We start from the raw sequence: 56,131 nt of genomic DNA, 5'->3' as shown, positions 1-56,131 counted from the left end.
GCGCAACGCGCGACCTCGGTTTTGCATTTTCCAGCAGGCACGCAGGAGGCTATTTTGACTAAAAATAAAAAACGCGTGACGATCGCGGGGATGCTGATCACGCTGGGCATTGTGTACGGCGACATCGGGACCTCACCGCTTTATGTCATGAACGCGATCGTGGCGGATGCCGGCAAAGTAGGAAACTTAACGCCGGATTATATCATCGGCTCCGTTTCTTTGATCTTTTGGACGCTCATGCTTTTAACGACGATCAAATATGTGATCTTGGCAATGCGCGCCGATAACAAAGGGGAAGGCGGCATCTTTGCCCTGTACGCTTTGGTGCGGCATCGCGGCGCCTGGCTGGCCGTGCCGGCTTTGCTGGGCGGCGCCGCACTGCTGGCTGACGGGACGTTGACGCCGGCGGTCACGGTGACTTCGGCCGTCGAAGGGCTGAAGGGCCAGACGTTTGGCCGGTTCGTCTTCAGCAACTCCCAGCTTGTGATCTTGGGCATCACCACCGTCGTGCTTGTGGCGCTGTTTTTGATTCAGCGCTATGGGACCTCTTTGATCGGCAAGGCGTTTGGCCCGCTGATGCTGCTGTGGTTTGCGTTTATCGGGATCTTGGGGCTCACCCGACTCGGCGGGCATTTGGGGATTCTCAAAGCGCTGTCGCCCGTCTACGCGATCAAAGTGCTGGTCAGTCCGGATAACAAGGTCGGGATCTTCCTGCTGGGCAGTATTTTCCTTGCGACGACCGGGGCCGAGGCCTTGTACTCGGACATGGGGCACGTTGGCAAACATAATATCTACGTCACCTGGCCGTTTGTGTATGCGATGCTGATGCTGAATTATTTTGGCCAAGGCGCGTGGCTGATCTCGCATTATCAAGATGCCGCATACCGCGATCTGACCAATTTCAATCCTTTTTATGAAATGATGGGCAATGGCATTCGGCCGTTTGCGATCGCGCTGGCCACGATTGCCGCGATCATCGCGTCGCAAGCGCTGATCACCGGGTCGTACACGCTGGTCCATGAGGCGATCTCGCTGAAGTTCTTGCCGCGGATGAATATCAAGCATCCCAATTTGCATCAGCGCCAGATCTATATTCCGCTGGTCAATTGGTTCCTGTGTGTCGTCACCCTCAGCGTTGTCTGGTATTTCCGCACGTCAAAGGCGATGGAGGCTGCATACGGGCTTGCGATCACCGTGACGATGCTGATGACGACGCTGTTGCTGTTTGAATTCATCAGTTTGCATCGCTCGCGGCTAGAGGCGGCCTTGATCGCCGGATTCTTCGGCGTCATCGAAAGTATTTTCTTACTCGCCAGCCTGGTCAAATTCCTGCATGGCGGCTACATTACCTTGGTGATCATGCTGCTCATTCTCGCCTTGATGGTCGTGTGGTATTTCGGCAATAAGATGCGTGAAAAATACCAAGATGAAAGCGAAACGGTCAAGCTCACTGATTATCTTGACCAGTTGACCGCGCTCAGTGCCGATCAAAGCGAGCCGCTTTTTGCCACCAACCTGGTCTACATGACCAAGGTCAAGGACGACTATCGGCTCAAGCGCACGGCGCTGTATTCGATCTTGGATAAGCAGCCCAAGCGCGCCAAGGTGTACTGGTTTGTCACCGTCAACGAAACGAGCTCGCCGTATGAGATGCGCTACACCGTCGACATGATGCACACCCGCAATGTCGTGTCCGTCCAGCTTTACCTCGGGTTCCGCTGCTCGCAGCACGTCAATCTGTACATTCGGCGCATTATCAATGATTTGATGGACGCCGGCGCGATCGACGTACAAACGCCGGAGTACACCACGATCCAGGGGCGCCGCGCCGGCGATTTCAAGTTCGTCATCATTATGGAAAAATCGATGGGCCTTCAAGCCGCCGAGAACATTCCCGGTTGGCAAAAACGCTTGATCGGTGGCCGGCTGTTGCTGCAAAACTTCACAACCAGTCCCGCCAACTGGTATGGCCTGGAGTTCAGCAATGTGGTTGAAGAAACGGTGCCGCTCTTTATTGACACCGCGCACCGCCCGCAGTTCCAGACTCATGAGATCTGGCATGTGAAAAAATAAATTCCGCTTCAGTTGCGACATCACGCTGAGAATTTTCGGCGTGATGTCTTTGTTTGTTGAGTGCCGCACCGATCGCCCAAATTGCTGTCAGAACAGGGTGTGACACCATCCCAAAAGTTTCGGAGCCGAGCCTAGATATGAAATGATGACGTAGCACTCGAAATCGTCGTTGAGTTTAGAACGATTAAATTTGCATCGTTTATTCGAACTTGCGCGCGCCCAAGAACGCCTATTTTTGTGTACGGGGTAAACAATTCATGACTTTTTTGCGATTGCTAGAACCCGCGCTGCGTTAACGTTTTAAAATTCTCGATCACATTTCCCGGCGCCCACTCGCTTAACTATATGTAAGGGGAAGGAAGGTGGCTCCTTACCGACGTCCGAATGAGCATGCCCCAAGTGGAGACTGTTGCATGCATATTCATTCGACTCCATGGGCGGTCGGGGGAAACAACACACCAACAGAACACCTGAATGTACAGCAGGCGTTCAGCACACGCACCATGGGAGTCCGGACTCCCACTAGTCTTTCATCAAACTGTCGTGCAGCCCACCTTCGTTTGCAGGACCAGAGTGCGGCCCAACGTGACATGGACGCCCAACTCTTCGGAGGAGGGAAGGTCATCGACCCTACAAAGCCTATATATCTATCCCCCTGCACCAGCGTCCGATATGGCGGCGACTCAAAGATCCAACAATGATGAAAGGCGCTCGGTTCGCCTCGGCGAGCCAGAAATGTTGCTCTGTCCCCGGCGGCAACGCCATGTCACGCTCTTTGACAGCTGAATAATTTCTACCGGCATCCACACAAATGTCGTGCAGCCCACCTTTGTTTGCAGCACCGGGTATGCGGCCCATCTTGAGAACGACGCCTACTTCTTCGGGAGTGGGAAGGTCACCGAAATTCTAAGCCTACATGACCTAAGCTTACTGCACCAGCAATCGATATGGCGGCGGCATGGATACCAACCAAGTTTCAAAGAGCAATATTTCACACAAGTTGCGACTGGCGAGGGCCTGTCGTTCGCAACTTGTGTGGCCCCTGGTCCGGTCATAGGCCCGAACGGATCTGGGGTACATAGTGAAAGGCGGCTGGCCGGCTACGACGGTGAAGTCGGCACAAAAAAGCCCGGCGCTTTTTCACACCGAGCTGAACAATCGTCACTTTTACGGGATTGGGATCATACGGGGCACTGGTCAGTTGCCTGTCACGAGTCAGTGAAGGCTCGGCAGTGTCACTGGTACTTCCACTGGCAATTTTTCACCTAATTCAAACGTGATCTGGCCGCCTGCCAGCTCGATCAGAGCGGCTTGGACGGTGGCAATCTCGACTTCATCGACTGCGATGGTCACTTGGACTTGGTCGGTGTAGGCGGTGTCGAGTTGAGTGATCGCCTGTTCTTCAAGATAGTGTTGCACGGTGCCGAGCAGGGGGTAGGCTAGTGTGAGCGTCACCGTTTGCTGAATCAGCCGTTTGACTAGGCCAATCGTTGTGACGGCGTTTGAAACACTGCCAGCGTAGGCGCGAATCAGGCCGCCTGCCCCGAGCTTGATGCCGCCAAAATAGCGAGTGGTGATGGCGCTGACGTCATGCACCCCCATTTGCTGGAGGACCCGCAACATGGGCGCGCCTGCTGTGCCGCTGGGTTCGCCGTCATCGCTGGCGTGCTGAATTTCATCCTGATCGCCGAGAAGGTAAACCGGCACATGGTGAGTCGCTTTGGGATGGGCCTTGATCACGGCCGCCAGCGCGTCGGCAGCGTCTTCTCGGCTGGTGATGCGCGTCAACGTGCAGATGAAGCGCGACTTTTTGATGACCTGCTGCGCCTCGCCATTTTTTGCGATGGTCAGGTAGTCATTGGCAGCCATTGCGTAATCTCCTTTCGAGGTGATGACAATGATTTGGGCAGGGATGCAGTTAACGGAAAAAGAGTGTCGTGCAGCCGCCGTTTCTTCTGTCAGTTTAGCACAAGCGACGCAGGTGGCGGGCCTGCAGCAAAATGGGCGGCGCTGGGTCTGTCAGCGATGCGGCGAGCGGCAGTTGCGCGCCTTACCAGCAGGTGGCCAGTATTGTCCCAGTTGTGTCGGCCTCGATCGGATCACGAGTGAGACCACGTTGGTTCGATTCGCCGCACCGCCGATCGCGTGGCGCGGGCAGATGAGCTGGCAGGGGGAACTAACGCCTGCACAACAGGCGGCTCAGCGCGGCGTCCTGGCGTCGGTCGCGGCGGGGCGAGATCATTTGTTGCACGCGGTGACCGGAGCAGGGAAAACTGAGATGCTGTTTGCTGTGGTCGCGGCGGTTTTGCGGCAGGGGCGGCGCGTTGCCTGGGCCACGCCGCGAGTGGATGTGGTGCGGGAGCTTGCCCCGCGGCTGGCCAGCGCGTTTCAAGGCACGCCACTGGTCGCGCGTTATGGCGGGGCGCCTTGGCCCAGTGTGGATGCGCAGTTGGTGGTGCTGACGACGCATCAACTGCTCCGGTATCATCAGGCGTTTGGGCTGATCATCGTGGATGAAGTTGATGCGTTTCCTTACCCGCAGACCCCAATGCTGGCATATGGCGTGCGTCAGGCGGCTAGCGGCCCAGTCGTGTTTCTGACGGCCACGCCTGGAGAGGCCTTGCAGCGCGCCGCCCGCCGCGGTCAGATCGGGGTCAGCCGGCTATTGACGCGGTTTCATGGGGCGCCGCTGCCAGTGCCCCGCCCGCTCATCCGTCGCGGTCGCCGGTGGCCGCATCGCCTAGACAAGGTGATTGTTCGGCGGCTGACTCTGTTGAAAAATGCGGACAGTAAGTTGCTATTGTTCGTCCCGCAGATCGATTGGCTGAAGCCCCTCGTGCGCCAGCTTGTGGCGCTCGGCTGGCAGGCGGCCGGGGTGCACGCAAGCGACCCCGAGCGGGAAGCAAAAGTGTTGGCGTTTCGGCAGGGGCAACTGGATTGTTTGGTGACGACAACGATTCTTGAGCGTGGCGTGACGATTCCGCATTGTGCCGTGCTCGTTCTGGGCGCGGATAGCCCACTATTTTCTGCGGCCGGCTTGATTCAAATGGCCGGGCGGGCTGGTCGAAGCGCGGATTTTCCGGCAGATCCTGTTTATTTTGTTGCGCGCCACTGGACCGCTGATCAGTTGCGGGCCATCGCGACCATTCGCAGAACAAATCGGGGGCGAGCCTGATGCGGTGTTTATTGTGTGCGCAACCTTTGATGGATGATCTTTCACTTGCCGAACTGCTTGGGGGCCATCAGGCACGCTTGCCGCAACTGTGCCGCCGGTGTCAGGCGACTTTTTCGCGGATCGACCAGACGACTTGTTGTCCCGGCTGTGGTCGTGCGCTGCCGGCGCCTGTGCTTTGCACCGATTGTGTGCGCTGGGAGGCGAGGGAAGCCCCGCTGCTGCATCACCGCGCGCTTTTCATTTATGATGAGGTGATGAAGGCCTTTATTCAGTCATATAAGGGCAATGGGGACTACCGCCTGCACAGCGCGTTTGCTGATCTACTGGCGGGACAATTTTCAAAAAACGCGGTGCTGGTGCCATTGACAAGTGAGCCGAGCCATTTGCGCGCGCGCGGGTTTGACCCAGTGCTGGGGTTGTTTGGACGTCTGCGGCTGGCACGGTGGTTGACCAAGGGCGATACGGACCTACCGCAAGCGCAAAAAGACCGCCGCGGCCGCCTTCAAACGGCGCAGAGTTTTTCGGCGACCTTGCCACGTGGGCATGCCCGCATTCGCCACGTGATTCTGCTGGATGATCTCTACACGACCGGGCGGACACTGTATCACGCCCGCAATGCGCTGCGGGACGCCGGGTATCAAGGCCAGATCACGAGCTTTTCGTTGATTCGCTAAAGCAAGTTAAGAAAAACCTCCTTTTTGCAGGATATTATTTGTCTCAGCTCCGGAGGTTCGTTATAATAATGATAGAAGGTTGGAAGGGGTTCCAAGCCCTTCCGACCCGCGCGCCGCATTGTGACGTGCAGGAAAGGGGAGAAGTTTTATGCTGACATACAATGTTCGTGGTGAGAACATCGAGGTCACCGATGCGATTCGTTCTTATGTTGAGAAACGGATCAGTAAGCTCAACAAGTTTTTCGAGAGCTCCGTCGAAGCGACCGCTCATGTGAACCTCAAGGTCTATCCTGATAAAACAGGGAAGGTCGAAGTAACGATTCCGCTGAACTATCTCACGCTTCGCGCTGAGGAAACAAGTCCAGATCTGTATGCAAGCATTGACTTGGTCACCGATAAACTGGAGCGGCAGGTCCGCAAGTTCAAGACCAAGATCAACCGCAAGTCCCGTGAAAAGGGTTTTGCACCGATCGAGGTGACAACGACAACGGACGAGACAGCTGATGCGGCCGACGAAGACAACAGTCTGCAGGTCGTTCGCACCAAGCGGGTCTCACTCAAGCCGATGGATCCACAAGAAGCAATTCTTCAGATGGACATGTTAGGGCATAACTTCTTTATCTTCGAAGATGCTGAGACCAATGGCACCAGCATTGTCTACAAGCGTCGCGATGGCCGTTACGGGCTGATCGAGACCGACGAATAAGCGTCAGCTGCCATCTATCGCCGCAGGTCCAAGTGATCTGCGGCGGTTTTTTGATTCAGGGTGCGAAGCGCGGCGTTTAGGTCTGAGCAGCTAACAGGGGCTGGTGCTTGGGGCGCTTTTAGCCCCGAGTGCCGGACCCAGTTAGATGCCTCAGACCTGCCGCGCGAAGCCCAACTACAGGGCGCTTGGGGCCGGTCTTAGCCCCGAGTGGCTGGGTCAACTAGATGTTTCCACCATGCGCACCGAGGCCCAACTACAAAAGGGTGCGAAGGCCCGCGGGATGGTAGGCAGGCAGTTCAACTTGGGCAATCGATGGCGCACTTGGCTCATTCCCGATCCGCCAGTCAGCTCTGGTCCAATCAGTTGCCGCAAATTCTTGGCAAAGCTGGTCAAGCCCCTGTCATGATGCTAAAATGAATAAGATATTATCGGCCGCAATGGCCATTTCCTGTGACAAGAGAGGAACACACATGCCGAATAACATTTTAAAAACCTGGGTCGAAAGCGACAAGCGTGAGGTCAACCGCCTCGGTAAGATCGCCGATAAGGTCCAGCATTACGAAGACGAATACGCCCAATTGCCAGACGAGACCTTGCAGGCAAAGACGCCTGAGTTCAAGGAGCGCCTCGCAAAAGGGGAGACCCTCGATGATATTTTGCCTGAAGCCTTTGCGGTTGCGCGCGAAGGGGCCAAGCGCGTGCTGGGCTTGTTCCCGTTCCGCGTGCAGATCATCGGCGGCATCACGCTGCATGAAGGCAACATCGCCGAGATGAAGACCGGTGAAGGGAAGACCCTGACCGCGACCATGCCGGTGTATTTGAATGCCTTGGCTGGCAAAGGTGTTCATGTCGTGACTGTCAACGAATACCTGAGCGCTCGTGATGCGACCGAAATGGGCGAGCTGTACAACTGGCTCGGCCTGACCGTTGGGTTGAACACGCACGACAAGACCTCCGATGAAAAACGTGAGGCCTACAATTCGGATATCACCTACTCGACCAACTCTGAGCTTGGGTTCGACTATCTGCGTGACAACATGGTGGTCTACAAACAACAGATGGTGCAGCGTGATCTGAATTTTGCCATCGTCGATGAAGTTGATTCCATCTTGATCGATGAGGCGCGGACGCCATTGATCATTTCCGGCGGGGCCGAAAAATCCACGGGGCTTTACATTCGCGCGGATCGCTTCGTCAAGACGCTCAAAGAAGAAGACGACTACAAGATCGATTGGCCGACCAAGACGATCTCTTTGACCGAGCAGGGAATCACCAAGGCGAATAAGACGTTTGGCCTGAAGAACCTGTACGACACAGAAAATACGGCGCTGACCCATCATTTGGATCAGGCGTTGCGCGCCAACTACATCATGCTCAAGGATATCGACTACATGGTGCAGGAAGGCGAAGTCCTGATCGTCGACCAGTTCACTGGCCGTGCGATGGAGGGGCGGCGCTTCTCCGATGGCTTGCATCAGGCGATCGAGGCCAAGGAAGGCGTTGAGATCCAAGACGAAAACGCCACAATGGCCACCATCACTTATCAGAATTTCTTCCGGATGTACAACAAGCTGGCCGGGATGACCGGGACGGCGAAGACCGAAGAGGAAGAGTTCCGCGAAATTTACAACATGCAGGTCATTTCGATTCCGACGAACAAGCCGGTCATTCGTGTCGATCAGCCGGATATTTTGTACCCGACGCTTGACGCGAAGTTCCGCGCCGTGACGGAAGACATTAAGGAGCGCCACAAAAAAGGCCAGCCGATCTTGGTCGGTACTGTGGCCATCGAGTCTTCCGAGCGGTTGTCCAAGATGCTGGATGATGAAAACATTCCGCACAGTGTTTTGAACGCGAAAAATCATGCCAAGGAAGCCGAGATCATCATGAACGCCGGGCAACGCGGCGCCGTGACCATCGCGACTAACATGGCTGGACGTGGGACCGATATCAAGCTCGGCCCTGGCATCACCGAAGTCGGCGGGCTCGCCGTGATCGGGACCGAACGTCATGAAAGCCGGCGTATCGATAACCAGCTGCGTGGCCGCTCCGGCCGTCAGGGAGATCCGGGTGCGACTCAATTTTACCTGTCGCTGGAAGACGACCTGATGAAGCGGTTCGGTTCTGAACGGATCAAGCAGGTGCTCGACCGTTTTGTCGATAACGACGAAGACCAAGTCATTCGCAGCCGCATGATCTCACGTTCCGTTGAATCGGCGCAAAAGCGTGTTGAAGGGAATAACTACGATACACGTAAGCAGACCTTGCAATATGATGATGTGATGCGTGAACAGCGCGAGGTCATCTACAAGCAGCGCCAGCAAGTGATCAACGCCGAAGAGTCGCTCAAGCCTGTTTTGATGGCAATGATCGACCGCTCGATCACCCGGCTTGTCCAAGCTCACACGAACGGCGACAAGAAGACCTGGGAGCTTGACGCGATCTATGATTACGTCACCACCAACATGGTCGATCCTGAAACCTTCAAGAAGGACCAGTTGCTGGGCCGCTCGCAAGACGAGCTCATCTCGACTTTGATGGACCTGGCGGAGACCAATTACAATGAAAAACTTGGCCAGCTCGGCGATCCCGACCAGATGCTGGAATTTGAAAAAGTCGTGATCTTGCGCGTGGTCGATTCGCTTTGGACCGATCACATCGATGTGCTGGATCAATTGCGGCAAAGTGTTGGCCTGCGTGGTTATGGCCAGATGAACCCGCTGGTCGAATACCAGGAAGAAGCTTACCGGATGTTCGAGGAAATGATCGCGAACATGGACGATGGCGTGACGCGCCTGTTCATGAAGGCGCAGATTCGTCAAAACATTCGTCGTTGATGTCAAAAAAAGCCGGGGCATTTTTGCACACCGGCTTTTTTGACGGGAATCACGCAACTAAGACGACATTCACCAAAATTAAAGGAGCATACCATGGAAACAGCAGAAATTCGCAACACCCTGTCCGCCATGCGGACCAAAATAAATCAATTCAGGGGGTCTCTTTGACCTCGATGCCTTGAACGAACGCATCGCCGAAAATGAAGGGCGAATGGCGGAACCGGGCTTTTGGGATAACTCCGAGACGGCCCAGCAGTTGATCAATGAGAACAACGAGGCCAAGGAAAAACATGACAATTTTATTGCCATGGAAGACGCGCTGGACAACCTGGACGTGACCTTCGAGCTGCTTCAGGAAGAGCCGGATGCGGAGCTTCAAGCGGAGCTCGAGCACGATGCCGTCGCGCTGCAGGAACGGCTGAACAAGTACGACATGACGCTGTTGTTGTCCGGCCCCTATGACCACAACAATGCGATTCTTGAAATTCATCCAGGCGCTGGTGGGACCGAAGCCCAGGATTGGGGCTCGATGCTGCTGCGGATGTATCAACGCTGGGCCGACCAAAACGGCTACAGTGTTGAAGTCGCTGATTACCTCGCAGGGGATGAAGCGGGTATCAAGTCTGTGTCCCTGTTGATCAATGGGGAAAATGCGTACGGCATGTTGCGCAGCGAAAAAGGCGTGCATCGCCTGGTCCGCATCTCGCCATTTGATTCGGCTGGGCGGCGGCATACCAGTTTTGCCTCTGTCGATGTGATGCCGGAGCTCGACAACTCCATTGAAGTTGACCTGCGCCCCGAAGACATCAAGATGGAAGTCTTCCGCTCCAGTGGCGCCGGCGGTCAGCATATCAACAAGACCTCCAGCGCGGTTCGCCTGATTCATATTCCGACTGGCCTTGTTGCGTCGAGTCAGGCACAGCGCAGCCAGTTCCAGAACAAGGCGACTGCGATGGCCATGTTGAAGGCTAAGCTGTACCAATTGGAAGAGGAAAAAAAGCAGGCGGAAACGGCGGCGATCAAGGGTAACCAAATGGACGTGGCGTTTGGCTCCCAGATTCGCTCGTATGTGTTCCACCCGTATACCATGGTCAAAGATCACCGGACCAATTACGAGACCGGCAACGGCCAGGCCGTGATGGACGGTGACCTGAATCCTTTCATTTATGCGTATCTGCAATGGGAGCTCAGCCTCAAGAATCCAAGCTGATGCAACTGTAATCTGGCTGCAACAGCTTTGAAAAAATGGCATGCTATACTGAGCGATAGTCATAAAGAAGGAGCGAAACGATGATTCAAATAGATAAAGTGATGAAACGCTACGACAATGGCGTCATCGCGATCAAGGATCTCAGCCTCAAAGTCGCCCCTGGCGAATTTGTCTATGTGATCGGACCCAGCGGTGCCGGTAAGTCGACGTTCATCAAGATGCTTTACCATGAACTGACCCCAACAAGCGGCACCATGAAGGTCAATGAGTTTGATTTTGCGAAGATGGCCAACAAGGATGTGCCACTGCTGCGGCGCCAGCTCGGCGTGGTTTTCCAGGACTTTAAGTTACTGCCCCGGCTGACTGTTTTTGAAAATGTTGCCTACGCGATGGAGGTCATTGAGACCCCGACCGCCGACATCAAGCCGCGTGTCCTTGAAGTGTTGAAGATGGTGGGGTTGGAGCAGAAAATGCGCCGCTTCCCAAGCGAATTGTCCGGTGGGGAGCAACAGCGTGTTGCGATCGCCCGGGCCATCGTCAACAAGCCAGGCGTCGTGATCGCCGATGAGCCAACAGGGAATCTGGATCCAGATACCTCAAATGGCATTATGGATATTTTGGAAAAAGTCAATCAGCAAGGCACCACGGTGATCATGGCCACACATAACCGTGAACTTGTCGATGAACGTCCGCACCGCCTGCTTGAGATCGCAGGAGGCCGGCTGGTCCGCGATGAGGAAGGAGGCATGTACGGCAATGAAAGCTAGAGTGCTTGGACGTCACGTCAAAGATTCTTTCAAAAGTTTGAAGCGTAATGGCTGGATGACCGTCGCCGCCGTTTCGGCTGTGACCGTGACCTTGCTGTTGGTCGGTATTTTCATGGCGCTGTTGGTCAACGTCAATCGTGTCTCGACTCAGGTCGAAAACGATGTGCGGGTGCGTGTCTACATCGACCGCAACACCAGCAAGACGCAACAGGCAAAGCTGAAAGATGAGCTGACCGACCTGAAGGATGTTAAGAAAGTCACGTTCCGCGCCAAAAAGCAGGAGCTCGACAGCATCGTCTCCAGTTATGGCAGTCAATGGAAAATGTTCTCTGGCGATCAAAATCCGCTGAACGATGTTTTTCTTGTCGACACAGCCAGCCCGCAAGCGACGATCAAGGTGGCCAAGGCGGCTGGCAAGCTCGATAACGTCTCCGAGGCGTCTTACGGCGGCAACACCGCCAAGAAGCTGTTCCGGACAGTGGACTTGATTCAAAAATGGGGTCTCGGCTTCACGATCTTGCTCCTGTTTGTCGCAGTCTTCTTGATCAACAATACCATTCGCATCACCATCCTGTCGCGTGCCGATGAGATCGGCGTCATGCGCTTGGTGGGGGCGACCAACAGCTACATCCGTTGGCCATTCTTGCTGGAAGGGGCCTGGACGGGGTTACTCGGCTCGGTCATTCCGATGCTCGTCGTCGATTTTGGCTACACGTTCTTGTACCCAAGAATGGACCTATCCGCCAGCGGTTACTCGCTGTATCCAGCCATGCCATTCTTACTCTGGCTTGACCTGGCCATGGCAGGGACTGGCATCGTGATCGGTGCGTTGGGCTCAGTCGTGTCCATGCGGCGTTTCCTCAAGATCTGATCAGTCACAGCACGCGTTACTCCGATTGGGGTGGCGCGTGCTTTTTCTTTTGGCGGCGTGGAGGCGCGGAAAAGCAAGAAAGCGAGAAACGACACGCTCCGCACCGTAGTTGGGCTCCGCGCGGCAGGTCTGAGGCATCTGGTTGAGCCAGTCACTCGGGGCTAAGACCAGCCCCAAGCGCCTGGCTCAAACTAACTGCTCAGACCTGGACGCCGCGCTCCGCACCCTTTCGTAGTTGGGCTTCGGTGCGCAGGAGCGGGACATCTAACTGGGCGCGGCACTCGTGGCGAGTACGCCCCAAGCGCCAGGCCCAGGTTAGCTGCTCGCCCCTAAGCGCTCGGTTCCGCATCGTAGTTGGGCTCCGGCCCGCATGGTGGAAACATCTAGGCGACTCAGGCACTCGGTGGCAAGAAGCGCCACCAAGCACCTGAGCCGACCTAGCTGTTCCACCATCCCGCGGGCCTGCGCACCCTGTTACTTTTCATATTCTCTTGCATCCATGCTATACTGAAGATAACGAATGGAAGGGGCGATGGGGATGCGATTGTTCGCCACGTTGCTGGGGCCGATCACGTTGTTGGCGCTGGCAGGGGTGTGGTTTTGGCGCTGGCGCCGGATCCATCATGAAAGACGACTGTTCAAAATGGCGATCGATCAGCATTGGACCCTGTTTTGGGCCGGGTTGATCGGCGGGGTGCTGGCCAGTCTGGTGATCTCGCTTGGTTTATGGCTCTTGCATGTGCACCTGCCGATCGCCGTTTTGGCTTGGTTCACCGCTCTGGATGGCGCGGCGTTTCTGCTGGCGGGCCTCGGGTTTGGCCCTTGGCTCCTCGCGTTTGCCGGCATTGCCGCTTGGGCTGCGGCGCGCTGGTTGCCATGGTCCTGGCTCGCGGTGCCTGCCGTTGGTCACTGGGCGGCTGGTAGTCTAGCGCTGGTCGCGTTGGTGTTTGCGGCTGAGGCGCTGTTGCTTTGGCTCATGGCACCGGCAATCGATGTCCCGAAGATCAAGGACGGCCGGCGCGGCGCCCGCATTGCGTCGTATACGCGGCGCCAGTTTTATTGGTTGCCGCTGCTCGTGACGCTGCCGACGGGGCACTTTGTCTTTTTACCATTGATTTCGGGGGCGGCGTTGACCACACGCAAGCAGTTGCCGACGCAGGCGCTGCGGTTTTGGACCAAGGCCTACGCGATCGGCGGGGCGGTCGTCGCGGGGCTGGCGGGCTGGGCGTATGCGCAACCGGCGCTCAGTCTTTGGCCGCTGGGCATTTCGGCGGCGGTGGGACTGATTGTGGCGCTGGCTTGCCGCTGGGCGGATCAACGCGGCATCAGTTACATCTCACAGACAACGGATGGGGTGCGGCTGGTCGCCATTTTGCCTGACACCCCGGCCAGCAAAATGGGCCTGCAGGCGGGGGATATCGTCTTGAAGGCCAACAACATTCCGGTGGGGAGCAGCGACGCACTGTACGAGGCGCTTCAGGCGCACCCAACTTATTGCCGGTTGCGGGTGCAGCGGCTCGACGGCGCAGTTCGGCTGACCGAAACGGCGATCTTCACCGGCGCCCCTCATGAACTTGGAATGATCACATTTGCGGAGGACAATTGATGAAAAAAATTCTTGTCGTCGACGACGAACCTGCGATCGTGACACTGCTGCAATATAATTTGGAAAAAGAACACTATGCGGTGAGCACTGCAGAAGATGGGGACACGGCGCTGAGTCTGGCGCTGCAAGAGCACTTCGACTTTATTATTTTGGATCTGATGCTGCCCGGGCTCGACGGCTTTGAGGTGACGAAAAAACTGCGCGGGGCGCATGACGCGACGCCAATCATGATCTTGACGGCCAAGGACAGCGAAACGGATAAGATCGTGGGACTCGAATTGGGTGCTGATGATTATGTGACCAAGCCTTTTTCGCCGCGGGAGATCGTGGCGCGCATCAAGGCGATCGAGCGGCGCGTTCAGAATCAGCCAGAGGCGCCGGCCAGCAATGTGCTGACAGTGGGCGCCTTGGTGATCGATCCAGATAACTATAAGGCGACGAAAAATGGGGAGCGGCTGCAGCTCACGCCTAAAGAATTTGAGCTACTGGTGTATTTTGCCAAACGCGTGGGCAAGATTCTGTCCCGCGATGCGCTGTTGAATGGCGTGTGGGGCTTTGAGTACCCCGCCGAAACGCGAATGGTCGACATTCAGGTCAGCCATTTGCGCGATAAGATCGAAGATGATCCCAAGCACTCGAAGTACATCAAGACGGTGCGAGGATTTGGCTATCAAATGGAGGCCCCAAATGACTAAACCGTTTGTGCGCCGCATGATATGGGTCTGCCTGCTTGCGCTCGCAGGCTTTTTCATTATCGTGCGCGGCATTGATACCATTTTGTATGATCAACAGACCGCTCATTTGCAAAGCGTCTATGACACCTGGCACGATCTGGGCGGCGACACGACCCAGACGAAGGTGTTTGCCGAGGATTCGAAAACCACGATCACGGTGCTGGACGGGACGGCGAAAACAACGCGCAACCGCATCGTGCAAAAAGTCGTTGATAATGATCGCACGCGCGCGGGCCACGGCAATCGCGTGGTCGTCAACGGCACCAAAGAACAGGTCTACATCGGGCGCATCGGCGAGGTCTTTATCGGCGTGTGGCAGCCGCAAGCGAGTTTGTGGCGCACCGCGCCGGCTTGGGGCTGGGCCTTCACGGTTGTGTATTGGCTGATCGCAGGCGGCTTTTTGCTGTGGCTGTGGCGCCGGCATCATTACTGGGTCAAGCATCTGGCGCATATGACGGCCAACATTCAACGTATTCGCCACGGGGAACCGGTCACACCGCTGATCTTGACCCCGCACTCGCCATTTTTACCGATGGGCGAGGCCTTGAATTCAGCAAATTCTGCGGTCACGCATCTGCGGCACAAGGTCGCGTTGCGGCAGGCCAGTTTTGACCGGCTGATCGACCACCTGCCTCAAGGGGTGATGCTGATCGATGCGGATCGTCAGGTGATCTTGAGTAATCAGGCGCTGGGGACGTTGATCGGCCATCCCGTTGCCCCGGGGCACCATAATTATCTGGACGATATCAAGACATATGCGCTGGCGCGAATGATCGAGCACACCTTCCGCAAGCAAAAAAATCATCACCGCGAGATCACGCTGATCGCCACGCAAAAAGCGGTGGATGCCAACGTCATCAGCTTGGCGCCCGATGACCAGCATCAGCAGGTCCTTGTGATCTTGTACGATGTCACGTTCCTTCGCCAAGTCGAGCGGATGCAGCTGGATTTTGTCGGCAATGTGTCGCATGAATTGAAGACGCCGGTCACGGCCATCACTGGGTTTGCCGAGACACTGCTCAATGGCGCGATGGACGACGAGGAAGCGCGGGTCAAATTCCTGCAGATCATTTACAACGAAAGCACCCGCCTGACCCAGCTGATCAACGATATTTTGACCCTTAGCCGACCTGAAAATGAGGCGCTCACACTTGAAGCCGTGCAGCCAAAAGCCTTGATCGACGAGGCGATCACCAGCCTGGCCCAGCCGATCGAAGAGAAGCACTTGACGGTCACCAATCAGTTGGCGCCGACGCTGACGATTCGTTCGGATGCGGTGAAGCTCTCGCAGGTCATTCGCAATCTGCTCAACAATGCGGTGTTCTACAATCGCCTTGGCGGGCAGGTCACCATCAGTGCCCAGCCCGATGAAACGGAGCTGATCCTGACCTTCCAGGATACCGGCATTGGCATCGCCGAAAATGATCAGGAGCGAATCTTCGAGCGCTTCTATCGCGTCGATAAGGCCCGCAGTCGGCATAACGGCGGCACCGGGCTTGGCCTGGCGATCGTGGCAGAAATGGTCAAGCAGCTTGGCGGCGAGATCACACTCAAGAGTCAGCTTGGCGTGGGCTCGACATTCACGGTAACGCTACCGGTGAACTGATTGCTTGAACTCGGTTCCTGAACCGAGTCCTTGAATCGGATACTTGTCCAGGCGACATGAATGTCGCGGTTGGCCCGTACGCGTGATGGATTGTCGCGCGCGAACACGGCACGCGGATTGATTTACCGCATTTTTACATTGAGCGCGCTGAACATTTACACAATATTGATAAAATTGGCAGAGTTATCAATACGGAGGATACAACGTGAAAAAACTTTTGGGCTTTTTGGCGCTTTGCGGCCTGCTGGTCTTAACTGCCTGTGGGAGTGGCGCAGGCCGCGGTGAATCGATCACGGCGGTGGGCTCCAGCGCGCTGCAGCCACTGGTGGAAGCGGCGGCGGAGCAATATCAAAGTGAAAACACCGGCGTTTTCATCAATGTCCAAGGCGGCGGCAGTGGCACCGGGTTGTCGCAGATTCAAGAAGGCGCAGTCCAGATCGGCAACTCGGATCTGTTTGCCGAACAGCAGGCGCACATCGATGCCAGCAAGCTGCAAGATCACCGTGTGGCGGTGGTGGGCATCACGCCGATCGCCAACCGCAACGTTGGGGTCAAAGACCTGACTGTGGTCCAGCTCCGGCGTCTTTTCACCGGCGAGATCACCAACTGGAAGCAAGTTGGCGGCAACGACTTGCCGGTCGTGGTCATCAACCGCACGCAAGGCTCCGGCACCAGGGCAACCTTTGAGCGCTGGGTGCTGGGCGACCGCCAGGCGAAACCGGCGCAGGAGCAAGACTCAAGCGGCATGGTGCGCTCGATCGTGGCCAGCACGCCAGGCGCAGTGTCGTATGTCGCGTTCTCTTATGTCGATAAAACGGTGCGCTCACTGTCGCTGGCCGGCGTGCAGCCGACCGACGCGAATGTGACGACCAACGCTTGGCCGATCTGGTCCTATGAACATATGTATACCAAGGGTAAGGCGACCGGCCTGACGAAACGCTTTTTGACCTACATGCTCAGCGACGAGGTTCAAGGGGAACTGGTCAAGGCGATGGGCTACATTCCCATCAGCAAGATGACCGTGACCCGCGACGCAGATGGCAACGTGCAGGCAAACTAGGAGGATGACCATGGATCCAATTCAACAGGCGATGCTGAAAAAATCGCACGCCGCCAAACTCGAGCGGCGCGGGAAACTGATCAGTCTCTTTTGTATCAGCCTGATCGTCGTGGTGGTCTTGGCGATCTTCTTCTTCGTTGCCTCGCGCGGCCTGGCAACCTTTTTCACCAACAAAGTGAACCTTTGGCGCTTCTTGTCGCAGACGACCTGGTCGCCGGCGGTCAAAGACGCCAGTGGCCAGCCGCAAGTGGGGGCACTGCCGATGATCGTCGGTTCGTTTGGCGTGACCCTGTTGTCGGCGGTGATCGCCACGCCGTTTGCGGTGGGCGCCGCGATCTTTATGACTGAGATCGCCCCGAACCTCGGAAAAAAGGTGCTTCAGCCTGTCATCGAACTGCTGGTGGGCATTCCTTCCGTTGTGTATGGTTTCATCGGCTTGTCCGTCGTTGTGCCCTTCATCCGGAATATCTTTGGCGGCACCGGCTTTGGTATTTTGGCCGGGACGTTTGTGCTGTTCGTCATGATCTTGCCGACTGTGACTTCGATGACCGTCGATGCGCTCAAGGCGGTGCCGCGCCATTATCGTGAGGCGAGTCTCGCGCTGGGCGGCACCCGCTGGCAAACGATCTCCCGCGTCGTTTTGCGGGCGGCGATGCCCGGGATCTTGACCGGCATCGTGTTCGGGATGGCGCGCGCGTTTGGTGAAGCGCTGGCGGTGCAGATGGTGATCGGGAACGCGGCGCTTCTGCCGACCAACTTGATCAGCCCGGCTTCGACGTTGACGTCTGTGTTGACCTCTGGCATCGGCAATACCGTGATGGGGTCGCTGGAAAACAATGCGCTATGGTCGCTGGCACTGCTGCTTTTGCTGATGTCGCTGGCCTTTAACCTGCTGATTCGCTGGATCGCTAAGAAAGGGGAGATCAAGTGATGGATGCAAAAAAAATCGATCGGCTGGCCACCACGATTCTCTATTTGATCGCCGGCATCATCGTGATCATTTTGGCGAGCTTGCTGGGCTACATTTTGGTCCGCGGCTTACCGCACATCTCATGGCATTTTCTGACCGCCCCGTCGCAGTCCTTCAAGGCAGGCGGCGGCATCGGCATTCAGCTCTTCAACTCCTTGTATCTGTTGGTGCTGTCGATGCTGATCTCCGTGCCCTTGGCGCTGGGCGCCGGCATTTACCTGGCGGAATACGCCCGTGAAAACAAATTGACGGAGATCATCCGCACTGCCATTGAAATTCTGAGTTCGCTGCCTTCCGTGGTGGTCGGACTGTTTGGCTTTTTGGTCTTCGTGCTGCAGTTCGGTTTCGGCTTTTCGATCTTGTCCGGCGCGCTGGCGCTGACGATGTTCAATTTGCCCCTGTTGACCCGCAACGTTGAAGACTCGCTGCGCCAAGTCAGTTTTGACCAGCGCGAGGCGGGCCTTGCCCTGGGCCTGTCGCGCTGGGAGACCGTGATTCACGTGATCATTCCCGAGGCGTTGCCAGGCATCATCACCGGGATGATTCTCGGCGCCGGGCGCGTATTCGGCGAGGCAGCGGCCTTGATCTATACTGCGGGCCAAAGTGCGCCGGCGCTTGATTTTACCAACTGGAATCCGCTCAACATCGCGAGCCCCCTGAATCCACTGCGGCCGGCCGAAACGCTCGCCGTGCACATTTGGAAGATCAACTCAGAAGGCATTCAGCCTGACGCCGCAGCTGTTTCTGCTGGGGCCAGCGCCGTCTTGATCTTGGCAGTCTTGTTGTTCAACGTGCTGGCACGGGTCATCGGCAACCGCATCTACAAGAAAATGACCGCGGCCTAGGAGGGCTTATGCAAAATTATTCATTAGCAGACACCTACATCAAGCCGCTGGATCCCGCCGAGCACGAGCTGGCGCTTGAGACGAAGAACCTGAAAGTCTTCTATGGCGACCACGAAGCGATTCACGGTGCCTCCTTGCAGTTTGAACGCTACAAGATCACCGCACTGATCGGCGCCAGTGGGTCGGGCAAGTCCACCTTTTTGCGGTCGCTGAACCGAATGAACGACTTGGTCGACAAGGCGCGCGTCACCGGCGAGATCCTGTACCGCGGCCTCGACATCAATAGCGATAAGATCGACGTCTACGAGATGCGGCGGCATATCGGGATGGTTTTTCAACGTCCGAATCCGTTTGCCAAGTCGATCTATGACAACATCACCTTTGCGCCAAGACGGTTTGGCGAGAAGAATAAGAAGGTGCTCGATGAAATGGTCGAGACCAGCCTGAAGCAAGCTGCGTTGTGGGACCAGGTCAAAGACGACCTGAACCAAAGCGGCCTCGCCTTGTCTGGTGGCCAGCAGCAGCGTCTTTGCATCGCCCGGGCGATCGCGATGAAGCCGGATATCTTGTTGCTGGACGAGCCAGCTTCCGCGTTGGATCCAATCTCGACGTCGCAGGTGGAAGACACGTTGCTCGCGCTGAAGGATCACTACACGATCATCATCGTGACGCATAACATGCAACAGGCCGCGCGTATCAGCGATTACACCAGCTTTTTTTACAGCGGCACAGCAATCGAGTTCGATGAGACGCGCAAGATCTTCACGCGCCCGCAGATTCAGGCCACAGAAGATTACGTCTCTGGTCATTTCGGCTAATAAAGGAGTGCCACGATGGCGAAAAAAGAATTAGTGATCACCAGCCGCGACGTCCACTTGTCATATGGCGACTTCGAGGCGTTGAAGGGCATCTCGCTGAATTTTAAAAAAAATCAGATCACCGCGCTGATCGGGCCGTCCGGGTGCGGCAAGTCTACCTACCTGCGCCTGCTCAACCGCATGAATGACCTGATTCCAAACGTCCATATCAGCGGCGAGATCAAGGTGGATGGCCAAGATATTTATGCGAGCGGCGAGGATGTGGTCGCGCTGCGCAAAAAGGTTGGCATGGTGTTTCAGCAGCCGAACCCGTTTCCATTTTCCATTTATGAAAATGTGATCTATGGGCTGCGCCTGGCCGGAGTCAAGGATCGCGCGACCTTGGATCAGGCCGTTGAGACCAGTTTGAAGCAGGCGGCGATCTGGGATGAGGTCAAAGACAAGCTGCATGAAAGTGCGCTGTCGCTTTCTGGCGGTCAGCAGCAGCGTGTTTGCATCGCGCGGGTGCTGGCGGTTCAGCCGGAAGTCATTTTGCTTGACGAGCCAACGTCGGCGCTGGATCCGATCTCCAGCACGCAGATCGAAAATATGCTCTTGGAACTGCGCGACCGCTATACGATAATCATAGTGACGCATAACATGCAGCAGGCGTCCCGCATCTCGGACGAAACGGCCTTTTTCCTGGCGGGGAAGGTGATCGAGATGGACGACACGAAGAAGATCTTTTTGAACCCCAAGGAAAAAGAGACCGAGGACTATATCTCGGGCCGATTTGGTTGATGACGCGACAAAGGGAGGATCCTAACAATGCGGCGGTTGTTTGAAGACGAGCTAAACGAATTGCACACCCGATTTTCGGAAATGGGCATGATGGTCAATGAAGCGATCTACAAGTCCGTCAAGGCGTTTGTCAATCATGACAAGGCACTTGCCCGCGAAGTGATCAGCGAAGACCAGAAGATCAACAAGCGCGAGGTGGATCTCGAAAAACGCAGCTTTGAGATGATCGCGCTTCAGCAGCCGGTCACCACCGACCTGCGCGTGATCGTCACGGTCATGAAGGCCAGCTCAGACCTTGAGCGCATGGGCGACCACGCAGTCTCCATCGCCAAGTCCACGATCCGGGTGAAGGGTGAGACCCGTGTGCCGGAGATCGAAAAAGTGATCGCGGACATGGCGGCGGCGGTCAAAGAAATGGTGGACCAGGTGCTGGATGCCTATGTGCGCGAAGATGCGGACCGGGCCCGGGAAATCGCCGAAGAAGACCACGGCATCAACACATTTTCCAAGGAGATCTATCAGCGCTGTATCCAGATCATGCAGGAAGAGCCTGAAACGATCGTTGGCGCGATGGACTACATGCTGGTCTCTTCCTATTTGGAGCGCATCGGCGACTATGTGACGAACATCTGCGAATGGATTCTCTACCTGCGCACCGGCAAATTGCTGGAACTGAATTCGAATGCGCGCGAGGATGATTTTTAATAGAAGCAGTGAAGCCAAGGACGGAGACGGTTGTTGCCCGGCCGCCGACACTGCGACAAAAGAAGGACTGGGACGCCGTTTTGTCTCAGTTCTTTTTCTTTGCTTCGGCACGCTCGGCTCACGGTGCTTGCGCTGGTCGTTTGACCGCGGCCTAGCTGGACCCGCGGCTCTGGGCCCGGGGCAAAATCAACCTTTGGACCTATGCACAAACCGCTGGGACCAGTCATACTATAGTCACAGTGGTAATCGTAAGAAGACCTGGAGGTAATCCCATGAATGAACGTGAACGTATTTTAGACCTCGTGAAGCAAGGCGTTTTGACCAGTGAAGAAGCGCTGGTCTTGCTGGAAAATCTGGCGAAGGCGCAGGCAACCCCGGCCGCTGACCGGCCTGAAGAAAAGAAGGCCGCGCCAAAGCCGGACCAGGAGCCAAAACATGATGCAGAAGAAGCGGCGCTGACGGCACTCAACACCAAGATCGCCGAAAAATCCGGCTCGCTTGATGCGGCCATTGCGCAACATAAGCGCATTGCAGACAAGATCGCGGCGAATGAGGAACAGATCATCGTGCTCGATACGATGGAGGACCTCGACACCTTAACGGAAGACAAGTATAAGGAACGTGGCGCCCTCAAGAACGAAAATGCGACGCTGAAGGTGCAACTCGACGAACTGGCCGACCAGCAGGACAAGCTCAAGGGCGAGTTGGCTGATCTGAGTCGCCAGCGCCGTGAACTCAACCGCCAGCATTTTACTGACAAAGTGTTCCCGGATGATTGGCAGGATCAAGCAAAAGGCGCAATCAGCGACATTTCAAAGACAGTTGGCGATGCAACGTCGCAGATCTCGTCTTTGGTCAAGCAGACTGTCAGCACCGTTTTGGACAATGTCGACTGGAAAGATGTCACCGTCAAAGTGCCGGGCATCGCAACTGAAAAGTTTACCCATACGTTTGATTTTCCAACTAGCCAAGCGACCATCATTGATGTGAAGGCGGCCAACGGGGACGTGACGTTCCGGCCATGGGACCAAGCTGGGTTCCGCGTGGACGCGACGATCAAGTTGTTTGGCAAAATGGATGCGGAAAGCCCGCTTCAGGCATTCCTCGATCGCAGCCGCATCGATGTCACCGATGATCACTTCATTTTCCAGGTGCCCAACAAGCGCATCCAGGCCGATCTGGTCATCAGTGTGCCAAAGCGCGAGTATGATCACTTCAACGCGCGCCTGCTCAATGGCAGTGTGACGGTCGATGGCCTCAGCGGCAAAGACTTTTACGCCAAGAGCACCAATGGCGACCTGATCTTCAATGGGCTTGAGGCTGTGATGCTCGAGACCGATGGGGTGAACGGCTCGATCAAGATCGTGGGCGGCACGCTTCGCGATGTGATTGCGACCACCGTCAATGGCGATCTGAAGCTGCAAGCCAGCCCGCGGACCGTGGAACTGCAGACGGTCAACGGCACCATTCGCGCGACACTTGCCAGCGACTTCACTTCGCTGCAGGGGTCCAGTGTGAATGGCACGGTCAAGCTGGCGGTGCCGGCAACGGTTGCCGTGAATGGCGAGCTGCGGACGCATTTTGGCACGATCAAGAGCCGGATGGCCGGCGTCGATGCCAAGCCAAAGACCAAGGCGCTGGATCTGGATCGGCCGGGGACTGGTGAGGGTCGCATCAAGTTCACGACCACAAGTGGTAATATTCAATTAAAAGATACCGATTTAGATGATTAAAGGAGTTTGATCGCGATGCCGTTTCTATTGATACCGCTTCTCTTATTTGTCGGCGGCCTGATCTTGATGATGGTGATCATGTTAGGTGTGACCCTGGTACGCGTGCTGTTTTGGCCCGTTGTGCTTGGCCTATTCATCTGGTGGCTGGTCCGCCGCTCAGATCATTCGCCGCGCCACCCCCACGAAGACTGGCAGGACCACCTGCGGCAAAATCAGCATGCGCGTCGTGAAGCCCATCATGTGACGGAAACGACAGTGCACAAGGAAAAACCGGCCGCCAAGCCGGAGCAGCCGACGTCCAGCCAGTCCCACGATGACGACTGGAGTGATTTCTAATGACTTTTCTGCGCAAAGTGGCCTTGACCACGGTCGTCTTTTTAGCCTGGGCCGCCATTTTCCCCCATCAGCTGGTGATCGCCAGCTGGCAGACGGCCGTCCTGGGTGCACTGGTGCTCGGGGTCTTGAATGGGCTTGTCCGGCCGGTGATCAAGCTGTTGTCATTGCCGATCACGATCTTGACGCTGGGCTTGTTCCTGCTGGTGATCAACGGCGCGATGCTCGCTTTGATGGCGGGGCTCGTTGATGGCATCTGGTTCAGCAGCTTCGGCGTGCAGATCGTGATGGCTATTGTCATCAGCTTCGTGAACGCCACATTCGGTGAACCACGCGACTAACGTACATTGAGGTCGAGGCAGCGATGCCTCGGCCTTTTTTGTCGGGGTTGGACTAAGCAAAAAGGCAGGAGAGATTTCCACATGATTCTCCGTAGCGTAATCGGGCTCCGCGGGGCAGGGGCGAGACAAAAGAGGTTTCCATGTTAGCCGTTCCTTCTCAGACAATCAGGGGCCGGCGTTCACCCGCAATCCTCCGCACCGTAGTTGGGCTTCGACCCGCATGGTGGAAACATCTAGGCGTCTCATGCACTCGGTGGCAAGGAGCGCCACCAAGCACCTGAGCCGACCTAGCTGTTCCACCATCCCGCGGGCCTCCGCACCCTTTTATAGTTGGGCTCCGCGCGGCAGGTCTGAGGCATCTAGTCGGCCTGATCGCCCGATGGCCAAGTGCGCCATCAACCGCCCAGGCCGAGCTAGCTGCTCAGACCTGAACGCCGCGCTCCGCACCGTAGTTGGGCTCCGGCCCGCATGGTGGAAACATCTAGGCGTCTCATGCACTCGGTGGCAAGGAGCGCCACCAAGCACCTGATCCGACCTAGCCGTTCCACCATCCCGCGGGCCTCCGCACCCTGCCCCTGTTAACTTCTGCTGAGTGATGATAAACTGGGAGTAACTATGTGAAAGTCGGGTGACATGATGGCAGATAGCATCACTGTACGACAGCTGGTCGAAAAGACCCACCTTGATGTCTTTAGCGGCGGCGACTACCTGGATGAACGGCAGATCGTTGTCAGCGATATTTCGCGGCCAGGCCTCGAGCTGACCGGTTATTTCAATTACTATCCGCATGAACGCATTCAATTATTTGGTCGGACTGAAAGTGCCTTTGCGCGCAACATGACGTCTGCGGAGCGCCTCTTGATTATGAAGCGCATGGCCACGGAAGACACGCCGGCGTTTTTGGTCTCACGCGGCATCGCGCCGCTGGATGAAATGGTGGCGGCGGCTGATGCTGCCCATGTGCCAGTGCTGGGGTCAAAATTGCCAACGACGCGCCTGTCCAGTTTGATCACCGAGTATCTGGATGGGCAGTTAGCCGAGCGCCAAAGCATGCACGGCGTCCTGGTCGATCTGTACGGGCTGGGGGTCATGATCACCGGTGACAGTGGGGTCGGCAAGTCCGAAACAGCGCTTGAATTGATTCAGCGTGGTCATCGTCTGATCGCCGATGACCGTGTCGATGTCTACCAGCAAGATGAACAGACGATCATCGGCGAGGCGCCGGCCATTTTGTCGCATTTGCTGGAGATTCGCGGGCTGGGCATCATCGATGTCATGAATCTGTTTGGCGCGGGCGCGGTTCGCAGCAACGTTCGCGTCGACTTGATCGTGCATCTGGAAAATTGGACGCCGGACAAGCAATTTGACCGGTTAGGCTCCGGTGAGCAGAGTCAAATGATCTTTGACGTTGCGGTGCCGAAGATCATCATCCCAGTCAAGGTCGGCCGCAACTTGGCCAGCATCATTGAAGTGGCCGCGATGAATTTCCGTGCCAAGTCGATGGGCTTTGACGCGACCAAGACATTTGAAGACAACTTGAACAAGTTGATCAAATCCAATTCGAAAGAGGGCTGACAGATGATTGGTGCATTAAATCCGATTGCCCTTCACCTCGGGGGCCTCGAAATTCACTGGTACGGCGTGATCATCGCCATGGCAGTCCTGATCGCGGTGACTCTGGCGATGAAAGAGGCGACCGCGCGTGGCGTCAACGAAGACCATATTTTAAACTTGGTGCTGTGGGCCTTGCCCTTTGCCCTGATCGGGGCACGCCTGTATTACGTGATGTTTGAATGGGGCTATTACGTCAAACATCCGGCCGAGATCATTGCTATCTGGAAAGGCGGTATTGCGATCTATGGGGCCTTGATTGCCGCGGTGATCGTTTTTCTGGTGTACTGCCATTATAAGTGGCTCTCGCCGTGGCTGATCTTCGACATCGCCGCGCCGACTGTGATGCTGGCGCAGGCGATCGGTCGCTGGGGCAATTTTATGAACCAAGAGGCTTTTGGCGCCAAGACGACATTGACGTACTTGCGCGGATTGCATCTGCCAGAATTTATCATTCAGCAGATGAACATCAACGGCGCCTTTCGCCAGCCAACGTTCTTGTATGAATCGATGTGGAATCTTGTCGGGTTTGTTTTGATCATGAGCATCCGGCATCACAAACACTGGTTCAAGCAAGGCGAGATCTTCTTGAGCTATGTGATGTGGTACAGTTTTGGCCGGTTCTTCGTCGAAGGCATGCGAACCGACAGCCTCTATTTGGCGGCTGGCCTACGCGTGTCGCAACTGCTGTCCATCGTGTTGTTCGTCGTCGCGCTGGGCATTTTCATCTGGCGGCGCAAGAAGCAAGACGAGCCATGGTACCTGGAAGGCAATACATTGAAAGCATTGAATAATTAGGAGTGATCTTTTGGGAAAACGAATCGCGGTACTCGGCGCCGGCTCTTGGGGCACCGTCTTAGCCAACTTACTGGTAGAAAATGGGCATGATGTCCGCTTGTGGACGCATGATCCTGCACAGCTGCCAGAGATCAATGAGCAGCACACGAATGAACATTACCTGCCAGGCTTTCATCTGCACGAGGCCCTTCACGCAAGTACCGACCTTGAAGCGTCCCTGAAAGATGTCGACGCGATCCTGTTCGTCGTGCCAACAAATGCGATTCGTTCGGTCGCCACCCAGGTCCTGCCATTATTGGCAGAGCGGTCGGTCAAGCCGATCATCATCCATGCGGCAAAGGGCCTGGAAAAAGGTTCGAAGAAACGCATCTCCGAGGTCCTCACTGAAGTCTTGCCTGATGACCTGATTCGCGGCATCGTCGTGATCTCCGGGCCGAGTCACGCTGAAGACGTGGCGGCGGGCGACATCACGACCTTGACGGCAGCCTCTGTCAGCGTCGAATGCGCCCAGGCCGTGCAGGCGATCTTCATGAACCAATATTTCCGCCTGTACACCAACACCGATGTCATTGGCGTTGAGTTAGGCGCGGCGTTGAAAAATGTGATCGCGATCGGCGCCGGGGCGCTGCACGGCCTCGGTTATGGCGATAACACCAAGGCTGCATTGATGACCCGTGGACTCGCGGAGATCACGCGGTTGGGCGTGGTGTTCGGCGCAGAGCCGTTGACCTTCATCGGCCTGTCCGGTGTGGGCGATCTGATCGTCACCTGTACCAGTGTTCACAGCCGTAATTGGCGGGCCGGCGACCAGCTGGGCCAAGGCGCGAAGATCGATGATGTACTGGCCAACATGGGGATGGTCGTCGAAGGTTATTCCACTGCCAAAGTCGCCCATGAACTGGCCAGCGAGGTTGGCGTCGAGATGCCGATCTCGGAGGCGATCTACCAGGTGCTGTATCAAGATGCGCCGATCAAAGAAGTGATCGCGGATCTGATGGGTCGTGAAGGCAAGCCTGAGTTTGATTTTCAGGGCTAAACGCTGGGTGTGTTTTTGAAAAAAATAGGGGGAGCTCAGGTCACGGCCTGCGTTCCCGTTTTTTTCCAGAAGCCGGCGTCGGCAGTTGACATTTGGCCAAGAGCTGGTAAACTAGATTGTAGACAACTTACATTAAGTAAGCATGAAGTAAAGGAGATTCGTGTATGGCGAAAGAATATGATGTGATCGTGATCGGTGCCGGCCCTGGTGGGATGACGGCGGCGCTTTATGCGTCCCGCTCGAACCTCTCTGTTTTGATGCTGGACCGCGGCATTTATGGCGGCCAGATGAACAACACCGCCGCCATCGAAAATTATCCGGGGTTCAAGTCGATTCTTGGCCCAGAGCTCGGCCAGAAAATGTATGACGGGGCCACCCAATTCGGCGCCGAATACGCGTATGGCAACGTGACTAGCATCACGTTAGACGGCACCACCAAGGTCGTCACCACGGATGAGGATACTTATCGGGCCAAGGCGGTGGTCATCGCGACTGGCGCGGAACACCGGAAGCTCGGGATCCCCGGCGAAGAAGACTATGGCGGCCGCGGTGTGTCCTACTGCGCGGTCTGCGACGGGGCATTCTTCAAGAACCGGGAAGTCGCGGTGATCGGCGGCGGCGATTCGGCGATCGAAGAAGGCACCTACCTGGCTCAGTTGGCCTCGAAGGTGACGATCATTCACCGGCGCGACCAGTTGCGTGCCCAAAAGATCTTGCAGCAACGCGCCTTTGCCAACGATAAGATCGACTTTGTGTGGAACGCGCAGGTCGAGGCAATCGAAGGCGACGAGAACAAGGTCACGGGCGTGCGCTACAAGGACAAGGTCACCGGTGAGGAAAAGGTCGTCCCAGCTTCTGGGGCATTTATCTATGTCGGCATCACGCCGCTCACTGAGGGCTTTGATGGCCTCGGCATCTTGGACGAAAACGGCTGGATTCCGACCGACGAAGGCATGCACACCAGCGTCCCTGGCATTTTTGCCATCGGGGATGTGCGGCAAAAGACGCTGCGCCAGATCACCACGGCGGTCGGCGAAGGTGGCTTGGCCGGTCAGGGCGTTTTCGACTACATTCAGAGTTTGCAGGATGACAGTTTGTCTGTGAATGCATAAGTCAGAACGTGGGAAGTCAGTTGCGGCTGGCTTCTTTTTTTGCCTGAAAATCGAAAATTGGGCCATTTCCTTGAACTGTGAAACTGCTATCATAGAAACAGCGATGTTTGAGTCGATTTTCTTTGCATCCGGAAAAACGCGTGTACAATGAAGACAGATGAATCGACGATCAAATTTGAGGAGCTGAGCTGAATGGGATATCAAGAAAATTATCAGCGGTGGGCGGATGAAGCGACCCTGATTCCGGAACTGAAACAGGAACTGGCCGCGATGGCAAACGATGAGGAGACCAAGGAAGAAGCCTTTGCCGCCCCGATGGCCTTTGGGACGGCCGGCATGCGCGGCATCATCGGCGCCGGCATCGGCCGGATGAACATTTACACGGTGCGCCAGGCGACGGAAGGCCTCGCACGCTTCATGGACACCCTGCCGGCCGAGCAAAAAGCGGCTGGGGTCGCGATCAGTTTTGATTCGCGCTATGAAAGTGAGAATTTTGCCCATCAGGCGGCCGGCGTGCTAGGCGCGCATGGCATCAAGAGCTTTGTTTTCGACAGCTTGCGCCCGACGCCGGAGCTGTCCTTTGCTGTGCGGTATCTGAAGACATACGCCGGCATCATGATCACCGCCAGCCATAACCCGAAGCAATACAACGGCTACAAGATCTACGGGCCGGATGGGGGCCAGATGCCGCCGGATGAATCCGACCGCATCACCGACTATGTGCGCTCGGTGGAGGATGTGTTTGCGATCAAAGTCGTCGTCGAGCACGCGCTGCGCGACAAGCAGCTTGAGACGCTGATCGGCGAGGATGTGGATCAGCCCTACTATCAGGCTGTCGCCACGGTCACCATCGACCCCGAGCTGATTCACACGATCGGCAAGGACATGAGCCTGATCTATTCGCCGCTTCACGGCACCGGCCGCATTCCGGCGCAAATGGTGCTGCGCAACGCCGGCTTTGAAAAATATGAGCTCGTGTTGAAGCAGGCCATCGCCGATCCGGAATTTCCGACCACGCCTTTTCCCAATCCGGAATTCGCCCAGACTTTTGACCTTGCGATCGAGATGGGCAAGGCCAGTCACGCGGATGTCCTGATCGCCACCGATCCCGATGCCGACCGCCTGGGCACCGCTGTTTGGACCGGGGAAGGATACCAGCTTTTGACGGGCAACCAGATCGCGTCGCTCATGCTGCAATATATTTTGCAAGCGCGGAAGATGGCCGGGACCCTGCCGAAAAATGGGGCAGTGGTCAAGTCGATCGTGTCCACGGAGCTCGCTACTGCGATCGCCAAGGATTATGGCGTGACGATGATCAATGTGGAGACCGGCTTCAAGTTCATTGGCGACCAGATCAAGCATTTCGAGGAGACCGGCGAGCACGAATTCCTGTTCGGCTTCGAGGAAAGCTATGGTTACCTGATCAAGCCGTTCGTTCGCGACAAGGATGCGATTCAGTCGACCTTGCTGCTGGCGGAAGTCGCAGCGTCTTACAAGCGCGAAGGCCTGACCCTGTGGGATGGCATTCAGGCGCTGTACAATAAGTACGGCCATTTTGCCGAAAAGACGGTCGGGGTCGATTTTGAAGGTGTCGATGGGGCCAAAGAAATGGCGGCGCTCATGACCAAGTTCCGTGAGCACCAGCCAAGTGACTTTGCCGGGGTCAAGGTGGCGTCGGTTGAGGACTACAAGGCCCAGCAGATCACCAAGGCGGATGGGTCGACCACTGCGATCGACATGCCAGTCAGCGATGTGTTGAAATACATTCTCGACGACGGCACCTGGATCGCGATTCGCCCATCTGGCACCGAGCCAAAGGTGAAATTCTACGTCGGCACCAGCGCCGGCAGTAAGGATGACGCCGCAAAGAAACTGGATGCGTTTGAGGCGGCACTGACCGCGTTTCGAACAGAAGCCTAATTGTGAGAACGGCTTGCCATCATTCGGTGGCCGGCCGTTTTTTTGCAGCTGACAGGGGCTTGGCCTTGCCCCGCGCCGGTCTGCGTGGTACGATTGGAAAAATTTTTACAGTCACACAAACAAATAGGAGGGTCTTTGCTCATGGGCATGCACCAGTTTATCCAGGGGTTGAATAATTTGGAAACATTGCGGCGCGCACCGGGATTTTTCAAATACGCGGAACACAGCGTTGCCGCGCATAGTTTCAAGGTGGCAGAGATCGCCCAGCTGCTCGGGGACATTGAGGAACACGCCGGCAACACTGTCAATTGGCAGCGGCTTTATGAAAAAGCGTTGAACCATGATTACACGGAGCGCTTCATCGGCGACATCAAAACGCCGGTCAAATATGCGACGCCGGCGTTGCGCGCCATGCTCGCGGATGTCGAGGAGTCGATGACGGAAAATTTCATTCAAAATGAGATTCCCGCCGACTATCAGGCTGTTTATCGGCGCCGCTTGGGTGAGGGGAAGGACGACACGCTGGAGGGCCAGATCCTCAGCATCTCCGATAAAGTCGATCTGCTCTACGAATCATTCGGCGAGATTGAAAAGGGCAATCCGGAACGCGTCTTCGTGAACATCTATACGGAAAGCCTCGCTGTGATCATGTCCTTTGACGCTCGGCCCTCAGTGCGCTACTTCCTGGATGAGATTCTGCCAGATATGTTGAACGAAGAATTCGCGGACAGGGACATGCTGACAAAATTGACCCGCGCCATCATGGTCAAAGAGCAGGCATAAGGTAGCGGAAGCGGTGTTAAGGACTGATTGCTGACAAATGAACTGAGGCATTGTCGTCGATCAGTCTCACGAATTCACTCGTGATATAGGCATTACTTGGGCGAATTTATAATCAGTTCGACAGTGAAATGAAAGGAAGTCATTTTTCACGTTGTTTGATTACCATTCTCACAGCGTGTACGTCACTTCGATTTATTCATCTGATCCAACGTTCGAACAGCGGGTGGGCTCCGGCCAGAAATGGCTCAGCCCCCTCGTCGTTGTTAGCGGCTTGCCGCTTACAACGAAAGTAAGCTTTATGACCGCGTTCTTTGCGGGCATAAAGTTACTTGGGAGCGTTCCAGCCAGTTTCTGGCCGGAGCCCTCCCGCAAGCTTCCGTAAACTAGATTCAGCAGTTGGGTTCCGGCTCGCATGGCGGGGACATCTAACTGTCTCGTGCACTTGAGGCGAAGTGCGCCTCAAGCACCCGAGCCAAGTTAGCTGCCCCGCCATCCCGCGAGCCTCCACACCCTAGTTGGGTTCCGCCCCTAAACGCTCGGCTTCACACCCTAGCGAAAGTATGTTCGCTATGCTATAATAAGTGTAGCAAAAGTTGGAATCTCGGTTCCAATTTTTTTGTGTGCGGCTATCAATTGTCTCATCTTGGAGGAATGCCTATGATCGAGCGTCAATCGGATCGCAAATTTGAATTGGTCTCGCCTTATGGGCCAGCGGGGGATCAGCCGGAAGCGATCGCCCAGCTGACGAAGGGCTTTGAGGCCGGGGAAAAAGAACAGGTGCTCCTGGGGGCCACGGGGACCGGGAAGACGTTCACGATGAGCAATGTCATCGCCAATCTGAACCGGCCCACGTTGATCTTGTCCCACAACAAGACATTGGCGGGCCAGCTGTACGGCGAATTCAAAGAATTTTTCCCGCATAACGCCGTTGAGTATTTCGTTTCCTATTATGATTATTACCAACCGGAAGCCTATGTGCCGAGCTCAGATACCTATATTGAAAAAGACAGTGCGATCAACGATGAGATCGATAAGCTGCGGCACAGTGCAACCAGCGCTTTGCTGGAGCGTAACGATGTGATCGTGGTGGCGTCGGTTTCGTCGATCTTTGGGTTGGGGTCGCCGACTGAGTATGCGGATCACGTGCTGTCGCTGCGCACCGGCGAAGAGATCGATCGCAACACGCTTTTGCGGCAGCTGGTCGATAACCAATTTGACCGCAATGACATCGATTTTCAGCGTGGGCGTTTTCGTGTGCGCGGAGATGTCGTCGAGATCTTTCCGGCGAGCCGGGATGATCATGCAATCCGAGTCGAATTTTTCGGCGACGAGATCGATCGAATCAGCGAAGTCGATGCGTTGACGGGCGAAGTGGTCGGGGTGCGCGATCATGTCGCGATTTTCCCGGCCACGCATTTCATGACGTCCGATGACGCGCTGGCCAAGGGCATCGATGGCATCTCGGCGGAACTGACGGAGCGCCTGGGCGAGTTGCGGGCGCAAAATAAGTTGCTGGAGGCCCAGCGGCTAGAGCAGCGCACGACATATGACATCGAGATGCTGCGGGAAATGGGCTACACGAACGGCATCGAGAACTATTCCCGCCACATGGAAGGGCGCAAGCCAGGCGAGCCGCCGTTCACGCTCCTCGACTTTTTCCCGAAGGACTTCATGATCATGGTGGATGAAAGCCATGTGACCATGCCTCAGGTGCGGGCGATGTACAACGGGGACCGCGCGCGGAAGCAGACGCTGATCGATTATGGCTTCCGGCTGCCCAGCGCGTTGGACAACCGGCCGCTGATGCTGAATGAATTCGAGCAGCACGTCAATCAGATTCTTTATGTGTCCGCGACGCCGGGGCCGTATGAGCTCGACCGGGTGCCGAAGAAGGATGTGGCCGAGCAGATCATTCGGCCGACCGGGCTGCTGGATCCGGAGATCGAGGTGCGGCCGATCATGGGCCAGATCGATGACTTGGTGTCTGAGATCAATGAGCGCGTTGAAAAACATGAGCGTGTCTTCATCACCACCTTGACGAAAAAAATGGCGGAGGATCTCACCGACTATCTCAAGGATATGGGCATCAAGGTGCAATACCTGCATTCGGATGTCAAAACACTTGAGCGGACCGAGATCATTCGCGACCTGCGCCTTGGCAAATACGATGTGCTGATCGGAATCAATTTGCTCCGGGAAGGCATCGATGTCCCGGAAGTCTCGTTGATCGCGATTCTGGATGCGGACAAGGAAGGCTTTTTGCGCGCCGAGCGCTCGCTGATTCAGACGATCGGTCGGGCCAGTCGAAACGAACACGGCAAGGTCATCATGTATGCGGATAAGATCACCGATTCGATGGATGTGGCGATCAAGGAGACGCAGCGCCGCCGGACCATTCAGATGGCGTTCAACGAAAAGCACCACATCACGCCGAAGACCATCGTTAAGCCGATTCGCGCGGCGATCACCGCGTTTGATAAGGCTGGTAATGAGAATCCGGATGATAAGCGCAGTTTTGCCGAGGTCGACTTGCATGACCTCAGCAAGGCCGAGCGCAAGCAATTGATCACCAATTTGCAGGGTCAAATGGAAGCGGCGGCCAAGAAGCTCGACTTTGAGCAGGCGGCGACCTTGCGCGATACGATACTCGAACTGGAAGCGGAGAAATAATATGGCAAGTGACAAGATCGTGATTCACGGGGCGCGAGCGCATAATTTAAAAGACGTCGACCTCACCATTCCAAAAAACAAACTCGTCGTGATGACCGGCCTTTCAGGATCGGGCAAATCCAGTCTGGCGTTTGATACCTTGTATGCCGAGGGTCAGCGGCGGTATGTCGAAAGTCTGTCCGCATACGCCCGCCAATTTTTGGGGCAGATGGACAAGCCGGATGTTGATTCGATCGATGGCCTGTCGCCGGCGATCTCGATCGATCAAAAAACGACGTCGAAGAACCCGCGCTCAACGGTCGGCACCGTCACCGAGATCAACGACTACCTGCGCCTGTTGTGGGCGCGCATCGGCCACCCGATCTGTCCCAATGATGGCACGCCGATCACGTCGCAGTCGGTGGAGCAGATGGTCGATCGGGTGCAGAAATTGCCTGAAAAGACCCGCATCCAGATTCTGTCGCCGATCGTGCGCCGCAAGAAGGGCTCACATAAAAAGGTTTTTGAGAAGATCATTCGCGAAGGGTATGTGCGCATGCGCGTCGATGGCGAGATCTATGACGCCACGGATGCCCCTGAACTGGATAAAAATAAAAATCATGATATCGACATCGTGATCGACCGCATCGTCGTGAAGGGGGATGCGCGCAGCCGCCTATTTGATTCCTTTGAGGCCGCGCTGCGCCTTTCTGATGGGTATGCCACGGCGGATGTGATCGGCGGCGAGCCGCTGATCTTTTCCGAGCATTTTGCCTGCCCGATCTGCGGGTTCACGATCGGCGCCATGGAGCCGCGCCTGTTTTCCTTCAACGCCCCATTTGGCGCCTGCCCGGAATGTGATGGGCTCGGGCAAAAACTGACGGTAGATCTGGACCTGGTCGTGCCCGACCCGACGAAAACGCTGGCGGGTGGCGCGATCATGCCATGGAGCTCTGCGACGTCGGTGTATTATCCCAACATGCTGGCGCAGGCGGCCAAGGCCTTCAAGGTACCGATGGACAAGCCGTTCCAGGACCTGACCAAGCCGCAACAGGATGTTATTCTCTACGGCAGTGGGACGCGTACGTTCCATTTTCACAGCGACAGCGACTTCGGCAATGTGCGGGATGTCACCGCACCATTCGAAGGTGTGATGAATAATGTCGAGCGCCGGTATCATTCCAATAATTATGCGTTTGGCTCGGACCAGATGCGCCAGTACATGACCGCGCTGGAATGCCCGGTCTGCCACGGCAAGCGCCTCAACCGGCAGGCGCTGGCGGTCAAAGTGGATGGTCACGACATCGCTGAGGCCTCCGATCTGTCGATCAAGCAGGCCCTGCCATTTTTCAAGCAGATTCCACTCACCGAAAACGAAACGGTGATCGCCAAGCCGATCGTCAAGGAAGTCGTCGATCGCCTGACGTTCTTGGAAAATGTCGGGCTGGATTACCTGACCTTGTCGCGTTCGGCCGGCACCCTATCCGGCGGCGAGGCCCAGCGAATCCGGCTGGCCACGCAGATCGGCTCCAACTTGTCTGGGGTGCTATACATCTTGGATGAGCCGTCGATCGGGTTGCACCAACGCGACAATGACCGCCTGATTCGTTCGCTGAAAAAAATGCGCGATCTCGGCAATACGCTGGTCGTCGTTGAGCATGACGAGGACACAATGATGGCCGCGGATTATCTGGTCGACGTCGGCCCTGGCGCCGGCGAAAACGGGGGCCGCATCATGGCGGCTGGCACGCCGAAACAAGTGATGCGCAGCGCCAAGTCTCTGACCGGCCAGTATCTGGCTGGCAAAAAGTTCATTCCGGTGCCGGCCACGCGGCGCAAGGGCAACGGCAAGGTGATTCGCGTGGAAGGCGCGGCCGACCACAATCTCAAGCATATCGATGTCGATTTTCCGCTGGGCGAGCTGATCTTGGTCACCGGCGTTTCGGGGTCCGGCAAGTCGACCTTGGTCAATTCCGTCCTTAAGCGGGCACTGGCGCAAAAACTCTACCGCAACTCAAACAAGCCAGGCGCGTATGACCAGCTCCTGGGGTGGAAAAATATCGAGAAATTGATCGACATCGACCAAAGCCCGATCGGCCGCACACCGCGATCGAATCCGGCGACGTACACCGGGGTGTTCAACGACATTCGCCAATTATTTGCGCAGACGAATGAAGCCAAGCTGCGCGGCTATCTGGCCGGCCGTTTTTCCTTCAATGCCAAGGGCGGCCGCTGTGAAAACTGCAAGGGCGATGGCATCATCAAGATCGAGATGAATTTTCTGCCGGATGTCTATGTACCTTGCGAGGTCTGCCATGGCTCCCGTTACAACTCCGAGACCCTGGAAGTGACCTATAAGGGGAAAAATATCGCGGATGTGTTGGCCATGACGGTCAACGAAGCCGTGCAGTTCTTCAGCGCGATTCCAAAGATTGCTCGCAAGCTCCAGACGATCGTCGATGTGGGTCTGGGTTATGTGACGATGGGCCAAAGCGCAACGACCTTGTCCGGTGGGGAAGCCCAGCGGATGAAGCTGGCGTCCGAGCTGCAGAAGATCTCGACCGGGAAGAATTTTTACATTCTGGATGAGCCGACGACGGGGCTGCACACGGATGATATCCGCAAGCTCCTGCAGGTCCTTCAGCGCCTGGTCGACGAAGGCAACACTGTGCTCGTCATTGAACATAACCTCGATGTCATTAAGAGTGCGGACTGGTTGATCGATCTTGGCCCAGAAGGCGGGGACGCCGGCGGTCAGGTGATCGCAACAGGCACACCGGAACAGGTCGCAGCTGTGCCGGAAAGTTACACGGGGCAGTACCTGGCGCCGATCTTGGCCCGGGACAAAGCACGGATGGCCGCGCTTGAAGAGACGGCGAAAAAATAATTGGGTTTGAATTCTGGCAGGGGCGGGTCCTCACCAACTGCCGGATCGGGAAGAACTGGGCTCGCTTGCTCAGTTCTTTTTTGTTGTCAAAAAAGCGCGTTGCCAGCGTGTTGGCGGAGGCTGGCGGCTGTTTGCTGGTGCTGTTTTAGTTGTGCTACCGCTTGCAAGCCGGTATCATGGGAGGTGGATGCGGCACTGGCCGCCATAAAGGAGTGACATCAATGTTTAGACAGACACATTTTGGTTTTGACTGGGGCGAGTTTATCACGGGTATTGCGCTGTTGATTGGGGCAGTCGTGATGTTGCGCAATCCGGGGGCGACGTTGTTGACGCTGACCTTCATCTTCGCGATCATCGCGATCACGCGCGGCATTGCGACCCTGGCGGCATGGTCCAAATTGCGCCAATTCACCGGCAAGCTTTCCTGGCTGTCGCTGCTGGCGGGAATCGCCGACCTTGTGCTGGGCGTGTTGTTCCTGTTCCAGCCTGGGCTGGGCACCGTGACGCTGACGTATTTGTTTGCCGGTTGGTTCCTGATCGACAGTCTCGCAAGTCTCTTCAACGCGGGCCACTTGCGGCAAGCCGGCACAGGCTGGGTCGTCATTGAAGTGATTTTAGACTTGCTGGCGGTCTTCGTCGGCGTGATGCTTTTGATGAATCCGGTCACAAGTATGGTCAGCATTGTCACCTTGCTGGCAATGTTCTTCGGCATCTTTGGCGTCAACGCGATCGTCGTGGCGTTTGCCCGGCGGAATATCTAAGGAAAAATTGTGTGAGACGGCCTGCAGCGGTGCGGGTCGTCTTTTTTGTTGCGGAAGTTTTGAGTATTTTGCGGAAGGCTCAGAAAGAAGTGCCTAACACCTCGCGAGCCTCCGCACCATGTAAACGGGCTCCGGCTCGCATGGTGGAAACATCTAGGCGTCTCATGCACTCGGTGGCAAGGGCCGCCACCAAGCACCTGAGCCGACCTAGCTGTTCCACCATCCCGCGAGCCTCCGCACCATGCTATTCATGACACGCCCGGCATGTTATACTTGCTGGTAGTGAACGCAGCGGGATGCTGCAGAAAGTGGGGCCCTCATGACGGATACGTTGGATCTTGTGATCATCACGGGTATGTCCGGCGCGGGTAAGACCGTGGCCATGCAGTCTTTTGAAGATCTCGGGTATTTTTGCGTGGATAATATGCCACCTGCCCTGCTCCCAAAGTTCTGGGAGCTGGTCAAGGAATCGGGCAAGATCACGAAAGTTGCGCTGGTCATCGACCTTCGCAGTTACGCTTTTTATGATCAAATTCATGACATGCTGGCGAAATTGGATGAGACGTCCTTTGTCTCCACCCGCATTCTATTTTTGGATGCGACGGATGCGGAGCTTGTCTCGCGCTACAAGGAAACGCGGCGCAGTCATCCGCTGGCGATGGAAGGCCGGCTGATGGATGGCATCAAGCGCGAACGGGCGATGCTGACGGAGTTGCGGAACCGGGCACAGGTCGTGATCGATACGACTAATCTGAGTCCACGGCAATTGCGCGAAAAACTCTTTGTCGGATTCAAGTCCGCGTCGCATCCGACGTTTCATCTTGAGGTGATGTCCTTTGGCTTTAAGTATGGCATTCCAATTGATGCGGATATCGTGATGGATGTCCGCTTTTTGCCCAATCCGTATTACGTGCCGGAATTTCGCAACCGAACGGGGCTGGACAAGCCGGTGTTTGACTATGTGATGAATAATCAGGCCGCCGAGGATTTTTATCAACAATTCTATGGCTTGTTGCGGTCGATCATGCCGCAGTACCAAAAAGAGGGCAAAAGTGCGGTGACCATCGCGATCGGCTGCACCGGCGGCCAGCATCGCAGTGTCGCCTTTGCCAAGCGCATCGGTGAGGCATTTGCGCAGGATTATCCTGTCGATATCACGCATCGCGATATCGATAAGCGGAAAGAGACGGTGAATCGGTCATGAGTGCGGCGGAAAATAAATTCATTCGGGTCATCAAGGGACGCCGCCCGAAAGTCGTCGTGATCGGCGGCGGGACAGGCTTGCCAGTGATCGTCAAAAGTCTGCATGAACAAGGCGCCGATGTGACGGCCATCGTGACCGTGGCGGATGACGGCGGGTCTAGCGGCATCATTCGCAACTATATCAACGTGGTGCCGCCTGGTGATATCCGTAACGTGCTGGTTGCATTGTCCGACATGCCGGAGCTTGAAAAACAGATCTTCCAATATCGGTTCAATACGCAGGATGCATTTTTCGCGGGGCACGCGATCGGCAACCTGATCATCGCAGCGCTGTCTGAGATGCACGGCGGAATCTTCGATGCGGTCCAGCAGCTTAGCAAAATGATGTCGGTCGATGGGCATATTTACCCGGCCAGCAACACGCCACTGACGCTGAACGCGACCTTCACGGATGGCACCAGCCTGTCCGGCGAGGCGGAGATCAGCGCCGCCGGCAAACATATTCAGCAGGTCACCGTCAGTCAAAGTGACCCAGAAGACACGCAGCCGCCGCGCGCGGTGGCAGAGGTCATCGACGCGATCATGGCGGCGGATGTGGTGGTGCTTGGCCCTGGGAGTCTTTTCACCAGTATCTTGCCGAACTTGATGATCAAAAACCTTGGCGAGGCGGTGCTCAAAACGTCGGCCGAGGTCATTTACATCGTCAACATCATGACGCAAAAAGGCGAGACCGAGCATTTCTCCGACGCCCAACATGTGCAAGTGCTACATGATCATCTGGGCAAGCCATTCGTCGACACAGTGCTGGTCAATATCGCGCCGGTGCCGCAACATTATCTGGACCACGCCAAATATAATGAGATCTTGAGCCCGGTCGAGCACGACTACCAGGCGCTGCGGGACATGAATTGTCGCGTGATCTCCAGCGATTTTTTGAAATTGCGTGACGACGGCGTTTTCCATGATGGCGATAAGGTCGCCTGCGAGATTCTCAATCTCGCGTTCCAGGTCAACACCAACAAGCAAAAGAGGTGAGCGCATGGCAAGCTTTGCCAGCCAAGTAAAAAAGGAACTGACCCAGCTGGAGGTGCATCCCGAACATGCCCGCGCGGAGCTGTCGGCGCTGATTCGCATGAACGGGACGCTGGCGATTCAAAACCACCAGTTCATCTTAAATGTCCAGACGGAAAATCCGGCGATCGCGCGGCGCATCTACGCGCTGATTCGCCAGGTCTACCATCACGAGGCCAACCTGATCGTTCGCCGCAAGATGAAGCTGAAAAAAAATAATCAGTACATTGTGCGCTTGGCGACCGGCGTCAACGAGGTGCTTGCCGATCTTGAGATTCTTGATCCGGCAAAAATGACCTTGACGACGGCGGTGAGTCGGCGTATCTTGCGGTCCGAACAGCGGATGCGGTCCTATTTGCGCGGCGCATTTTTGGCCGGTGGGTCCGTGAATAATCCCGAGACGTCTCGCTATCATCTGGAGATCTATTCACTGTATAGCGACCACAACGCCGGTATTTTGAAAATGATGAATCATTTTTGCCTGAACGCGCGTACCGTTGAGCGCCGCAGTGGGTACATCGTTTATCTCAAAGAAGCGGAAAAGATCGCCGATTTTCTCCAGGTCATCGGGGCGACCAGCGCGATGCTGAAGTTCGAGGATGTCCGGATCGTCCGGGACATGCGCAACTCGGTGAACCGCCTGGTCAACTGCGAAACGGCCAACATGAATAAAACGGTGGACGCGGCGCAAAAGCAGATCGAAAACATCAACTATATCAAGGATCACGCGGGGCTGGACTCGCTGCCGACGAAACTGCAGGAGGTGGCCGAGGCGCGCCTGGCACATCCGGACATCTCGCTGGCGGAGCTTGGGACGATCTTACCGAGTGGCCCGATCTCGAAATCTGGCATCAATCACCGGCTGCGCAAGCTGAACCAGATCGCGGAGGGCGCGCAGGCGGGAAACTGAACGGGTTGCGCGGACGGTTATTGGCCCGTGTGGCGGTGTTGAGGACGGCAGCTGGACCGCCGACTCAATTTTCCAAGCAAAATGCTTTTTTTGTGCGAAACAATCGTGTACAATAAGCTCGATAGTTCGATCCGTAGCGAAAATGCAGGACAGAAACTGGAGGCATATCATGGTAGACCCGATTCGGTTAGATGAACAGCTTTGTTTCTCGATCTACAAGGCGCAGAAACAATTCAATCATTTTTACGCACAGGCGCTGTCGCAATACAAACTGACGTACCCGCAGTACATCACGTTGCTGTCGCTTTATGAGCACGGCACGATGTCGGTCAAAGAAGTTGGGCAGACGCTCGACCTCGACTCTGGCACCTTGACCCCGCTGATGAAGCGGCTTGAAAAGGAAGGCTGGATCCATCGCAAGCGCGCCAAGGATGACGAACGCCGCGTCCAGGTCAGCTTGAGCAAAAAAGCTGAGCAGATGCGCGACGAGATCTACACCCATGTTGGCTCGTGCATGCGGCTGCTTGACTTGGACAAGGTCAACTACAACGCGATCAAGGACCAAGTGGATACCGTTGATGAGAAACTCAGCGCGATTCCAGACGACGCCTTGATGTAAAAAAGGGGAGGCCCTCTCATGTAACTGCTGGTTGGCAGCTACGGGGAGGGCCTCCTTTTTTGGTGGCAGGAGATCGTGAGTTAGGTTTCTGTTTTGGCTGGGCAACAAAAAAGGCATCCGCGCTGGCAGGTGCCTCTCAGGAAAAATTACTTCTTATCTTTATCAGCTTTGCTGGTCAAGATGCCATCGATCAAACCGTAGTCCTTGGCTTCCTCGGCGGTCAGATAGTGATCGCGGTCGGTGTCTTTTTGAATCTGGGCAACGGTCTTGCCAGTCGCGTCTGCCAAGATCTTGTTCATGCGCTTGCGCGTCTTCATGATCTCTTCAGCAGCGATCTCGATCTCGGTCTGCTGGCCCTGAGCACCGCCCAGTGGCTGATGAATCAGGACTTCGGCGTTTGGCAGGGCAAAGCGCTTGCCTTTTTCACCGCCAGCCAGAAGAATCGAGGCCATGGAAGCGGCCATCCCAATGACGATGGTCTGCACGTCGGCGTGAATCAGGTTCATCGTGTCCAAGATCGCAAGGCCAGACGTGATGACACCACCAGGACTGTTGATATAAAGGTAGATATCTTTATCAGGATCCTGGGCGTCCAGGAAAAGCAGCTGGGCGACGATGGTGTTTGCCATCTGATCATTGATCTCACCGGACAGCATGATGATTCGGTCTTTTAAAAGGCGTGAGTAAATGTCGTAGGCGCGTTCGCCACGGCTGGTCTGTTCAATAACTGTAGGCACTAACATTGCGTTACCTCCTCAATTGAGCTTAGCACTCATTGTAATTCAGTGCTAACTATACGACTAAAGTCAAAGAAGGTCAAACATTTCACCGAAAAATTGTTTCGGGGGGGGATGCTGGCCACCGACTTCGTAACTTATCATACCGCAATGGCCGGCGGGGCAAAAGAAACAAGTGCGCGGAGGGGGGAGGCGGTGACGCGCGACGTTACGTGTGCTGGCAGAGAAGGACCCGATACGCTGTCGGGTGGGTCCCCATTACTTCGAGCGAATGCGGTACAATTAAGGCGAGATCGGAGGCGGAATCGGATGACGAAGAAACGCTGGGAAGATGAACAGCTTGGCGGGCCAATGCCGAGGCCATGGTGGTTGGATGATGATGTGATCTTAAATCGGAATCGTCAACCGGGCGAGCCAGTTCTTATGAAGATTTCCGCGCTTACGCCAGAACGCTTTCGTAAATACCAAGCAAACGGTGGTATTCCCGCTGATTACAAGATCGAGGACTGGATCAAGTCCTGAGGCGCCGGCTACAACGTGAGGTACTCGTTCTAGGGAAAGGTGATTATTATGCCTAAGAAGCGTTGGGAAGACGAACAACTTGGCGGGCCAATGCCACGGCCATGGTGGTTGCCAGCGGATGAGATTTTTAATTGGGACAGAAAAGTGGGTGACTCTAAAGAAGCGACGTTTTTGAAGATCTCCAGTCTCACGCGTGAGCAGTTTATTGAGTTGCAGAACAAAAAGTGGATCCCCGCTGATTACAAGATCGATGACTGGATCAAGTCCGATGACACCCAATCTAACGGGCAGGGCTTCTATTTGTGAGGTGGCCCGATTCAAATCGTAGAGGTGCGGGTCAGCGATGATGGTGATATCCGGATATGGAAGGAAAAAATGCAAATGGCCGAACCTAAAAAGGATGATATTAGAGCTGATCGCTTCACATACGGACCGAACGAGTTACGAGTCATTGAACCCCTGCGAATCAAGCCTGGACAGGAACGAGCCTTTCGGGAGGGCTCGGCAAAACTTTTTGCTAGGATCGCGGCCCGAAGAGAACGCGAGCGCGCTTCAAAGCATATGTAGCACTCAGTCGGAGCGTCGAGTGCTATTTTACTTTCTATGAGAATTGACGACTATTTCGCAAAATAGTTCGGTTTGCAATTTATGTGCAATATCGGCAATTTTGGCCCGAAGTTAGCCCTGGATTGCACACTCATTGCACACATTTCTTTTTTCGCTCCTTTTCGGGCAAACAAAAACGCCTATTTCTAGGCGTTTTGTTTTCGCACAGTTGCGTGCTTTCTATTGATTATGCGCAGCCAGGGAGTATCGATTGCTGAATTGGCGGCATTTGTGCGCGATGGGTGCCAAGCAAATGCCAATCGTTTACAGCTCATTCAATGCCTTCAATGTTTGCTGATCATCCTTCTGTTTCATCTCGTCTACTTCGTGCAGATAGACCTTCATTGTGATGTTCACACTGGCATGGCCTAAACGCCGTGAAATAGCAAGGATGCTCACGCCTTTGTATAGAAGCATTGAGCCATGAGAGTGTCGCAATCCGTGGCTTGTGATAGAATTCTTTGTGCCGGCCCATTTGCATAGGCGGCGAACGGTATCATTGACAGCGTTGTTTGTCAGAATGCTGTGATCTGCCTTCCGAAAACAAAGGTCGTCCGTGTCGCGATAGCCCACGGCGAGGTAGGCCTTACGCTGTTCTTGACGTAACTGTGACAAGACAGCAAGCAGACTTGTTGAAATGGGAATCGTACGATAGCTTTGGACGTTTTTGAGTGGACCAAAATTGTTAAAGCGTTTCTTGTTCTTGTATAACCACGAACGCTTAAACGTGACCGTGTGCTGATCGAAGTTCACGCATTCCCACGTCATACCCAGAGCTTCTTCAAATCGGGCCCCGGTCAACGCTTGAAATATGACAACATAGTAAGACATTGCTTCCAGTGATGCGTGACGCTCGGCTATGGACACCATCTTTTCGAGCTCGCCAGCGTCCACATACTTCTCGCTGGCAGGCTTTGAGGGGGTGCCTGAGACAACTGCCCGGCGAGTGAAATCGCGCCTCGTGTAGCCGTCCTCAACAGCGTCTAACACGACCGCCTTGATGTATGAGTTGATTCGGCTGACAGTTGTCCTCGACAGGGGCTGTTCTCGTTTTCCCCTCGGGGTAGTTGCACACCAGTCAAGAAACTTCTGATAGCTAGCGCGGTCGATGCCGCTGATCAGCGTGTCATGAAAGTACTGACGGATATAGCCGCCGACGAGTGTATACCAGGTATCTGTCACATCAGAATGCTTTCCCAGCTTATAAGTGGTTATCCAGCGATCGTAGTAGTCAGCGAAACTGATCTCGGCGGGCGCGGCGACGGGACTGGCCTGTTCGGTAGTCAAACCGGCGGCGAATTCCTTTGCCTTCGCCAGTCTGTTGAATGCGCGTCTAATGTCTTTGGTGCTTCCGTCCTGGTAGGTGACTACTCCGCGCACTGTCCATTGGCCAGTACCTGTTTTCTTGATTGTTGCCATGATTCCTAGCCTCCTATGCTATAATTGGAGACGCAAAGAGCGCGCCTCAGTGTGCGTTTCTGTACGTGCGTCGACCCAGTCTGCCAGGACATGGGGGTCGGCGCTTTTTGATTTATTAAGAATGAGACGAACTACTGGCTAAGATTGCTCTGTGATGGTACATTATATGAGAGATAACTTGAGAGGGAGAAACGCTGGGTTCCCGAATGGGAGTAAGCTTCGGCCAAGAATTCCTACGCGCCTGGGGTTGTCTCTTTTTTTGTGTCTTGATTGGTTGCAATGGCCAGTTTCAAATGGTCTACAACGGATCGCGGGTGCTCCTTAATGTGCTTTTCAACCAGGTCTATACATTTTTGAGAATAGGTGAAAGACTCGGATTTCCCAACAACATGTTTGTAGGCATAGTCTGGATTATTCTTAGCGTCGAAAAACTTTATAAATAAGCTCAAGTCGCTGCTGTTAAAAGTTCTTCTTTTTTCACCACTTGGAGTTTTGACGTAATATCCAACCTTTTTAAGCTGTATCCAGTTATTAACCTGTGAAACAACACCGCTAAAGGAAAAGGGGTGCGTATTTTTGGGGTCGCGAACGCGATTTATGATTGCTGTTTTTTGGTCGGCGTCGTTTACAACGGAGACGATAAAGTCCGCGTCCTTTTTATTTTTAGTGATGTAGGTTTTGTGGTCGATTGGAATCGAGAAGCTGGTGCTATCAATTTGGTCGGTTGCGTCAGATATCGCTGTGCTCTCATTGAGAATTTGCTGAGCAATTTTCGCCGGGTATTTACTCTTGATCGCGTTTACATCCAGACCGTCTACATTGACAGAGAGCGACAGGAAGTGCTGGTCAAATCGGTCGGTAACATCAATTCCAAAAAAGCTGTTGAACTTATTGACGTAGTTGAAGACAGAAGATTGAAAGAGTTCGGCGTATAGCTGTTCATACTCTGTGGTCACAAAATGGGTTGCAGTATCTCTCAGTCCTATAATTTTCTCAAGATTAATCCGCAGGGGCTCTCGCTTATCTGTAAAGACACGCTTGAGCGCGTCTGATAGTGCAATTGAACGCGAAGGATTGTCTCGATAAAAAATAGAGTCGAAGCCGTTTAAATCTATTAGCCTTGCCTTCAGCATTAATTCCCACGAATTACAGATAAAGAATGAAAATGCCTCGACTCGGTACTTAATAGTTGGCCTGTTGTAAAGCTCGAGCGCGAGAGTAAACGATTCCTGGCTTTTCTCCAGCATGGTGTCGTATATAAGTGTTTCACGCTTAGAACGTTCTGCTGTTTTCATTGCTTACTTTATCTCCTAACAAAATCATCAATGAAAAAAGTCATATCCCCAGTATCTGTCGTTTCCGCCCTCTCTGGAGGGCTTTTTGTTTGCCCAACGCTGTGTGTTACTTGTCTGCGTGGTGCCAGTGGAATACGAATAGCAACGAGGATACTACCAGCATAATGGCCCCGTTGAACAGTTGCTGGTAGAGGTAGATTCCAGGCTGCGCGGACTTGTCGAACCAGATAAGCTCGGATATTCCAGATACAACGACGTACAGCGAAATCAAAGCGACTACGAGACAAACCAAACATGCTGCATACATATATAAGTTCTTGATCTTCATGTCGATTCTCCTTTCAGATTAACGCCCGCGGCCCGAGTTGCACGGGCCTGATACTGTGGCGAGTTTAAACTCCTAAAGTGCCCCAAAAAATCCGGCCCCGAATCCTGTCAACCCGAGAATTATAAAAATTGAAGAACATACAATGAGCGGGATTGCAGCAGATAAACGTTTGTCTTTGATGAGCAGAACGCCAAAAGTTATGCTCCCTGCGCCAACAATTGGAATGAATAGGGAAACAGCTGCGCAAACCCACCCCCAAGCAATATACGATGTATGTGTTTTGCTTTTATCAGTGCTGGTGATGAATGCTCCTGAAGATTCTTTTCCTTGGTCTTGAGGCACTCCACACTTTGGGCAGAACTTTATACCGTCGTTCAAGGGTGATCCACAATTGGAACAATATTTTTGAGACTTGTCTTGGCTATCCATAGTAATACTCCTCCAATCAGCTTTTAACGTCGATCACGTTTGGACGTAAGCCCACGGCACGTCCTGCCCGTGCCTGCTGCTTAGTGGGTTAGTTGATGACAACACCGATGATGCTGACATCTTCGGGATCGAGGTATCTGTCGGGATACTTGTCATTCAGTGAGTGTAGAACAATTTTCTTTTGTTGATAATCGCGGGATACCTGCTTGAATGTGACACCTTCGTCAGCCACACGGACAACGGCCAGATCGCCATCGTCTATTGTGTCTTGCCAGCGAACAAATATCTGCGAATACTTCGGGTAGTCGGGCTCCATCGAGTCGCCTTCGACAGTGACAATCTCATCCGCACTAGCTGGGATGTCGTCAACATTGACGCGCGTCCTACGCACCTCAGCGTCCTGTGTGGCGCCATCGATAGGGGCACCGGCAGCAGTACCACGGCCGCAAACAATCTCACGCTGTTCTGGGAACGGGACAACATTCTCATTCTGCTGATCTTTCAGCTGATTCTCCGCATAGGTGTACACGTTCTGCTGACGTGCGGGGTGGAGCTTGTTGTATATGGGGAGTATGTCATTAACCTTAGTAAACACATTTTTGTTTACTGAATTGTCAATGATATCGTCTTCCAAAGACCATGCTTCGTTCATAAACGCCTCTGGATTTACTCCGAAGTATTTGGTTACGAGCCTAACATAGAACATTTGAGGGTCGGTATTGCCGGTTTCCCAGCGTGATATCATGCTCTTACTGATAGTGGAAGGATTGCTCGGATCATGTTCTTTCGTCCACTTATTGAGACTGTCAGCAAGTTGTTGTTGGGACATTTTTTTCAGTAGTCTGAGGTCATGCAATCTCTTGCCAAATAAGGTTTCTGTCATGGTTGAGTATTCCTCCTTTAGGAACACTATATCACGTTTGTTCCCGAAAAGGAACTTTTTTGTTGACACAATACCATATTGGGCTTACGATGTACCTGTTCCTTTATAGGAACGGATTGCAGAAGGGAGGCTAACATATGAACAATCCGGGTTATGGGAATCTAAAAGGTTGGCTTGTTGCTCGAAACATTTCCCAGTCGGAAGTTGCAGAGCTTTTGGGCACCACGCCAAATTACGTAAGCAAAAAGCTTAATGGAACCGGGCCTGATTTCCGCCTGTCGGAAGCTCGCAAACTTCACTCCAATTTCGGAGCGCCAATGGCATATTTTTTTGAAGTTAACGTTCCTAAAAAGGAACGAAAGGAGGCATAGTAATGAACGAATTAAAAGTAATTGGCCGTGAACATATCGGCCACATTGAATTCACCGGTATCGAAGGCGGGTTCGGCAAAGACAAAAAGGCAATGTTGGTTAAGGACATCGCGTTGATTCACGGCCAGCCGCTTGGCGAGATTAATCGACGGATCAATGACAACCGAGAACGCTTCAAGAATGGCATCGACATTATTGATCTCAAATCCGTGATGGGTCTGAGCCATAACGAATTTGGCTATACCCAGAACGCTTGGAACCGTAGCGCAAATGCATATCTGCTTTCCGAGCGTGGGTATTCCAAGCTGTTGAAGATTCTCGAAGATGATAAGGCATGGGAAGTATATGACCAGTTGGTTGATGGTTACTTCACCATGCGGGCGGAGGCAAAGGCAACACAGCCGCGTATCGATTCCGCTAAGCGGCTTGAGATCATGAGCGAGAATGCGCAGACACGCAAGGGAACATTGCTTTACCGTATCGCCATGCAAACCAAGTCCGAAACGTCCAAGCAGGCACTGTTGGCCAAGGCTGCGGAAGCAATCACCGGTGAGATGACCATTCCTGTGTTGCTCAGGAAGGAGTACAGCGCAACGGCGGTCGCCCAGAAGCTTGGAACCACAGCCAACAAGGTGGGCCGCACCGCTAATCAAATTGGCATCAAGGCTGAACAGCCAGGGCAAAACGAATACGGCCGATGGGCTAACAGCAAGTCACAGCACAGTGACAAGGAAGTACCGCAATGGCTTTACTTCGATGAAGGCGTCAAGGCGATCGCAAAGGCAATTAATTCAGCTAAGGAGGCCGTATAAATGAACGAACCACAGACGGATCGGAAGAAGGTGATAACGATGGATCTTACACGACGCAATATTATGGCTCCAAAAGGTGGCTATCCAGACGTTGACCTTGTTGATAAGAAAATAGCCAAGGAAGTAATTGCGGTGTTACGCAAGCACGACCTCGACTATGAAAGCCAAGTATCTATCCTATTTTTTGTTGATCGCACCTTGGCTGACGAACTCATTCATTGCCATCGCGGAACAGGTCGGGTTTGAGCGGTGAATCGATCTTCGCTGACGCTCTTACAGCATTGTATTCGTCCCATTGTTGCTTTGTTGCGCCAACAACATAAGCAATTGTCTGATACGAATCGCCTAAATCATCAATTATGGTTTTTGTTCCGGCAGTCACGAGGCGCCAACCCTTTTCAAGGTATGCATTGGCATCAGCAGCTGCCGAGGCACTAGTGATTTCTTTGATTCGATAAATATTGTCCATATATCTCACCTCCTTCCTGAAGAAAATTATCCCACTTCTGGACGCCGGTAAACTGTGAAAACTTATGAAAGAGGGTATCTAAAAATGAACGAATTACAGCAGTTTGATTTCAAAGGCCGTCAAGTACGGACTTTGGTTGTTGATAACGAGCCGATGTTTGTCGGTAAGGATGTGGCCGACATTCTCGGATATCAAAACGGAAGTCGTGACGTAAACGCTCATGTTGAAGAGGAAGATCGGCTGAAGTACCAAATCGGTACCTCAGGTCAATCTCGCGAAATGACCATCATCAACGAATCGGGTTTGTACAGCCTAGTTCTATCCAGCAAGTTGCCGACTGCCAAAGAATTCAAGCACTGGGTGACCGCAGAAGTCCTTCCATCGATCCGCAAGCACGGTGCGTATATGACGCCAGAAACGATTGAGAAGGCCATCTACGACCCAGACTTCATTATCAAACTGGCAACACAGTTGAAGAATGAACAAGCCCGTACGGCAGCACTCACAGCCGATAACGAGAAGATGAAGCCTAAGGCGTTGTTCGCGGACGCGGTGGCCACCAGCCACACAACGATTTTGGTCGGCGAGTTGGCAAAGCTGCTTCGGCAGAACGGCGTAGACATTGGCCAAAATCGACTATTCAAGATGCTGCGTGATCAAGGGTATCTGATTAACCGTAAAGGCAGTGACTGGAACATGCCAACGCAGCGGTCTATGGATATGAAGCTGTTCCGGGTCAAGGAAACCACCATTGGGCACTCTGACGGATCGGTAAGCATTAGCAAAACAGTCAAGGTGACCGGCAAGGGCCAACAGTATTTTATCAACAAGTTTCTGCGGACTAACGAACCGCAGACGGCATAGAAAGGAGGCATAGCCATGGAAGACACGATCAATGTGACGGTGTCGTTTCCAGTCACAGTCCCTGCAGACAAGGTGCTAGTTGACCGGGTCGACTGGGAACAGGCGACCAGGGAGCTGATATTCGGCGACCGCTGGACCATCAACGATGTCATCAAGAAGCTACGCGGCTATGAACGGGGCAAGCTGACCAACCACGTCCTGCTGCCGAAGATTGTTGAACTCAATGCCTGTGGTGCGCTGGTCAGTTATCCGCGTGCCCAGGGCGGTGACGGCTCTCGGTGGCTGTTCAGCGCGCCGGAGATGGCTGTGTGGCTGCACGACAACTTGAAACAGATTACCGAAGGAGGATGGCAATGCAAGTAATTCTGGTTCCAATCAGCATCATCGCAATCTGCATCATTCCACCGATGCTCGATGGTGTGAAGTTCCGCGATTTATTCGACTTAGGAGGTGATGAAGATGCTGATCAACGTTAGCCCGACAGAGAACGCGATCATCCAGGCAGTGCGCCAGGGTGCGAATATTGACCTTTGGCTGTTTGACCTACCAACTAATCAGGCGGCGCGTGATGCACTGGCGCCATTCGTTGCGACAATGCCTGATGCAACTCAGAGCCATTACCATCTGGACGACGGCACAGGTGTTCGCCAACTTAGTGGTGAAATCGCGCCTGGGCAATACGTAAATGTCCGCGCTTTTGCAGAAGGCAGGCAGCCGGAATGAACAAAACAACGAAAGAAGGTGAAATCATGAAGAACATTTACTATGTGTCAGCAGACGAGATCTATCGTGACCTGGTAACCAAGCGTGAGTATTTTGCGACACAGCTTTCGCAGCTCGTTCTGGATGGTGAGGCCGCGGCCGACAAGATCAAAGCCGCCGCGCGCTATGACATCCTGAGCGAAGCAGTTCGCAAGATTGAACAGTTGGAAGACGCAAAAAAGGCCGCCAGTGGGGCAACACTGACGACCAATACTAAATAGGGGGAATCCACTATGAGCATATTATACGACTTAACCGGTAAACGTGCCAATTTGCTTAACCTTGCGGAAAACGGCACCGTCGATCCGGAAGTGCTGCAAGACACCATGGACAGCATCGACGGGGCCATTGAAGAAAAGACCGAGGGATATGTGCAAGTTATCAAGCAGATCGAAGCGGACGCCGATGTCATTGACACTGAAATTAAGCGGCTTACCGACCGCAGAGCAGCCTTTCTCCACAACCGCGACCACATCAAGCAATCACTCCAAGAGTGCCTTGAATACGCCCATTTGACTAGGGTCAAAACGCCACTGTTCACCGTGACGATTGCCAAGAATGGCGGCAAGCAGCCGATCGACATCGACGAAGATAACCTGCAAGCCGACGTGTTTAAAGAGGTACGTACGTCAGACACCGACCTGATCCGGCAACGCTTGGACGCCGGCGAAGAAGTTGTCGGGGCCACGTACAAGCCGCGCGGGAATCACTTACTCATCAAGTAGGAGGCAGCTATGGATAAGTCAGACGACATCAAGGAAATTTCTAAGGCTCTGGCCAAGTTTCAATAGTACCTAAGCGCACCGAAGAAGAACAAGGATAATCCATTCTTCAAGTCAAAATATGCTGGCCTAGACGATGATATTTCAGCGATTAAGGAAGTTCAGACCGCACACCCGGATCTTGGTATCTCTTATACACAGGATGCATCAACTTCTGACACCGGGTTGCCGCAGGTAAAGACAACGATTCATCACATCTCTGGCGAGTATTTAATGTTTGGCCCACTGACATTACCGGTTGGCAAGAAAGACGCACAAGGATATGGATCAGCGCTGACATACGCCCGGCGGTACTCGCTGGAAGCGGCATTTGGCATTGCGAGCGAGGATGATGACGGCAATGGAGCCTCAGAGAACCAGCCTGATCAGAGCACGCGGCCTAGTCAGCATCAGACCAGACAACAAAAGACTAGCGAGCCGTTAGCCAGTCAGCAAGATGTAGAGGAGCTTGACACTCTGGTCACTGATTTTGCTGGTAAGGACGGAACATCACCAAAGGTGGTATACCAGAACATTTTTACTTCCGCAAAAGTTCAAAACAAGCGGCTGAACTCGCTGACACAACCAGAAATGGGGGCATTAAAGCGTGCCCTGAGCCAGCTAATGGGGTGATCAATTGCTACTGAACGGGAATATCGAAAGTGTGAGCGGAGACCTGGTCGCGGTCCGGCTGGTAGACATGCCCGACATGCTGCGCTTGCACCAACTAGCTAATGGCAAGCAGCCAAGTGTCGCCGTTGAGGTCGAAGACGGTCGCAGCATCAGTCCCGATCAGCGTAAGAAGATTTGGGCACTCATTGGCGACTATGCGCTTTACACAGGATATTCGCCGCTGGAGATGGAGGCTTGGACCAAGGCGTTTTATATGGCTGAGACTGGCTCCGAGTATTTCTCAATGTCCAACTGTTCGATGAGCAAGGCCAGCGAATACTTAAGCTATGTCATCACGTTTGGCTTTGATCACGGGTTGCCGTGGAGTACGAAACACATGGACTCAATACCGGATGACTACCCCCTGATGATGCAGTGCCTTAAGCATCGGGTATGTGTGATCTGTGGCAAGCCTGCGGACATCGATCATGAGCCGCCTATCGGGTCCGGAAACGATCGTGATCACATCGATAATCGTAAGTACAAATTCATGCCCCTATGCCGGGTACACCATACGATCAGGCATCAGAAGGGGATCGATTGGTTCATGGATTTTTACAAGATAAAGCCGGTGAAGCTTGACGAAGAAACGCTGGTCAGTCTCCGGCTCAACACAAGAAAACAATTTGAAGAATTTGATGGGAGGAATCAGCAATGATCAATAACGTATCACTGACGGGCCGCCTGACCCGTGATGTCGAATTGAAGTACACACAAAGTGGGACCGCCGTAGCCCAGTTCACGTTGGCGGTTAGCCGGAAGTTTACGAATCAGCAAGGTGAACGAGAGAGCGACTTCATCAACTGCGTGATCTGGCGTAAGAGTGCCGAAAACTTTTCAAATTTCACGCATAAGGGTTCGCTGGTTGGTGTAGAGGGACACATTCAAACGCGCACATACGACAACCAAGAAGGCCAGAAAGTGTATGTGACTGAGGTAATCGTTGAGAACTTCGCGTTGCTTGAACCGAGGTCTCAGGCAGCTAACCAAGCACCGACCACCAGCAGCCAGCCGGCAAACGTCGCAGATGATGATGATCTTCCATTCTGATTTGAGGTGATCGCATGGCAGACGGAGGCTGGATCAAGGTATATCGGAAAATACGCCAGTCCTTCGTATGGACTGACGCGAATCAATTAAAGCTATGGCTGTTAATTTTGATGAAGGCATCTCATGATGGCAATCGCTTCCTATTTAACGGTCAACAGGTGGACGTGTCCAGCGGTCAATTCGTCACCGGGCGCGATGCAATAGCATCGGAGTTCAACGCAGGGGCAAAGCCTGTCCAGCGCGTGTCCGGGCGTCAACTATGGAGATGGATAAAACTTTTTGAAAAAGAGCAAATGTTGTCCATCAAATCGAACACTAAATACAGCGTTATCACTGTGATTAGCTGGGGTGAGTATCAAGAAGATGACCAGCGATTGTCCATCACTAGTCCATCAAGTGTCCATCAAGTGTCCACAATCAAGAATGCTAAGAATGCAAAGAATGCTAATAAAAGAGATAGTCAGCATCCCCGCAAGCGGGAATATGCTGACGACTCCCCGGAACTGATCGAAGCGACCTACCTCTGGAAGAAAATCAAAAGCAACAACCCAGAGCACAGGAAGCCGAACCTGCAACCGTGGGCAAATGACATTCGCAAGATGCACGAGATCGACAAGCGACCATTCGACAAGATCCATCGCATGATCGACTGGTGCCAGTCTGATACGTTCTGGCAAACGAATATCTTGAGTGCGGCTAAGCTGCGTGAGAAGTACGACACAATGAAAGCGCAGGCTAATCGACCATACGCTTCAGAGAGAAGTTATAAAGCTGTCAGACGGGAAGCCCATCCAGAATGGTTAGATCAAACAATGCCGATGGCTGGGGATGAACTGACAGAAGAGGAAGACAAGGAGCTTGCGGATCGCTTGGCAAAACTGAAGGAGGTCAACAATGCCGGTGGTTAAGCTGACGATTCCGGGGGAGCCAGTTGCCCAAGGACGACCGAGATTTTCCCGGCGAGGTCGGTTCGTGAGCACGTATGATCCGCCAAAGTCTAAAGCGTACAAGGAGTACGTCAAGCGGATTGCACGTCAGGAGCTCCATATTGAGCCTCTGGCGGGTTCTATCATGATAAACGTAAAAGTATACCGAGGCATTCAAAAAGCCGGTAGCGAGCTTATTAAACGGCAAAAACGGGATGGCATTATCAGGCCAACTGTTAAGCCGGACACAGACAACTATTACAAAGCGGTGTCTGATGCGCTGACCGGGATCGTGTGGGTAGACGACAACCAGATCGTCGACATGTACGTCAGCAAGTGGTACAGCGACACACCACGAGTGGAAATCGAGGTAGAGGAACTATGAGTTATCAAGTTATTGGCTTCGAGAGCGGTAAGTCTTACTTCACGGCCAAATACAAGGAACTTTGTTTTCAGTGGATTAATCAGCAAACAAAGCATGGGGCGGCACCGAGTGATCGCCAGCGAGTGCACATCACACTGAGCGAGCCCGTTATAGTGTGGAAAATCGGCGTTGGAGCATGGGCGCTCGGGAGGAAGCAAGTATGACAGATAAAGCGAAGCTGTACGCAGTGAAGAATGATGAAGGCGAATGGCTGTCATTAGACGGCACGAAAATGGGAATTTGGTACTCCAATAACCCAACGCTATTCAAGGATAAGAGCTATGCGGAGGCTCAAAGCATGGGGCGTAGAGCTCACGTGGTCGAGCTAGTCGAGTCCCCGGATAAGGTCGTGGTGAGCGAGGAAGAAGCGGAGATGCTGGAAAGGGCTAAAGATTCATGCTGGCCGGCGCATATTTTTGACTGCGGGGCCGCCGGTGCCCCTATTAACAGTCAAGACCGCCTCATGCGCGCCTACGTTAACGGTTGGGCGGTCGAGAAACATAAGCGGTGGAACGTGAAGGTGCCACATACGGCAGATGAACTGTACTGGAAACGAGGAAACGGAAATATTGGGTGTACCGGTGCATGGCGAACTGATGACGAGATTGTCCGGAATCTGACATTCACCGACGCCGAGATTGATCACTACGGTTTGCAGGATTGCGAAAAAGTCGAGGTGCAAGATGAAGACTGATTTATATGTCGAAAAGACGAAATTCATTACTTTAGCTGACGTCAATGCCATATGGCCGGAAGCAAATGACGTGAACGGGCTCGTAAGAAGCGTTGACTTTATCGTCACAGGACATTTTGGCAACGTCCCCTCACTTTGGATGCCAGTTGACTTTGACACTGGTACTCAAGCCATTGGTTGTGGAGTAAACCAAATCACAAATGCCGGTCTCATGATGCGGGCACTTGTTGAACTATTTGGGGTTGATAGTGATGATGGCATCAGACTGGCAAGACTTAAGGACATTCCGGTTAGAGTAGTTTACGATGGATCAAACACATTTTTGTCAAAACCAGTTGCCATCGGTCATCATTTTCGTGACAGATTTTTGACGATCAAAGGACTGACACAAATTGGACTTCAGGAGGTGACTGACGATGAAGACTGATTGCTGGGCAGTACACAGTATTTATGGATTAGAGGTATTTGAAACCCGTGCCGAAGCTGATCATTATTATCGCGACACGTGCGACGAAGCATACGATAATGCAATTGAAACAGGTTCTTGGCCATATGATTCTGATAACACTGTGCGGATTATGAAGATTGAGCGTGTTGCACACCCAGTGGAACCTACCGAGGAAGAAGCACGTAAAGGCTTGGGTTGGCACTGGGAAGACAAAGAGGTAATCCACTATGACGACTAAAGCTGACATAGACGCGGCACAAAAGGCCATCGATGCCGCTAACAATACAATCAACAAGCTTGATCTGTGTGGTCTGTATGATTGCGCATGGCAAGCCAACAACGGCTATCAACGTATTATCGATTACAACAGGGAACAGTTGGAGGTGACTGACGATGAGCGATGAGACGAAGCGCGACGTGTTTGATGCCGCGTTGGTATATGCGCCAGTTGGCAG

The 56,131-nt window shown here is 54.2% G+C and carries 61 protein-coding genes and 2 pseudogenes (1 of these 63 only partly in view); 55 read left to right on the top strand and 8 right to left on the bottom strand.

The window, feature by feature from the left end; genetic code table 11:
• Positions 1-90 precede the first annotated feature (90 nt).
• The gene (locus JUE67_RS05375) at positions 91-2,073 is read left to right on the top strand and encodes a KUP/HAK/KT family potassium transporter (RefSeq protein WP_203627738.1); all 1,983 of its coding nucleotides are present in this window, start codon (positions 91-93) and stop codon (positions 2,071-2,073) included.
• 1,215 nt (positions 2,074-3,288) lie between these two features.
• On the opposite strand, the gene JUE67_RS05370 is transcribed toward JUE67_RS05375, so the two are convergent.
• Entirely contained in the window at positions 3,289-3,942 is a 654-nt protein-coding gene (locus JUE67_RS05370) for a YigZ family protein (protein WP_203627666.1), read from the bottom strand.
• 22 nt (positions 3,943-3,964) lie between these two features.
• On the opposite strand from JUE67_RS05370, the gene JUE67_RS05365 reads away from it, so the two are divergent.
• From JUE67_RS05365 to JUE67_RS05210, 32 genes are all read left to right on the top strand, one after another.
• A complete protein-coding gene (locus JUE67_RS05365) occupies positions 3,965-5,248 on the top strand; it encodes a helicase-related protein (RefSeq protein ID WP_225877933.1) in 1,284 nt (427 codons plus the stop codon).
• 29 nt (positions 5,249-5,277) lie between these two features.
• Positions 5,278-5,922: a ComF family protein gene (locus JUE67_RS05360; protein ID WP_236002623.1), complete on the top strand. Its 645-nt coding sequence runs from the start codon at positions 5,278-5,280 to the stop codon at positions 5,920-5,922.
• A gap of 148 nt (positions 5,923-6,070) precedes the next feature.
• The gene (gene hpf, locus JUE67_RS05355; RefSeq protein WP_203627665.1) at positions 6,071-6,628 is read left to right on the top strand and encodes a ribosome hibernation-promoting factor, HPF/YfiA family; all 558 of its coding nucleotides are present in this window, start codon (positions 6,071-6,073) and stop codon (positions 6,626-6,628) included.
• A gap of 470 nt (positions 6,629-7,098) precedes the next feature.
• Positions 7,099-9,465 (top strand): preprotein translocase subunit SecA, encoded by a 2,367-nt coding sequence (gene secA, locus JUE67_RS05350; RefSeq protein WP_203627660.1) that lies wholly within the window; start codon positions 7,099-7,101, stop codon positions 9,463-9,465.
• Positions 9,466-9,558: 93 nt separating this feature from the next.
• A protein-coding gene (gene prfB, locus JUE67_RS05345) for a peptide chain release factor 2 (RefSeq protein ID WP_203627652.1) occupies positions 9,559-10,675 on the top strand; the annotation gives its coding sequence in 2 pieces (ribosomal slippage) (positions 9,559-9,630 and positions 9,632-10,675; 1,116 coding nt in all).
• Between the two features lie 80 nt (positions 10,676-10,755).
• The gene (gene ftsE, locus JUE67_RS05340) at positions 10,756-11,442 is read left to right on the top strand and encodes a cell division ATP-binding protein FtsE (protein ID WP_125698316.1); all 687 of its coding nucleotides are present in this window, start codon (positions 10,756-10,758) and stop codon (positions 11,440-11,442) included.
• Complete coding sequence (ftsX, locus tag JUE67_RS05335) at positions 11,432-12,313, top strand: permease-like cell division protein FtsX (RefSeq protein WP_125698314.1); 882 nt, start codon at positions 11,432-11,434, stop codon at positions 12,311-12,313. The genes ftsE and ftsX overlap by 11 nt, the downstream gene beginning before the upstream one ends.
• 520 nt (positions 12,314-12,833) lie before the next feature.
• Positions 12,834-13,919: a PDZ domain-containing protein gene (locus JUE67_RS05330; protein WP_203637045.1), complete on the top strand. Its 1,086-nt coding sequence runs from the start codon at positions 12,834-12,836 to the stop codon at positions 13,917-13,919.
• Complete coding sequence (locus JUE67_RS05325) at positions 13,919-14,614, top strand: response regulator transcription factor (RefSeq protein ID WP_125698310.1); 696 nt, start codon at positions 13,919-13,921, stop codon at positions 14,612-14,614. Before JUE67_RS05330 ends, JUE67_RS05325 begins: the two co-directional genes overlap by 1 nt.
• Positions 14,607-16,259 (top strand): two-component system histidine kinase PnpS, encoded by a 1,653-nt coding sequence (gene pnpS / locus JUE67_RS05320; RefSeq protein ID WP_203627648.1) that lies wholly within the window; start codon positions 14,607-14,609, stop codon positions 16,257-16,259. The genes JUE67_RS05325 and pnpS overlap by 8 nt, the downstream gene beginning before the upstream one ends.
• A 205-nt stretch (positions 16,260-16,464) precedes the next feature.
• On the top strand, positions 16,465-17,319 hold the full coding sequence (locus JUE67_RS05315; RefSeq protein ID WP_203627641.1) for a phosphate ABC transporter substrate-binding protein PstS family protein: 855 nt from the start codon (positions 16,465-16,467) through the stop codon (positions 17,317-17,319).
• Between the two features lie 10 nt (positions 17,320-17,329).
• Complete coding sequence (gene pstC / locus JUE67_RS05310) at positions 17,330-18,250, top strand: phosphate ABC transporter permease subunit PstC (protein ID WP_203637044.1); 921 nt, start codon at positions 17,330-17,332, stop codon at positions 18,248-18,250.
• Positions 18,250-19,134 (top strand): phosphate ABC transporter permease PstA, encoded by an 885-nt coding sequence (pstA, locus tag JUE67_RS05305; protein ID WP_203627639.1) that lies wholly within the window; start codon positions 18,250-18,252, stop codon positions 19,132-19,134. Before pstC ends, pstA begins: the two co-directional genes overlap by 1 nt.
• An 8-nt stretch (positions 19,135-19,142) precedes the next feature.
• Positions 19,143-19,952 (top strand): phosphate ABC transporter ATP-binding protein PstB, encoded by an 810-nt coding sequence (gene pstB / locus JUE67_RS05300; protein WP_125698300.1) that lies wholly within the window; start codon positions 19,143-19,145, stop codon positions 19,950-19,952.
• 15 nt (positions 19,953-19,967) lie between these two features.
• The gene (gene pstB, locus JUE67_RS05295; protein WP_203627637.1) at positions 19,968-20,732 is read left to right on the top strand and encodes a phosphate ABC transporter ATP-binding protein PstB; all 765 of its coding nucleotides are present in this window, start codon (positions 19,968-19,970) and stop codon (positions 20,730-20,732) included.
• 27 nt (positions 20,733-20,759) lie between these two features.
• Entirely contained in the window at positions 20,760-21,437 is a 678-nt protein-coding gene (gene phoU / locus JUE67_RS05290) for a phosphate signaling complex protein PhoU (protein WP_203627635.1), read from the top strand.
• 272 nt (positions 21,438-21,709) lie between these two features.
• Positions 21,710-23,170, top strand: coding sequence for a daptomycin-sensing surface protein LiaX (gene liaX / locus JUE67_RS05285; RefSeq protein WP_203627633.1), 1,461 nt, complete (start codon positions 21,710-21,712; stop codon positions 23,168-23,170).
• Positions 23,171-23,185: 15 nt separating this feature from the next.
• Positions 23,186-23,506 (top strand): hypothetical protein, encoded by a 321-nt coding sequence (locus JUE67_RS05280; RefSeq protein WP_125697058.1) that lies wholly within the window; start codon positions 23,186-23,188, stop codon positions 23,504-23,506.
• A complete protein-coding gene (locus tag JUE67_RS05275) occupies positions 23,506-23,844 on the top strand; it encodes a phage holin family protein (protein ID WP_125697057.1) in 339 nt (112 codons plus the stop codon). Before JUE67_RS05280 ends, JUE67_RS05275 begins: the two co-directional genes overlap by 1 nt.
• Before the next feature lie 636 nt (positions 23,845-24,480).
• Positions 24,481-25,419: an HPr(Ser) kinase/phosphatase gene (gene hprK / locus JUE67_RS05270; protein WP_203627731.1), complete on the top strand. Its 939-nt coding sequence runs from the start codon at positions 24,481-24,483 to the stop codon at positions 25,417-25,419.
• Between the two features lie 3 nt (positions 25,420-25,422).
• Positions 25,423-26,253, top strand: a complete 831-nt coding sequence (gene lgt / locus JUE67_RS05265; RefSeq protein WP_203627620.1) for a prolipoprotein diacylglyceryl transferase — start codon at positions 25,423-25,425, stop codon at positions 26,251-26,253.
• Positions 26,254-26,263: 10 nt separating this feature from the next.
• On the top strand, positions 26,264-27,289 hold the full coding sequence (locus JUE67_RS05260) for an NAD(P)H-dependent glycerol-3-phosphate dehydrogenase (protein WP_203627618.1): 1,026 nt from the start codon (positions 26,264-26,266) through the stop codon (positions 27,287-27,289).
• Positions 27,290-27,453: 164 nt separating this feature from the next.
• Positions 27,454-28,401 (top strand): thioredoxin-disulfide reductase, encoded by a 948-nt coding sequence (gene trxB, locus JUE67_RS05255; protein ID WP_203627611.1) that lies wholly within the window; start codon positions 27,454-27,456, stop codon positions 28,399-28,401.
• Positions 28,402-28,593: 192 nt separating this feature from the next.
• Positions 28,594-30,321, top strand: a complete 1,728-nt coding sequence (locus JUE67_RS05250) for a phospho-sugar mutase (protein WP_203637043.1) — start codon at positions 28,594-28,596, stop codon at positions 30,319-30,321.
• Between the two features lie 141 nt (positions 30,322-30,462).
• Positions 30,463-31,104: an HD domain-containing protein gene (locus JUE67_RS05245; protein WP_125697052.1), complete on the top strand. Its 642-nt coding sequence runs from the start codon at positions 30,463-30,465 to the stop codon at positions 31,102-31,104.
• 657 nt (positions 31,105-31,761) lie between these two features.
• Positions 31,762-33,774 carry an excinuclease ABC subunit UvrB gene (gene uvrB, locus JUE67_RS05240; RefSeq protein WP_203627608.1) on the top strand — a complete coding sequence of 671 codons (2,013 nt, stop codon included), beginning with the start codon at positions 31,762-31,764 and terminating at the stop codon, positions 33,772-33,774.
• Between the two features lies 1 nt (position 33,775).
• Complete coding sequence (uvrA, locus tag JUE67_RS05235) at positions 33,776-36,640, top strand: excinuclease ABC subunit UvrA (protein WP_203627606.1); 2,865 nt, start codon at positions 33,776-33,778, stop codon at positions 36,638-36,640.
• 221 nt (positions 36,641-36,861) lie between these two features.
• The gene (locus JUE67_RS05230; protein WP_203627604.1) at positions 36,862-37,401 is read left to right on the top strand and encodes an HdeD family acid-resistance protein; all 540 of its coding nucleotides are present in this window, start codon (positions 36,862-36,864) and stop codon (positions 37,399-37,401) included.
• A gap of 319 nt (positions 37,402-37,720) precedes the next feature.
• Complete coding sequence (rapZ, locus tag JUE67_RS05225) at positions 37,721-38,605, top strand: RNase adapter RapZ (protein ID WP_125697048.1); 885 nt, start codon at positions 37,721-37,723, stop codon at positions 38,603-38,605.
• On the top strand, positions 38,602-39,639 hold the full coding sequence (locus tag JUE67_RS05220; RefSeq protein ID WP_203627602.1) for a gluconeogenesis factor YvcK family protein: 1,038 nt from the start codon (positions 38,602-38,604) through the stop codon (positions 39,637-39,639). The genes rapZ and JUE67_RS05220 overlap by 4 nt, the downstream gene beginning before the upstream one ends.
• 4 nt (positions 39,640-39,643) lie before the next feature.
• The gene (gene whiA / locus JUE67_RS05215; RefSeq protein ID WP_203627600.1) at positions 39,644-40,585 is read left to right on the top strand and encodes a DNA-binding protein WhiA; all 942 of its coding nucleotides are present in this window, start codon (positions 39,644-39,646) and stop codon (positions 40,583-40,585) included.
• Between the two features lie 169 nt (positions 40,586-40,754).
• Complete coding sequence (locus tag JUE67_RS05210) at positions 40,755-41,204, top strand: MarR family winged helix-turn-helix transcriptional regulator (RefSeq protein ID WP_125697045.1); 450 nt, start codon at positions 40,755-40,757, stop codon at positions 41,202-41,204.
• A gap of 146 nt (positions 41,205-41,350) precedes the next feature.
• Here JUE67_RS05210 and clpP read toward each other — a convergent pair whose 3' ends face one another.
• Positions 41,351-41,947: an ATP-dependent Clp endopeptidase proteolytic subunit ClpP gene (gene clpP, locus JUE67_RS05205; RefSeq protein ID WP_125697044.1), complete on the bottom strand. Its 597-nt coding sequence runs from the start codon at positions 41,945-41,947 to the stop codon at positions 41,351-41,353.
• Positions 41,948-42,250: 303 nt separating this feature from the next.
• On the opposite strand from clpP, the gene JUE67_RS05200 reads away from it, so the two are divergent.
• Together JUE67_RS05200 and JUE67_RS05195 are read left to right on the top strand one after the other, a co-directional pair.
• On the top strand, positions 42,251-42,463 hold the full coding sequence (locus tag JUE67_RS05200; RefSeq protein WP_203627598.1) for a hypothetical protein: 213 nt from the start codon (positions 42,251-42,253) through the stop codon (positions 42,461-42,463).
• Between the two features lie 48 nt (positions 42,464-42,511).
• The gene (locus tag JUE67_RS05195) at positions 42,512-42,769 is read left to right on the top strand and encodes a hypothetical protein (protein ID WP_203637042.1); all 258 of its coding nucleotides are present in this window, start codon (positions 42,512-42,514) and stop codon (positions 42,767-42,769) included.
• A 564-nt stretch (positions 42,770-43,333) separates the two neighbouring features.
• Here JUE67_RS05195 and JUE67_RS05190 read toward each other — a convergent pair.
• The 5 genes from JUE67_RS05190 to JUE67_RS05170 form a co-directional block, all read right to left on the bottom strand.
• On the bottom strand, positions 43,334-44,488 hold the full coding sequence (locus JUE67_RS05190; protein WP_203637041.1) for a tyrosine-type recombinase/integrase: 1,155 nt from the start codon (positions 44,486-44,488) through the stop codon (positions 43,334-43,336).
• Between the two features lie 233 nt (positions 44,489-44,721).
• Complete coding sequence (locus JUE67_RS05185) at positions 44,722-45,783, bottom strand: DUF3644 domain-containing protein (protein WP_203637040.1); 1,062 nt, start codon at positions 45,781-45,783, stop codon at positions 44,722-44,724.
• 106 nt (positions 45,784-45,889) lie between these two features.
• Positions 45,890-46,111: a hypothetical protein gene (locus JUE67_RS05180; protein ID WP_054722337.1), complete on the bottom strand. Its 222-nt coding sequence runs from the start codon at positions 46,109-46,111 to the stop codon at positions 45,890-45,892.
• A gap of 72 nt (positions 46,112-46,183) precedes the next feature.
• Positions 46,184-46,540, bottom strand: a complete 357-nt coding sequence (locus tag JUE67_RS05175) for a zinc-ribbon domain-containing protein (protein WP_203637039.1) — start codon at positions 46,538-46,540, stop codon at positions 46,184-46,186.
• Positions 46,541-46,628: 88 nt separating this feature from the next.
• Positions 46,629-47,423 carry a helix-turn-helix domain-containing protein gene (locus JUE67_RS05170; RefSeq protein ID WP_203637038.1) on the bottom strand — a complete coding sequence of 265 codons (795 nt, stop codon included), beginning with the start codon at positions 47,421-47,423 and terminating at the stop codon, positions 46,629-46,631.
• A gap of 137 nt (positions 47,424-47,560) precedes the next feature.
• Between JUE67_RS05170 and JUE67_RS05165 the strand changes: the two genes are divergently transcribed.
• From JUE67_RS05165 to JUE67_RS05155, 3 genes are read left to right on the top strand one after another with little or no spacing between them, the layout of a single operon-like run.
• Positions 47,561-47,794 carry a helix-turn-helix domain-containing protein gene (locus JUE67_RS05165; RefSeq protein ID WP_203637037.1) on the top strand — a complete coding sequence of 78 codons (234 nt, stop codon included), beginning with the start codon at positions 47,561-47,563 and terminating at the stop codon, positions 47,792-47,794.
• A 2-nt stretch (positions 47,795-47,796) separates the two neighbouring features.
• Complete coding sequence (locus JUE67_RS05160; protein ID WP_203637036.1) at positions 47,797-48,606, top strand: ORF6N domain-containing protein; 810 nt, start codon at positions 47,797-47,799, stop codon at positions 48,604-48,606.
• Positions 48,607-48,852: a hypothetical protein gene (locus JUE67_RS05155; RefSeq protein WP_203637035.1), complete on the top strand. Its 246-nt coding sequence runs from the start codon at positions 48,607-48,609 to the stop codon at positions 48,850-48,852. It abuts the gene before it with no gap.
• On the opposite strand, the gene JUE67_RS05150 is transcribed toward JUE67_RS05155, so the two are convergent.
• Entirely contained in the window at positions 48,818-49,075 is a 258-nt protein-coding gene (locus JUE67_RS05150) for a hypothetical protein (protein WP_203637034.1), read from the bottom strand. The two genes, JUE67_RS05155 and JUE67_RS05150, sit on opposite strands and share 35 nt — an antisense overlap.
• 84 nt (positions 49,076-49,159) lie before the next feature.
• On the opposite strand from JUE67_RS05150, the gene JUE67_RS05145 reads away from it, so the two are divergent.
• The 17 genes and pseudogenes from JUE67_RS05145 to JUE67_RS05070 form a co-directional block, all read left to right on the top strand.
• Complete coding sequence (locus JUE67_RS05145; RefSeq protein WP_203637033.1) at positions 49,160-49,939, top strand: phage antirepressor; 780 nt, start codon at positions 49,160-49,162, stop codon at positions 49,937-49,939.
• A gap of 15 nt (positions 49,940-49,954) precedes the next feature.
• On the top strand, positions 49,955-50,302 hold the full coding sequence (locus JUE67_RS05140; protein ID WP_203637032.1) for a DUF771 domain-containing protein: 348 nt from the start codon (positions 49,955-49,957) through the stop codon (positions 50,300-50,302).
• Positions 50,293-50,415 (top strand): hypothetical protein, encoded by a 123-nt coding sequence (locus JUE67_RS12820; protein ID WP_263974054.1) that lies wholly within the window; start codon positions 50,293-50,295, stop codon positions 50,413-50,415. Before JUE67_RS05140 ends, JUE67_RS12820 begins: the two co-directional genes overlap by 10 nt.
• Positions 50,399-50,662 carry a hypothetical protein gene (locus tag JUE67_RS05135; protein WP_203637031.1) on the top strand — a complete coding sequence of 88 codons (264 nt, stop codon included), beginning with the start codon at positions 50,399-50,401 and terminating at the stop codon, positions 50,660-50,662. Before JUE67_RS12820 ends, JUE67_RS05135 begins: the two co-directional genes overlap by 17 nt.
• A 26-nt stretch (positions 50,663-50,688) precedes the next feature.
• Entirely contained in the window at positions 50,689-50,922 is a 234-nt protein-coding gene (locus JUE67_RS05130; protein ID WP_203637030.1) for a hypothetical protein, read from the top strand.
• A 12-nt stretch (positions 50,923-50,934) separates the two neighbouring features.
• On the top strand, positions 50,935-51,426 hold the full coding sequence (locus tag JUE67_RS05125) for a siphovirus Gp157 family protein (protein ID WP_203637029.1): 492 nt from the start codon (positions 50,935-50,937) through the stop codon (positions 51,424-51,426).
• A gap of 84 nt (positions 51,427-51,510) precedes the next feature.
• Positions 51,511-52,095: pseudogene (locus JUE67_RS05120) on the top strand (ERF family protein); the annotation flags it as partial.
• A gap of 4 nt (positions 52,096-52,099) precedes the next feature.
• Positions 52,100-52,792, top strand: coding sequence for a putative HNHc nuclease (locus tag JUE67_RS05115; protein WP_203637028.1), 693 nt, complete (start codon positions 52,100-52,102; stop codon positions 52,790-52,792).
• Positions 52,789-53,151: pseudogene (gene ssb, locus JUE67_RS05110) on the top strand (single-stranded DNA-binding protein); the annotation flags it as partial. The gene JUE67_RS05115 and the pseudogene ssb, both read left to right, overlap by 4 nt.
• 47 nt (positions 53,152-53,198) lie before the next feature.
• Positions 53,199-54,092 carry a phage replication protein O gene (locus tag JUE67_RS05105; RefSeq protein WP_203637026.1) on the top strand — a complete coding sequence of 298 codons (894 nt, stop codon included), beginning with the start codon at positions 53,199-53,201 and terminating at the stop codon, positions 54,090-54,092.
• A complete protein-coding gene (locus JUE67_RS05100; RefSeq protein ID WP_203637051.1) occupies positions 54,085-54,495 on the top strand; it encodes a RusA family crossover junction endodeoxyribonuclease in 411 nt (136 codons plus the stop codon). The genes JUE67_RS05105 and JUE67_RS05100 overlap by 8 nt, the downstream gene beginning before the upstream one ends.
• Positions 54,492-54,698, top strand: a complete 207-nt coding sequence (locus JUE67_RS05095; protein ID WP_203637025.1) for a hypothetical protein — start codon at positions 54,492-54,494, stop codon at positions 54,696-54,698. The genes JUE67_RS05100 and JUE67_RS05095 overlap by 4 nt, the downstream gene beginning before the upstream one ends.
• Positions 54,695-55,228, top strand: a complete 534-nt coding sequence (locus JUE67_RS05090) for a DUF1642 domain-containing protein (RefSeq protein WP_203637024.1) — start codon at positions 54,695-54,697, stop codon at positions 55,226-55,228. The genes JUE67_RS05095 and JUE67_RS05090 overlap by 4 nt, the downstream gene beginning before the upstream one ends.
• Complete coding sequence (locus JUE67_RS05085; protein WP_203637023.1) at positions 55,218-55,655, top strand: hypothetical protein; 438 nt, start codon at positions 55,218-55,220, stop codon at positions 55,653-55,655. The genes JUE67_RS05090 and JUE67_RS05085 overlap by 11 nt, the downstream gene beginning before the upstream one ends.
• Positions 55,645-55,914 carry a hypothetical protein gene (locus JUE67_RS05080; protein WP_203637022.1) on the top strand — a complete coding sequence of 90 codons (270 nt, stop codon included), beginning with the start codon at positions 55,645-55,647 and terminating at the stop codon, positions 55,912-55,914. The genes JUE67_RS05085 and JUE67_RS05080 overlap by 11 nt, the downstream gene beginning before the upstream one ends.
• Positions 55,904-56,080 (top strand): hypothetical protein, encoded by a 177-nt coding sequence (locus JUE67_RS05075; RefSeq protein WP_203637021.1) that lies wholly within the window; start codon positions 55,904-55,906, stop codon positions 56,078-56,080. The genes JUE67_RS05080 and JUE67_RS05075 overlap by 11 nt, the downstream gene beginning before the upstream one ends.
• Positions 56,070-56,131, top strand: the start of a protein-coding gene (locus JUE67_RS05070; RefSeq protein ID WP_203637020.1) for a DUF1642 domain-containing protein. 337 nt of this gene lie beyond the right edge of the window; only the first 62 of its 399 coding nucleotides appear in the window; its start codon is at positions 56,070-56,072; its stop codon lies beyond the right edge, outside the window. The genes JUE67_RS05075 and JUE67_RS05070 overlap by 11 nt, the downstream gene beginning before the upstream one ends.

Source organism: Lacticaseibacillus mingshuiensis, from assembly GCF_016861785.1.
In the GTDB taxonomy this organism is placed as follows: Bacteria; Bacillota; Bacilli; order Lactobacillales; family Lactobacillaceae; genus Lacticaseibacillus; species Lacticaseibacillus mingshuiensis.
This window is presented reverse-complemented; position numbering and strand designations above follow the sequence as displayed.

What these genes read in the sequence shown, in the direction of transcription:
- JUE67_RS05375 (WP_203627738.1), top strand. Translation starts at nt 91, where the DNA reads ATGCTGATCACGCTGGGCATTGTGTACGGCGACATCGGGACCTCACCG.
- JUE67_RS05370 (WP_203627666.1), bottom strand. Translation starts at nt 3,942, where the DNA reads ATGGCTGCCAATGACTACCTGACCATCGCAAAAAATGGCGAGGCGCAG.
- JUE67_RS05365 (WP_225877933.1), top strand. Translation starts at nt 3,965, where the DNA reads ATGACAATGATTTGGGCAGGGATGCAGTTAACGGAAAAAGAGTGTCGT.
- JUE67_RS05360 (WP_236002623.1), top strand. Translation starts at nt 5,278, where the DNA reads ATGGATGATCTTTCACTTGCCGAACTGCTTGGGGGCCATCAGGCACGC.
- hpf (WP_203627665.1), top strand. Translation starts at nt 6,071, where the DNA reads ATGCTGACATACAATGTTCGTGGTGAGAACATCGAGGTCACCGATGCG.
- secA (WP_203627660.1), top strand. Translation starts at nt 7,099, where the DNA reads ATGCCGAATAACATTTTAAAAACCTGGGTCGAAAGCGACAAGCGTGAG.
- ftsE (WP_125698316.1), top strand. Translation starts at nt 10,756, where the DNA reads ATGATTCAAATAGATAAAGTGATGAAACGCTACGACAATGGCGTCATC.
- ftsX (WP_125698314.1), top strand. Translation starts at nt 11,432, where the DNA reads ATGAAAGCTAGAGTGCTTGGACGTCACGTCAAAGATTCTTTCAAAAGT.
- JUE67_RS05330 (WP_203637045.1), top strand. Translation starts at nt 12,834, where the DNA reads ATGGAAGGGGCGATGGGGATGCGATTGTTCGCCACGTTGCTGGGGCCG.
- JUE67_RS05325 (WP_125698310.1), top strand. Translation starts at nt 13,919, where the DNA reads ATGAAAAAAATTCTTGTCGTCGACGACGAACCTGCGATCGTGACACTG.
- pnpS (WP_203627648.1), top strand. Translation starts at nt 14,607, where the DNA reads ATGACTAAACCGTTTGTGCGCCGCATGATATGGGTCTGCCTGCTTGCG.
- pstC (WP_203637044.1), top strand. Translation starts at nt 17,330, where the DNA reads ATGGATCCAATTCAACAGGCGATGCTGAAAAAATCGCACGCCGCCAAA.
- pstA (WP_203627639.1), top strand. Translation starts at nt 18,250, where the DNA reads ATGGATGCAAAAAAAATCGATCGGCTGGCCACCACGATTCTCTATTTG.
- pstB (WP_125698300.1), top strand. Translation starts at nt 19,143, where the DNA reads ATGCAAAATTATTCATTAGCAGACACCTACATCAAGCCGCTGGATCCC.
- pstB (WP_203627637.1), top strand. Translation starts at nt 19,968, where the DNA reads ATGGCGAAAAAAGAATTAGTGATCACCAGCCGCGACGTCCACTTGTCA.
- phoU (WP_203627635.1), top strand. Translation starts at nt 20,760, where the DNA reads ATGCGGCGGTTGTTTGAAGACGAGCTAAACGAATTGCACACCCGATTT.
- liaX (WP_203627633.1), top strand. Translation starts at nt 21,710, where the DNA reads ATGAATGAACGTGAACGTATTTTAGACCTCGTGAAGCAAGGCGTTTTG.
- JUE67_RS05280 (WP_125697058.1), top strand. Translation starts at nt 23,186, where the DNA reads ATGCCGTTTCTATTGATACCGCTTCTCTTATTTGTCGGCGGCCTGATC.
- JUE67_RS05275 (WP_125697057.1), top strand. Translation starts at nt 23,506, where the DNA reads ATGACTTTTCTGCGCAAAGTGGCCTTGACCACGGTCGTCTTTTTAGCC.
- hprK (WP_203627731.1), top strand. Translation starts at nt 24,481, where the DNA reads ATGGCAGATAGCATCACTGTACGACAGCTGGTCGAAAAGACCCACCTT.
- lgt (WP_203627620.1), top strand. Translation starts at nt 25,423, where the DNA reads ATGATTGGTGCATTAAATCCGATTGCCCTTCACCTCGGGGGCCTCGAA.
- trxB (WP_203627611.1), top strand. Translation starts at nt 27,454, where the DNA reads ATGGCGAAAGAATATGATGTGATCGTGATCGGTGCCGGCCCTGGTGGG.
- JUE67_RS05250 (WP_203637043.1), top strand. Translation starts at nt 28,594, where the DNA reads ATGGGATATCAAGAAAATTATCAGCGGTGGGCGGATGAAGCGACCCTG.
- JUE67_RS05245 (WP_125697052.1), top strand. Translation starts at nt 30,463, where the DNA reads ATGGGCATGCACCAGTTTATCCAGGGGTTGAATAATTTGGAAACATTG.
- uvrB (WP_203627608.1), top strand. Translation starts at nt 31,762, where the DNA reads ATGATCGAGCGTCAATCGGATCGCAAATTTGAATTGGTCTCGCCTTAT.
- uvrA (WP_203627606.1), top strand. Translation starts at nt 33,776, where the DNA reads ATGGCAAGTGACAAGATCGTGATTCACGGGGCGCGAGCGCATAATTTA.
- JUE67_RS05230 (WP_203627604.1), top strand. Translation starts at nt 36,862, where the DNA reads ATGTTTAGACAGACACATTTTGGTTTTGACTGGGGCGAGTTTATCACG.
- rapZ (WP_125697048.1), top strand. Translation starts at nt 37,721, where the DNA reads ATGACGGATACGTTGGATCTTGTGATCATCACGGGTATGTCCGGCGCG.
- JUE67_RS05220 (WP_203627602.1), top strand. Translation starts at nt 38,602, where the DNA reads ATGAGTGCGGCGGAAAATAAATTCATTCGGGTCATCAAGGGACGCCGC.
- whiA (WP_203627600.1), top strand. Translation starts at nt 39,644, where the DNA reads ATGGCAAGCTTTGCCAGCCAAGTAAAAAAGGAACTGACCCAGCTGGAG.
- JUE67_RS05210 (WP_125697045.1), top strand. Translation starts at nt 40,755, where the DNA reads ATGGTAGACCCGATTCGGTTAGATGAACAGCTTTGTTTCTCGATCTAC.
- clpP (WP_125697044.1), bottom strand. Translation starts at nt 41,947, where the DNA reads ATGTTAGTGCCTACAGTTATTGAACAGACCAGCCGTGGCGAACGCGCC.
- JUE67_RS05200 (WP_203627598.1), top strand. Translation starts at nt 42,251, where the DNA reads ATGACGAAGAAACGCTGGGAAGATGAACAGCTTGGCGGGCCAATGCCG.
- JUE67_RS05195 (WP_203637042.1), top strand. Translation starts at nt 42,512, where the DNA reads ATGCCTAAGAAGCGTTGGGAAGACGAACAACTTGGCGGGCCAATGCCA.
- JUE67_RS05190 (WP_203637041.1), bottom strand. Translation starts at nt 44,488, where the DNA reads ATGGCAACAATCAAGAAAACAGGTACTGGCCAATGGACAGTGCGCGGA.
- JUE67_RS05185 (WP_203637040.1), bottom strand. Translation starts at nt 45,783, where the DNA reads ATGAAAACAGCAGAACGTTCTAAGCGTGAAACACTTATATACGACACC.
- JUE67_RS05180 (WP_054722337.1), bottom strand. Translation starts at nt 46,111, where the DNA reads ATGAAGATCAAGAACTTATATATGTATGCAGCATGTTTGGTTTGTCTC.
- JUE67_RS05175 (WP_203637039.1), bottom strand. Translation starts at nt 46,540, where the DNA reads ATGGATAGCCAAGACAAGTCTCAAAAATATTGTTCCAATTGTGGATCA.
- JUE67_RS05170 (WP_203637038.1), bottom strand. Translation starts at nt 47,423, where the DNA reads ATGACAGAAACCTTATTTGGCAAGAGATTGCATGACCTCAGACTACTG.
- JUE67_RS05165 (WP_203637037.1), top strand. Translation starts at nt 47,561, where the DNA reads ATGAACAATCCGGGTTATGGGAATCTAAAAGGTTGGCTTGTTGCTCGA.
- JUE67_RS05160 (WP_203637036.1), top strand. Translation starts at nt 47,797, where the DNA reads ATGAACGAATTAAAAGTAATTGGCCGTGAACATATCGGCCACATTGAA.
- JUE67_RS05155 (WP_203637035.1), top strand. Translation starts at nt 48,607, where the DNA reads ATGAACGAACCACAGACGGATCGGAAGAAGGTGATAACGATGGATCTT.
- JUE67_RS05150 (WP_203637034.1), bottom strand. Translation starts at nt 49,075, where the DNA reads ATGGACAATATTTATCGAATCAAAGAAATCACTAGTGCCTCGGCAGCT.
- JUE67_RS05145 (WP_203637033.1), top strand. Translation starts at nt 49,160, where the DNA reads ATGAACGAATTACAGCAGTTTGATTTCAAAGGCCGTCAAGTACGGACT.
- JUE67_RS05140 (WP_203637032.1), top strand. Translation starts at nt 49,955, where the DNA reads ATGGAAGACACGATCAATGTGACGGTGTCGTTTCCAGTCACAGTCCCT.
- JUE67_RS12820 (WP_263974054.1), top strand. Translation starts at nt 50,293, where the DNA reads ATGCAAGTAATTCTGGTTCCAATCAGCATCATCGCAATCTGCATCATT.
- JUE67_RS05135 (WP_203637031.1), top strand. Translation starts at nt 50,399, where the DNA reads ATGCTGATCAACGTTAGCCCGACAGAGAACGCGATCATCCAGGCAGTG.
- JUE67_RS05130 (WP_203637030.1), top strand. Translation starts at nt 50,689, where the DNA reads ATGAAGAACATTTACTATGTGTCAGCAGACGAGATCTATCGTGACCTG.
- JUE67_RS05125 (WP_203637029.1), top strand. Translation starts at nt 50,935, where the DNA reads ATGAGCATATTATACGACTTAACCGGTAAACGTGCCAATTTGCTTAAC.
- JUE67_RS05105 (WP_203637026.1), top strand. Translation starts at nt 53,199, where the DNA reads ATGGCAGACGGAGGCTGGATCAAGGTATATCGGAAAATACGCCAGTCC.
- JUE67_RS05095 (WP_203637025.1), top strand. Translation starts at nt 54,492, where the DNA reads ATGAGTTATCAAGTTATTGGCTTCGAGAGCGGTAAGTCTTACTTCACG.
- JUE67_RS05090 (WP_203637024.1), top strand. Translation starts at nt 54,695, where the DNA reads ATGACAGATAAAGCGAAGCTGTACGCAGTGAAGAATGATGAAGGCGAA.
- JUE67_RS05085 (WP_203637023.1), top strand. Translation starts at nt 55,218, where the DNA reads ATGAAGACTGATTTATATGTCGAAAAGACGAAATTCATTACTTTAGCT.
- JUE67_RS05080 (WP_203637022.1), top strand. Translation starts at nt 55,645, where the DNA reads ATGAAGACTGATTGCTGGGCAGTACACAGTATTTATGGATTAGAGGTA.
- JUE67_RS05075 (WP_203637021.1), top strand. Translation starts at nt 55,904, where the DNA reads ATGACGACTAAAGCTGACATAGACGCGGCACAAAAGGCCATCGATGCC.